The organism is Actinocorallia libanotica (assembly GCF_039525175.1).
Taxonomy (GTDB): Bacteria; Actinomycetota; Actinomycetes; order Streptosporangiales; family Streptosporangiaceae; genus Actinocorallia; species Actinocorallia libanotica.
In genome coordinates, this window is record NZ_BAAAHH010000027.1 from 55,941 (window position 1) to 112,393 (window position 56,453).

55 protein-coding genes and 3 tRNA genes (1 of these 58 only partly in view) are annotated in these 56,453 nt (G+C 69.7%); 46 read left to right on the top strand and 12 right to left on the bottom strand.

From position 1 onward, the window contains the following. From ABD140_RS27830 to ABD140_RS27840, 3 genes are all read left to right on the top strand, one after another. Window positions 1-907: the 3' portion of an ABC transporter ATP-binding protein gene (locus tag ABD140_RS27830; RefSeq protein WP_344243972.1), read on the top strand. The gene continues 248 nt to the left of window position 1, outside the view; the window shows 907 of its 1,155 coding nt (coding positions 249-1,155); its start codon lies beyond the left edge, outside the window; its stop codon occupies window positions 905-907. Between the two features lie 498 nt (window positions 908-1,405). Beyond that, complete coding sequence (locus tag ABD140_RS27835; RefSeq protein ID WP_344243973.1) at window positions 1,406-2,605, top strand: CaiB/BaiF CoA transferase family protein; 1,200 nt, start codon at window positions 1,406-1,408, stop codon at window positions 2,603-2,605. Between the two features lie 31 nt (window positions 2,606-2,636). Further along, entirely contained in the window at window positions 2,637-4,106 is a 1,470-nt protein-coding gene (locus ABD140_RS27840) for a dihydroorotase (protein ID WP_344243974.1), read from the top strand. A gap of 78 nt (window positions 4,107-4,184) precedes the next feature. Here the strand turns inward: ABD140_RS27840 and ABD140_RS27845 are convergent, their stop codons facing one another. Beyond that, window positions 4,185-4,550, bottom strand: a complete 366-nt coding sequence (locus ABD140_RS27845; RefSeq protein ID WP_344243975.1) for a nuclear transport factor 2 family protein — start codon at window positions 4,548-4,550, stop codon at window positions 4,185-4,187. Between the two features lie 122 nt (window positions 4,551-4,672). On the opposite strand from ABD140_RS27845, the gene ABD140_RS27850 reads away from it, so the two are divergent. After that, a complete protein-coding gene (locus tag ABD140_RS27850) occupies window positions 4,673-5,818 on the top strand; it encodes a methyltransferase (RefSeq protein WP_344243976.1) in 1,146 nt (381 codons plus the stop codon). On the opposite strand, the gene ABD140_RS27855 is transcribed toward ABD140_RS27850, so the two are convergent. Next, on the bottom strand, window positions 5,802-7,013 hold the full coding sequence (locus tag ABD140_RS27855) for an MFS transporter (protein WP_344243977.1): 1,212 nt from the start codon (window positions 7,011-7,013) through the stop codon (window positions 5,802-5,804). The genes ABD140_RS27850 and ABD140_RS27855 overlap by 17 nt on opposite strands. Window positions 7,014-7,065: 52 nt before the next feature. Here ABD140_RS27855 and ABD140_RS27860 point away from each other — a divergent pair, with 52 nt between their 5' ends. The 8 genes from ABD140_RS27860 to ABD140_RS27895 all read left to right on the top strand — a co-directional run bounded on the left by ABD140_RS27860 (window position 7,066) and on the right by ABD140_RS27895 (window position 12,039). Beyond that, entirely contained in the window at window positions 7,066-7,746 is a 681-nt protein-coding gene (locus tag ABD140_RS27860) for a FadR/GntR family transcriptional regulator (protein ID WP_344243978.1), read from the top strand. A 99-nt stretch (window positions 7,747-7,845) separates the two neighbouring features. Beyond that, window positions 7,846-9,351 carry an alpha/beta hydrolase gene (locus ABD140_RS27865; RefSeq protein WP_344243979.1) on the top strand — a complete coding sequence of 502 codons (1,506 nt, stop codon included), beginning with the start codon at window positions 7,846-7,848 and terminating at the stop codon, window positions 9,349-9,351. A 56-nt stretch (window positions 9,352-9,407) separates the two neighbouring features. Then, window positions 9,408-9,480, top strand: a tRNA-Thr gene (locus ABD140_RS27870). Between the two features lie 104 nt (window positions 9,481-9,584). Then, a tRNA-Met gene (locus ABD140_RS27875) sits at window positions 9,585-9,658 on the top strand. 76 nt (window positions 9,659-9,734) lie between these two features. Then, the gene (gene rpmG, locus ABD140_RS27880; RefSeq protein ID WP_106397297.1) at window positions 9,735-9,899 is read left to right on the top strand and encodes a 50S ribosomal protein L33; all 165 of its coding nucleotides are present in this window, start codon (window positions 9,735-9,737) and stop codon (window positions 9,897-9,899) included. Between the two features lie 118 nt (window positions 9,900-10,017). Beyond that, complete coding sequence (locus ABD140_RS27885) at window positions 10,018-10,455, top strand: MaoC family dehydratase N-terminal domain-containing protein (RefSeq protein ID WP_344243980.1); 438 nt, start codon at window positions 10,018-10,020, stop codon at window positions 10,453-10,455. Between the two features lies 1 nt (window position 10,456). Then, window positions 10,457-10,885, top strand: a complete 429-nt coding sequence (locus ABD140_RS27890) for a MaoC family dehydratase (RefSeq protein ID WP_344243981.1) — start codon at window positions 10,457-10,459, stop codon at window positions 10,883-10,885. 107 nt (window positions 10,886-10,992) lie between these two features. After that, window positions 10,993-12,039, top strand: coding sequence for a UDP-N-acetylmuramate dehydrogenase (locus ABD140_RS27895; protein ID WP_344243982.1), 1,047 nt, complete (start codon window positions 10,993-10,995; stop codon window positions 12,037-12,039). Here ABD140_RS27895 and ABD140_RS27900 read toward each other — a convergent pair. Continuing rightward, window positions 12,036-13,058: an adenosine deaminase gene (locus tag ABD140_RS27900; protein ID WP_344243983.1), complete on the bottom strand. Its 1,023-nt coding sequence runs from the start codon at window positions 13,056-13,058 to the stop codon at window positions 12,036-12,038. The two genes, ABD140_RS27895 and ABD140_RS27900, sit on opposite strands and share 4 nt — an antisense overlap. Before the next feature lie 175 nt (window positions 13,059-13,233). Between ABD140_RS27900 and ABD140_RS27905 the strand changes: the two genes are divergently transcribed. From ABD140_RS27905 to ABD140_RS28025, 25 genes are all read left to right on the top strand, one after another. Continuing rightward, a tRNA-Trp gene (locus ABD140_RS27905) sits at window positions 13,234-13,306 on the top strand. A 101-nt stretch (window positions 13,307-13,407) separates the two neighbouring features. Then, window positions 13,408-13,653, top strand: a complete 246-nt coding sequence (gene secE / locus ABD140_RS27910) for a preprotein translocase subunit SecE (RefSeq protein WP_344243984.1) — start codon at window positions 13,408-13,410, stop codon at window positions 13,651-13,653. A 63-nt stretch (window positions 13,654-13,716) separates the two neighbouring features. Next, entirely contained in the window at window positions 13,717-14,520 is an 804-nt protein-coding gene (gene nusG / locus ABD140_RS27915) for a transcription termination/antitermination protein NusG (protein ID WP_425544158.1), read from the top strand. Between the two features lie 176 nt (window positions 14,521-14,696). Continuing rightward, entirely contained in the window at window positions 14,697-15,128 is a 432-nt protein-coding gene (rplK, locus tag ABD140_RS27920) for a 50S ribosomal protein L11 (protein ID WP_344243985.1), read from the top strand. Window positions 15,129-15,189: 61 nt separating this feature from the next. Beyond that, window positions 15,190-15,912: a 50S ribosomal protein L1 gene (rplA, locus tag ABD140_RS27925; RefSeq protein WP_344243986.1), complete on the top strand. Its 723-nt coding sequence runs from the start codon at window positions 15,190-15,192 to the stop codon at window positions 15,910-15,912. A 134-nt stretch (window positions 15,913-16,046) separates the two neighbouring features. Then, a complete protein-coding gene (locus tag ABD140_RS27930; protein ID WP_344243987.1) occupies window positions 16,047-16,862 on the top strand; it encodes an SCO4651 family lipoprotein in 816 nt (271 codons plus the stop codon). Between the two features lie 293 nt (window positions 16,863-17,155). Beyond that, window positions 17,156-17,707, top strand: coding sequence for a 50S ribosomal protein L10 (rplJ, locus tag ABD140_RS27935; RefSeq protein WP_344243988.1), 552 nt, complete (start codon window positions 17,156-17,158; stop codon window positions 17,705-17,707). A 57-nt stretch (window positions 17,708-17,764) separates the two neighbouring features. Then, window positions 17,765-18,157 carry a 50S ribosomal protein L7/L12 gene (gene rplL, locus ABD140_RS27940; RefSeq protein ID WP_344243989.1) on the top strand — a complete coding sequence of 131 codons (393 nt, stop codon included), beginning with the start codon at window positions 17,765-17,767 and terminating at the stop codon, window positions 18,155-18,157. Between the two features lie 413 nt (window positions 18,158-18,570). Further along, entirely contained in the window at window positions 18,571-19,587 is a 1,017-nt protein-coding gene (locus ABD140_RS27945; RefSeq protein WP_344243990.1) for an ABC transporter ATP-binding protein, read from the top strand. Further along, complete coding sequence (locus tag ABD140_RS27950; RefSeq protein WP_344243991.1) at window positions 19,584-20,405, top strand: MlaE family ABC transporter permease; 822 nt, start codon at window positions 19,584-19,586, stop codon at window positions 20,403-20,405. The genes ABD140_RS27945 and ABD140_RS27950 overlap by 4 nt, the downstream gene beginning before the upstream one ends. Before the next feature lie 2 nt (window positions 20,406-20,407). Then, window positions 20,408-21,226 (top strand): MlaE family ABC transporter permease, encoded by an 819-nt coding sequence (locus ABD140_RS27955; RefSeq protein WP_425544159.1) that lies wholly within the window; start codon window positions 20,408-20,410, stop codon window positions 21,224-21,226. 3 nt (window positions 21,227-21,229) lie between these two features. Continuing rightward, window positions 21,230-22,519 (top strand): MCE family protein, encoded by a 1,290-nt coding sequence (locus ABD140_RS27960; protein ID WP_344243993.1) that lies wholly within the window; start codon window positions 21,230-21,232, stop codon window positions 22,517-22,519. Beyond that, the gene (locus ABD140_RS27965) at window positions 22,516-23,562 is read left to right on the top strand and encodes an MCE family protein (RefSeq protein ID WP_344243994.1); all 1,047 of its coding nucleotides are present in this window, start codon (window positions 22,516-22,518) and stop codon (window positions 23,560-23,562) included. Before ABD140_RS27960 ends, ABD140_RS27965 begins: the two co-directional genes overlap by 4 nt. Then, a complete protein-coding gene (locus ABD140_RS27970) occupies window positions 23,559-24,623 on the top strand; it encodes an MCE family protein (protein WP_344243995.1) in 1,065 nt (354 codons plus the stop codon). The genes ABD140_RS27965 and ABD140_RS27970 overlap by 4 nt, the downstream gene beginning before the upstream one ends. A 32-nt stretch (window positions 24,624-24,655) precedes the next feature. Continuing rightward, on the top strand, window positions 24,656-25,879 hold the full coding sequence (locus tag ABD140_RS27975) for an MCE family protein (protein ID WP_344243996.1): 1,224 nt from the start codon (window positions 24,656-24,658) through the stop codon (window positions 25,877-25,879). Then, window positions 25,876-27,072, top strand: coding sequence for an MCE family protein (locus tag ABD140_RS27980; RefSeq protein ID WP_344243997.1), 1,197 nt, complete (start codon window positions 25,876-25,878; stop codon window positions 27,070-27,072). Before ABD140_RS27975 ends, ABD140_RS27980 begins: the two co-directional genes overlap by 4 nt. Continuing rightward, window positions 27,069-28,451: an MCE family protein gene (locus tag ABD140_RS27985; RefSeq protein WP_344243998.1), complete on the top strand. Its 1,383-nt coding sequence runs from the start codon at window positions 27,069-27,071 to the stop codon at window positions 28,449-28,451. The genes ABD140_RS27980 and ABD140_RS27985 overlap by 4 nt, the downstream gene beginning before the upstream one ends. Before the next feature lie 29 nt (window positions 28,452-28,480). Beyond that, window positions 28,481-28,945 carry a hypothetical protein gene (locus tag ABD140_RS27990; protein WP_344243999.1) on the top strand — a complete coding sequence of 155 codons (465 nt, stop codon included), beginning with the start codon at window positions 28,481-28,483 and terminating at the stop codon, window positions 28,943-28,945. Continuing rightward, window positions 28,942-29,805, top strand: coding sequence for a hypothetical protein (locus tag ABD140_RS27995; protein ID WP_344244000.1), 864 nt, complete (start codon window positions 28,942-28,944; stop codon window positions 29,803-29,805). The genes ABD140_RS27990 and ABD140_RS27995 overlap by 4 nt, the downstream gene beginning before the upstream one ends. 440 nt (window positions 29,806-30,245) lie before the next feature. Further along, window positions 30,246-33,716, top strand: a complete 3,471-nt coding sequence (gene rpoB / locus ABD140_RS28000; RefSeq protein WP_344244001.1) for a DNA-directed RNA polymerase subunit beta — start codon at window positions 30,246-30,248, stop codon at window positions 33,714-33,716. Between the two features lie 11 nt (window positions 33,717-33,727). Then, the gene (locus ABD140_RS28005) at window positions 33,728-37,618 is read left to right on the top strand and encodes a DNA-directed RNA polymerase subunit beta' (RefSeq protein WP_344244002.1); all 3,891 of its coding nucleotides are present in this window, start codon (window positions 33,728-33,730) and stop codon (window positions 37,616-37,618) included. 187 nt (window positions 37,619-37,805) lie between these two features. Then, window positions 37,806-38,330, top strand: coding sequence for a heme-binding beta-barrel domain-containing protein (locus ABD140_RS28010; protein ID WP_344244003.1), 525 nt, complete (start codon window positions 37,806-37,808; stop codon window positions 38,328-38,330). Window positions 38,331-38,582: 252 nt separating this feature from the next. Further along, window positions 38,583-38,999: a Fur family transcriptional regulator gene (locus tag ABD140_RS28015; RefSeq protein ID WP_344244004.1), complete on the top strand. Its 417-nt coding sequence runs from the start codon at window positions 38,583-38,585 to the stop codon at window positions 38,997-38,999. Then, window positions 38,996-39,943 (top strand): CAF17-like 4Fe-4S cluster assembly/insertion protein YgfZ, encoded by a 948-nt coding sequence (gene ygfZ, locus ABD140_RS28020; protein ID WP_344244005.1) that lies wholly within the window; start codon window positions 38,996-38,998, stop codon window positions 39,941-39,943. Before ABD140_RS28015 ends, ygfZ begins: the two co-directional genes overlap by 4 nt. Window positions 39,944-40,010: 67 nt before the next feature. Then, the gene (locus tag ABD140_RS28025) at window positions 40,011-40,502 is read left to right on the top strand and encodes a hypothetical protein (RefSeq protein ID WP_344244006.1); all 492 of its coding nucleotides are present in this window, start codon (window positions 40,011-40,013) and stop codon (window positions 40,500-40,502) included. Window positions 40,503-40,559: 57 nt separating this feature from the next. Here the strand turns inward: ABD140_RS28025 and dtd are convergent, their stop codons facing one another. Both dtd and ABD140_RS28035 read right to left on the bottom strand, forming a co-directional pair. Continuing rightward, entirely contained in the window at window positions 40,560-40,985 is a 426-nt protein-coding gene (gene dtd / locus ABD140_RS28030; RefSeq protein WP_344244007.1) for a D-aminoacyl-tRNA deacylase, read from the bottom strand. A gap of 28 nt (window positions 40,986-41,013) precedes the next feature. Further along, entirely contained in the window at window positions 41,014-42,552 is a 1,539-nt protein-coding gene (locus tag ABD140_RS28035) for a CocE/NonD family hydrolase (RefSeq protein ID WP_344244008.1), read from the bottom strand. A gap of 201 nt (window positions 42,553-42,753) precedes the next feature. Between ABD140_RS28035 and ABD140_RS28040 the strand changes: the two genes are divergently transcribed. The 3 genes from ABD140_RS28040 (at window position 42,754) to ABD140_RS28050 (ending at window position 44,849) form a co-directional block, all read left to right on the top strand. After that, window positions 42,754-43,104, top strand: a complete 351-nt coding sequence (locus ABD140_RS28040) for a BlaI/MecI/CopY family transcriptional regulator (protein WP_344244009.1) — start codon at window positions 42,754-42,756, stop codon at window positions 43,102-43,104. After that, window positions 43,101-43,985, top strand: coding sequence for a M56 family metallopeptidase (locus ABD140_RS28045; RefSeq protein ID WP_344244010.1), 885 nt, complete (start codon window positions 43,101-43,103; stop codon window positions 43,983-43,985). Before ABD140_RS28040 ends, ABD140_RS28045 begins: the two co-directional genes overlap by 4 nt. Before the next feature lie 135 nt (window positions 43,986-44,120). Beyond that, entirely contained in the window at window positions 44,121-44,849 is a 729-nt protein-coding gene (locus ABD140_RS28050) for an SGNH/GDSL hydrolase family protein (protein ID WP_344244011.1), read from the top strand. A gap of 28 nt (window positions 44,850-44,877) precedes the next feature. Here the strand turns inward: ABD140_RS28050 and ABD140_RS28055 are convergent, their stop codons facing one another. The 3 genes from ABD140_RS28055 to ABD140_RS28065 all read right to left on the bottom strand — a co-directional run bounded on the left by ABD140_RS28055 (window position 44,878) and on the right by ABD140_RS28065 (window position 46,194). After that, on the bottom strand, window positions 44,878-45,210 hold the full coding sequence (locus ABD140_RS28055; RefSeq protein WP_344244012.1) for a DUF2516 family protein: 333 nt from the start codon (window positions 45,208-45,210) through the stop codon (window positions 44,878-44,880). A gap of 94 nt (window positions 45,211-45,304) precedes the next feature. Then, window positions 45,305-45,802 carry a hypothetical protein gene (locus tag ABD140_RS28060; RefSeq protein WP_344244013.1) on the bottom strand — a complete coding sequence of 166 codons (498 nt, stop codon included), beginning with the start codon at window positions 45,800-45,802 and terminating at the stop codon, window positions 45,305-45,307. Beyond that, complete coding sequence (locus ABD140_RS28065; protein WP_344244014.1) at window positions 45,799-46,194, bottom strand: helix-turn-helix domain-containing protein; 396 nt, start codon at window positions 46,192-46,194, stop codon at window positions 45,799-45,801. Before ABD140_RS28065 ends, ABD140_RS28060 begins: the two co-directional genes overlap by 4 nt. A gap of 226 nt (window positions 46,195-46,420) precedes the next feature. On the opposite strand from ABD140_RS28065, the gene ABD140_RS28070 reads away from it, so the two are divergent. From ABD140_RS28070 to ABD140_RS28080, 3 genes are all read left to right on the top strand, one after another. Continuing rightward, window positions 46,421-48,115, top strand: coding sequence for a DUF2207 domain-containing protein (locus tag ABD140_RS28070; protein ID WP_344244015.1), 1,695 nt, complete (start codon window positions 46,421-46,423; stop codon window positions 48,113-48,115). A 2-nt stretch (window positions 48,116-48,117) separates the two neighbouring features. Continuing rightward, window positions 48,118-49,188, top strand: coding sequence for a hypothetical protein (locus ABD140_RS28075; protein ID WP_344244016.1), 1,071 nt, complete (start codon window positions 48,118-48,120; stop codon window positions 49,186-49,188). Window positions 49,189-49,274: 86 nt separating this feature from the next. Then, window positions 49,275-50,081 carry a class I SAM-dependent methyltransferase gene (locus tag ABD140_RS28080; RefSeq protein ID WP_344244017.1) on the top strand — a complete coding sequence of 269 codons (807 nt, stop codon included), beginning with the start codon at window positions 49,275-49,277 and terminating at the stop codon, window positions 50,079-50,081. Here the strand turns inward: ABD140_RS28080 and ABD140_RS28085 are convergent. After that, window positions 50,072-51,130 (bottom strand): hypothetical protein, encoded by a 1,059-nt coding sequence (locus tag ABD140_RS28085; protein ID WP_344244018.1) that lies wholly within the window; start codon window positions 51,128-51,130, stop codon window positions 50,072-50,074. The genes ABD140_RS28080 and ABD140_RS28085 overlap by 10 nt on opposite strands. A gap of 63 nt (window positions 51,131-51,193) precedes the next feature. Continuing rightward, entirely contained in the window at window positions 51,194-51,961 is a 768-nt protein-coding gene (locus ABD140_RS28090; protein WP_344244019.1) for an SDR family NAD(P)-dependent oxidoreductase, read from the bottom strand. Window positions 51,962-52,077: 116 nt separating this feature from the next. Here ABD140_RS28090 and mshA point away from each other — a divergent pair, with 116 nt between their 5' ends. Genes mshA through ABD140_RS28105 form a run of 3 tightly spaced genes read left to right on the top strand, consistent with a single transcriptional unit; the run spans window position 52,078 to window position 54,601 of the window. Then, a complete protein-coding gene (gene mshA / locus ABD140_RS28095; RefSeq protein WP_344244020.1) occupies window positions 52,078-53,325 on the top strand; it encodes a D-inositol-3-phosphate glycosyltransferase in 1,248 nt (415 codons plus the stop codon). After that, window positions 53,322-53,825 (top strand): type III secretion system chaperone family protein, encoded by a 504-nt coding sequence (locus ABD140_RS28100; RefSeq protein WP_344244021.1) that lies wholly within the window; start codon window positions 53,322-53,324, stop codon window positions 53,823-53,825. Before mshA ends, ABD140_RS28100 begins: the two co-directional genes overlap by 4 nt. 29 nt (window positions 53,826-53,854) lie before the next feature. Next, a complete protein-coding gene (locus ABD140_RS28105; RefSeq protein WP_344244023.1) occupies window positions 53,855-54,601 on the top strand; it encodes a phosphoglyceromutase in 747 nt (248 codons plus the stop codon). 83 nt (window positions 54,602-54,684) lie between these two features. On the opposite strand, the gene ABD140_RS28110 is transcribed toward ABD140_RS28105, so the two are convergent. Further along, entirely contained in the window at window positions 54,685-55,440 is a 756-nt protein-coding gene (locus ABD140_RS28110) for an SDR family NAD(P)-dependent oxidoreductase (RefSeq protein WP_344244024.1), read from the bottom strand. A gap of 260 nt (window positions 55,441-55,700) precedes the next feature. Continuing rightward, the gene (gene phoU / locus ABD140_RS28115; protein ID WP_344244025.1) at window positions 55,701-56,366 is read right to left on the bottom strand and encodes a phosphate signaling complex protein PhoU; all 666 of its coding nucleotides are present in this window, start codon (window positions 56,364-56,366) and stop codon (window positions 55,701-55,703) included. Between the last annotated feature and the right edge of the window lie 87 nt (window positions 56,367-56,453).

Here is a 56,453-nt window from a genome sequence, read left to right on the forward strand (position 1 = left end):
GTCCTATGCGCTGTACCCGCACATGACCGTCCGGCAGAACATCGGCTTTCCGCTGAGGCTCGCACGGATGGACAAGGCGCGGGCGAACGCGAAGATCGAGGAGGCCGCCGGCATCCTCGATCTGACGGACCTCCTGGACCGCCGGCCCGCGCATCTCTCCGGCGGCCAGCGTCAGCGCGTCGCGATGGGCCGCGCGATCGTCCGCGATCCTCGCGCCTTTCTCATGGACGAGCCCCTGTCGAACCTCGACGCCAAGCTCCGCGTCCAGATGCGCACCATGATCTCCCGTCTGCAGAACCGCCTGGGCACCACCACCGTCTACGTCACCCATGACCAGACCGAGGCGATGACCCTCGGAGACCGCATAGTTCTCATGAAGGACGGCGTGGTCCAGCAGGTCGGTCCTCCCGAGGGCCTCTACGACCGTCCCCGCAACCTCTTCGTCGCGGGCTTCATCGGCTCCCCGGGGATGAATCTGCTTCCCGCCGAGTTCACTCCTGAAGGTCTCCGCACCCCTCTGGGCCTCGTCCCGCCCACCTCCCGCATCACCGAGGCCCTGCGAAACGGCCCGCCCCGCGAGGCCACCGCGGGTCTCCGTCCCGAAGCCTTCGAAGACGCCCGCCTTCCCCGGCAGGAGACCGCTCAGCTCCCCGCCTTCACCGCCCGCGCCGACATAGTGGAGTCCCTGGGCCCCGAGAAATACGCCTACCTGACCCTGGCCTCCGCCCGCTCCGACGGCGTCCCGGGCACCGCCGCCCCCGACGCCCGCGCCCCCGTCCCGCTCGTCGCCCGCCTCGACGCCAAGTCCCCCGTCCGAGAGGGAGAACTCCTCGAACTCACCTACGACCCCACCCAAATCCACCTTTTCCATCCCGAAACCGGCACCAACCTCATCGCTTCGCCTTGATCCCGCCTCGCCCCGGCCCTGCCCGCCCGCCCGCCCGAGTCCGGTCTCGATGCCCGCCCCGGCGACGGCCTGTTCCGGCTTCAGGCCGTCAAGACGTGTATCGGTTTGTTCCGGCTTCGGGTCGTGCGAACGCGTATCGGCCTGTTCCGGCTTCGGGTCGTGCGAACGCGTATCGGCCTGTTCCGGCTTCGGGTCGTGCGAACGCGTATCAGCCTGTTCCGGCTTCAGGCCGTCAAGACGTGTATCGGTTTGTTCCGACTTCGGGCCGTGCGAACGCGTATCAGCCTGTCCCGGCTTCAGGACGTCAAGACGTGTATCGGCCTGTTCCAGCTTCGGGTCGTGCGGGCGCGTATCGGTCCGGCCCGGGGCCGGTTCGATCGCGTGACAGCCCGGACGGGCGTTGACGAGGGGTCCGAAAGGTCCTTATTGTTTCGCTCGGGATAACGATGTATCCATGGATGGAACATCGTTCGGCTTCGGGTGGAAGAGGGGCGCGGGATGGGCGGGCCGTTGGAGGGGGTGCGGGTGCTGGACGTCTCGACGATTCTCGCGGGCCCGTTGTGCGCGCAGATCCTCGGGGACTTCGGGGCGGACGTGGTGAAGGTGGAGCATTCCACCAGGCCGGACGGGATGCGGGGGCACGGGAGGTCCAAGGACGGGCATGCGCTGTGGTGGAAGGAGGTCGCCCGGAACAAGCGGACGGTCGGGCTCACGCTGTCGGCTCCGGAGGGGGCCGAGGTGCTGCTGCGGCTGGTGGAGCGGGCGGACGTCCTGGTGGAGAACTTCCGGCCGGGGACGATGGAGAAGTGGGGGCTGGGGCCGGACCGGCTGCACGAGGTGAATCCCGGCCTGGTCGTCGCGCGGGTCACCGGGTTCGGGCAGAAGGGGCCGTACGCGGGGCGTGCCGGGTTCGGGACGCTCGCGGAGGCGATGAGCGGGTTCGCGCATCTGACGGGTGATCCGGACGGGCCGCCGACGCTTCCGGCGTTCGGGCTGGCCGACAGCGTCTGCGGGATCGCCGCCTCGTCGGCGGTGATGATGGCGCTGTTCCACCGCGAGCGGTCGGCGGACGGGCGCGGCCAGGTCATCGACATGAGCCTGCTGGAGCCGCTGATGGCGGCGGTCGGGCCGTCGCCGACCGTCTACGACCAGCTCGGCGTCGTGGAGACCCGGCACGGCAACCGATCCACCAACAACGCGCCGCGCAACACCTACCGCACGTCCGACGGGTACTGGCTGGCCGTGTCGACCAGCGCGCAGGCGATCGCGGAGCGCGTCATGCGGCTCGTGGGGCGTCCCGAGGTGATCGAGGAGCCCTGGTTCGCCACCGGCCGGGGCCGCGTCGACCACGTGGAGCTGCTCGACGAGATCGTCGGCGGCTGGATCGGGGCGCGGACCCGCGCCGAGGTGGTCGAGGCCTTCACCGGGGCGGGCGCGGCGGTCGCACCCGTCTACGACGCCCGGGACCTGGTGGAGGACCCGCACGTGCGGGAGACGAGGATGCTCACCAAGGTGCACGACCCCGACCTGGGAGAGCTGCTCATGCACAACGTCATGTGGCGGATGTCCCGGACCCCGGGCGAGATCCGGTTCACCGGCCGCGCGCACGGCGCGGACACCGACGACGTCCTGATCGGCGAGCTCGGTTACGACGCCGCCGAGGTGGCGGCCCTGCGCGAGAAGAAGATCATCGGTTGACCCCCCGGCATCCCCGGGACAGGAGGGGAACGTGAGCGCTTTCGAGCTCGTCATCAAGAACGTCCAGGTCGTCCGCCACGACCAGGATGATCCGGTCGTCGCGGACATCGCGGTGCGCGACGGCAGGATCGTGGAGGTCGCGCCCGGCCTCGACGCGGCCGGCGTGCCGCAGGTCGTGGACGGCCGGGGCAGGCTCGCCTTCCCCGGCGTCGTCGACGCCCACCAGCACTGGGGCATCTACAACCCGCTGGCCGAGGACACCGCCAGCGAGAGCCGCGCCAGCGCCCAGGGCGGCGTCACGACCGCGTTGAACTACATGCGCACCGGCCAGTACTACCTCAACAAGGGCGGCCCGTACGCGGACTTCTTCCCCGAGGTCCTGGCCGCATCCGAGGGCCGCGCGTACGTCGACTACGCCTACCACCTCGCCCCGATGTCCCAGGGGCACATCGCGGAGATCCCGGACCTGGTGGAGCGGTTCGGCGTCACCTCGTTCAAGGTCTTCATGTTCTACGGCAGCCACGGCCTGCACGGCCGCTCGGCGAGCCAGAGCGACTTCCTGATGATCCCCGAGGGCGAGCGCTACGACTACGCCCACTTCGAGTTCGTCATGCGCGGCGTCCAGGCGGCCCGCGAGAGGTTCCCGCACCTGGCCGACGAGATCTCGTTGTCGCTGCACTGCGAGACCGCCGAGATCATGACGGCCTACACGAAGATGGTGGAGGAGGCCGGCGACCTGTCCGGCCTGGCCGCCTACAGCGCCTCGCGCCCGCCGCACTCCGAGGGGCTGGCCGTCTCCATCGCCTCCTACCTGGCGCACGAGACCGGCCTGCCGACCATCAACCTGCTGCACCTGTCGGGCCGCAAGGCCGTGGACGCCGCCGTGCGCATGTCCAGGGCGTTCCCGCACATCGACTTCCGCCGCGAGGTCACCGTCGGGCACCTGCTGGCCGACATCGACACCGCCAGCGGCATCGGCGGCAAGGTCAACCCGCCGCTGCGCCCGCGCGAGGACGTCGAGGCCCTGTGGGAGTACGTGGCGGACGGGACCGTCGACTGGGTCGTCAGCGACCACGCCTGCTGCCGCGACGAGGCGAAGTTCGGCTCCGACCGCGCGGACGTCTTCCTGGCCAAGTCGGGTTTCGGCGGCGCCGAGTACCTGCTGCCCGGCCTGGTCACCGAGGGCCGCAGACGCGGCGTCTCCTACGGCCGGATCGCCGCCCTGAGCTCCCGCAACCCGGCCGTCCGGTACGGCCTGCGCGGCAAGGGCGTCCTGGCCGCCGGGTACGACGCCGACATCGCGCTGGTCGATCCGGGAGCCACCTGGACGGTCCGCGCCGAGGACTCGGAGTCCACCCAGGGCTACACCCCGTTCGAGGGCTTCGAGCTCACCGCCAGGGTCACCGACACCTTCCTGCGCGGCGTCCGCGTTCTGGAGGACGGGAAGGTCGTGGGCGAGCCCCGGGGCAGGTACCTGCCCCGCCCCTACGCCGGGGGCTGAGCCCGGGCGCGGCAGAGCCGCACAGAGACTGGACGGCCGGAGGGGTCCCGGGTGAAGGCGCCTTCGGCCGTCCGCGGCTCAGCAGCCGCGCATCTCCTGCTCGATGAGCTCGAACTGGACGCGCATGGCCTCGGACATCGCGTGGACGGCCGACATGGGCCGGAGCATCACGCAGAACTCCTGGATCAGCCCGTCCTCGTTCATCGTCAGGAAGTCGCACCCGTGGATCTCGGTGTTGTCGATGCGCGCCTTGAAGACCAGGGCGTGCTCCGCGCCGTGTTCGATCTCCTTGACGTAGCGGAAGTCCTGGAAGACCCGCATCGCGCCGCGGAGGATCGCGAAGACCATCTCCTTGCCCTGGTAGGGCTTGAAGGCGACGGGGCTGAGGAAGGTCGCGTCCTCGGCGAGCAGTTCGCGGACCGCGTCGAGGTCCTGCTTCTCCACTGCGTTACGGAACGGATGCAAAGCGGCCACCTTACTGCGGTCAACATCATGAGGGGACAAAGCTGGTAATCGGGGGAATCCTACGTGGCGGTCCCCGAGCTCGGAACGGTTAGCCTCCTAGGATGAACCGGCTGGTGACCGCCTCGGGGGAGCTGGAGCTCACGCGCTTTCCCCACCGACCCCAGGATCCGCTGCGCGCCTGGGACGCGGCGGACGAGTATCTGCTGCGCCACCTGGACGAGACGGGAGGCCCGCGGGGGGTGCCCGTCGTCCTGGGCGACCGCTGGGGCGCCCTGACGACCGCGCTGGCGGACCGCCGGCCCGTCCAGATATCCGATTCCCTCCTCGGCCGCTCCGCGACCCGCGAGAATCTCCGGCGGGCCGGGCACGACCCGGAGGAGACCGTCCTGCTGACCACCCGGGACACCCCGCCGGAGCGCGTGGACACCCTGCTGGTGCGCGTCCCCAAGAGCCTGGCGCTGCTGGAGGACCAGCTGCACAGGCTGCGCCCCGCGCTGCACCCGGGCACCCTGGTGGTGGGGACGGGCATGGCCAAGGAGATCCACACCTCCACGCTGCGGCTGTTCGAGGAGATCGTCGGCCCCACCCGCACGTCGCTGGCCGTGCGGAAGGCGCGGCTCATCTTCGCCACGCCCGACCCGTCCCGCACCCCCGGCCCCAACCCCTGGCCGCTGAGCCACACCCTCCCCGAAGACGCCGGGGCGGTCTCGGGCCGCACCGTCGTCAACCACGCCGGGGTCTTCTGCGCCGACCGGCTCGACATCGGCACCCGGTTCCTCCTGGCGCACCTGCCCGTACGGCCGGACGCGTCACGCGTCGTCGACCTCGGCTGCGGCAACGGCGTCCTCGGGCTGGCCGCCGCGCTGACCCACCCCGACGCCGAGATCGTCTGCACCGACGAGTCGCACCAGGCCGTCGCCTCCGCCGAGGACACCTTCCGCGCCAACGGCATGGCCGACCGCGCGGTGTTCACCGCCGCGGACGCGCTCGGCGCCGTCGCGCCCGGATCGGCCGACCTCATCCTCAACAACCCGCCGTTCCACTCCCACCAGGCGACCACGGACGCCACGGCCTGGCGGATGTTCCAGGAGGCTCGCGGGGCACTGGCCCCCGGCGGGGAGCTGTGGGTCGTCGGCAACCGCCACCTGGGCTACCACGTGAAGCTGCGGCGCGTCTTCGGCAACTGCTCGACCGTCGCGGGCAACCCCAAGTTCGTGCTGCTGCGCGCCGTCAGGCGCAGACGCTGACCTCGCGGTCGGCCCGCTCGGCGAGCTCGTCCTCGACCACGCCCGTGCGGGCGGCGTGCAGGCCCAGGGCGAGCTGCGGCACGACGATCACGGCGAGGAACACGATCGGGAGGGTCCAGCCGCCGGTGTGCTGGTAGAGCACGCCGATCAGCACCGGGCCGGGGATGGCGAACAGGTAGCCCAGGCTCTGGACGAAGGACGACAGCCGCGCCACCCCCTCCTGGGTGCGGGCGCGCAGTCCGATCATGGTGAGGGCCAGCGGGAAGCTCGCTCCGCCCAGCCCCAGCAGGATCGTGCACGGCCAGGCCAGCGCGGCGGGGGCCCAGAGCAGCCCGGCGTAGGCGGCCAGCGAGCTGAGGCCGAACGCCCACACCAGCGGGCGCTGGTCGGGCATCCGGGCGATCAGCCACGGCAGGAACGGGGTGAGCGGCACGACCAGGCCCAGCGCCACGGCGAGCATCACCCCGGCGGCGCCGGCCGGGATCCCGGCGTCGCGGTAGATCTGCGGCAGCCAGCCCATGATCGTGTAGGCGGTCGTCGCGTTCACCGCGAAGTAGACGGCCATGCCCCGGGCGATCCGGCTGTGCCGCAGCGGGGGGAGCCGGCGCGGCGCGGCGGTGCGCGCGGGCTGGGAGACCCGGTTGCGCGCCGCGCTCAGCAGGGCCGCGACCGCGAGCAGCGCCCAGATCCCCAGCCCCCACCGCCAGGAGCCCAGCGCCCCGGCCAGCGGGACCGCCGCGGCGGCGGCGAGGGTGGCGCCGCCGGTGAGCGCCGTCGAGTACATCGCGGTCATCGGCTCCACCCGGCCGGGGAAGGCGTGGCGGACGACCGCGGGCAGCAGTACGTTCGCCACCGCCACCCCGCCCATCGCGAGCATGCTGAACAGCAGGAAGACCCAGGCGTCGGAGGCGAGCGCCCGCACGGCGAGCCCGGCGGCGAGCACCGCCATCCCCGCCATGAGCACGGACGTCTGCCCGTACCGGCGGGCCAGGGCGGGCGCCAGCGGGCCGAACAGGGCGAAGCACAGCGGCGGCAGGGTGGTCAGCACCCCGCTGAGCGCGCCGTCCATGCCCAGGTCGGACTGCAGGTCCGCCAGCAGCGGGCCGATCGTGGTGGCGATCGGGCGCAGGTTCAGCGAGATGAGCAGGACCAGCAGGACCAGGGGGAGCGCGGTGGGAAGACGGCGGGGGGTCATAGGACGGATCATAGAATCATTGGATGAATTGGGTAAATGAGACGATGGCGACATGACGTTGTCGGCGGCACGGCGCACCCCCCTCTTCGAGCAGGTGGTGGGGCAGCTTCGCGAACAGATCACCTCCGGCCGCTGGCCGGTGGGCTCCCGCATCCCCATCGAGCCCGAGCTGGCCGAGCAGCTCGGCGTGGCCCGCGGCACCGTGCGCGAGGCGGTCCGGGCCCTGGCCCACAACGGCCTCCTGGACATCCGGCAGGGCTCGGGCACCTACGTGGCGGCCACGAGCGAGCTCGCCGGGGTCATGCGCCGCCGCTTCGCCGAGATCGGCCACGCCGACATCCGGGAACTGCGCATGACCCTGGAGGCGTCCGCGGCCGCCCTGGCCGCCGTCCGCCGCACCGAGGCCGACCTGGAACTGCTCCAGGGGGCGCTCGACCAGCGCGACCTCGCCTGGGAGGAGGGCGACACCGAGCGCTTCGTCCAGGCCGACGCCGCCTTCCACCACGCCGTCGTCGCCGCCGCCCACAACGCCGCGCTCACCGGCCTCTACGCCGACCTCGGCGAGGTGCTGCGCGACGAGCTGCGCGACTACCTCACCGCCGGGCTCGACCCCGAGCGCAAGGTCGACCACGGCGGCCTGGTCGCGGCGATCCGGGACGGCGACGCCGCGGCGGCCACCGCCGAGGCCACCCACTTCTTTCCGAAGCTCGCAGAAGGTGGCGAAAGTCAATGATCTACCGGTTCTGGTTACGTACCAGGACCATGCGCCCCCCGGCCGGGGAATGACTTCCAGGACGGCCGATGCGCACCTGATCGGCTTTGGGGGACGCCCATGGGAACACGGCTATGGCTGGCGATCACAGGGCTGGCGGCGGCCTACGTCCCGGCCGTCCACGCGGCGCCCGCCCTCTCCCGCCCCGCCACCGTCCGGGACTCGGCCTCGGGCCTCTACGCCCAGAAACCGGTGTGGACGCCCTGCCCGGTGGACCCCAGGTTCTCCTGCACCACCCTCGAAGCACCGCTGGACCACGCCCGCCCGGACGGCGAGACGATCCGGATCGCGCTCAACAGGCTCCCGGCTTCCGACCCGGCGCACCGCCTCGGCGCCCTGGTCACCAACCCCGGAGGACCCGGCTCCTCGGGGCTGGAGTTCGTCTTCGGCGCGCACGCCTACTTCAGCCCCGCGCTGCGCGCCCGCTACGACATCGTCGGCATGGACCCGCGCGGGGTCGGGGCCAGCACGCCCGTCGTCTGCCGCGGCTCCACCACCCGGCAGGTCGCCGACACGGAACAGGCGCGGGACGCGTCCGAGGACGCGAGGCTCTTCGCCAAGAGCTGCGCGGACGCCTCCGGCGAACTCCTGCCCAACGTCCGCACCCCCTCGGTGGCCCGCGACCTCGACCTGGTGCGCGCCGTCCTCGGCCAGGACCGCCTGCACTACTACGGAGCCTCCTACGGCACCCTTCTCGGCCGGTTCTACGCCCACCTCTTCCCGGCCAGGACGGGCCGGATGGTCCTCGACTCCGTGGTCGACCCCACCGGCTGGCCCGGCGACCCCACCGCCCAGGCCGTGGGCTTCGAGACCGCCTTCCGGGTGATGGTCGGCGACTGCGCCAGGGGCCCGCGCTGCCCCCTCGGCGACGACCCCGCCCGCGCCCTGGCCCGGGTGGACCGGCTGATCACCCGGGCCGACGCCGAACCGCTGGAGGCGGGCATGGGCGTCCCGGTGACCGGCCGCGACGTGCTGCGGATCATCCAGACGGCCACCTACCGGGAGGAGACCTGGCCGCCGGTCGTCGAGGCGCTGGCCGCCGCGCTGCGCGGCGACGGCGGACCGCTGCGGGCGTTGACGCCCTGGCCCGCCGGCTCCGTCCGCGAGGCGCTCTCCGGCGGGTACCAGGCGGTCGTGTGCCCGCACCTGCGCCCCCGCGCCCGCACCGCCGAGGCCGAGCTCTTCGCGGCCCGCGCCGCGCTGCGCGCCGCCCTGCTGTTCGGACGGCGGGTGGAGGCCCAGCGCCGGGCCTGCGCCGTGTGGCCGGTGCCCTCGCTGCCCGAGGCCGGGGCGGCGGTGCGGACGGACGGCGCCCCGCCTCCGCTGCTGGTGCACAACCGGCACGACGCCGCGACGCCCGTCCACTGGGCCAGGAGCACGCACGGGCAGCTGCCGGGCAGCGTCCTGGTGCTCAACGACTCCGGAGGCCACGGCTTCTACCCGATGGGAAAGTGCACCCGCCGGGTCGTCGACGACTTCCTGACCCAGGGGCGCATGCCCGTTCCGGGAGCCTTCTGCGAGGACCACGCACCCGCCCTGAGCAGGGGAGACAGGGGTGGGAACTAACCGGTTCGCGTAGTGGCCGGGGACCGTGTAAGGTTTTCCCTGCGAGCACGACGCAAGCCCCTTTAGCTCAGTCGGCAGAGCGTCTCCATGGTAAGGAGAAGGTCTACGGTTCGATTCCGTAAAGGGGCTCGAGAAACGGAAGAACGCCCGGCCCGCGACGGGCACGGGCGTTCTGCGTTTCACCGGGTGGCTGGCTTCAGGTACTCTTAACGAGGCCGTCAGCGGCCTGTCATGGCGGGGTAGCTCAGTCAGGCAGAGCAAGCGGCTCATAATCGCTGTGTCGCCGGTTCAAGTCCGGCCCTCGCTACTCAAACCGACCCCCGGTCCCCCCGGGACCGGGATCGGGATGTTCGTCCAGATATCTAGCAGAAAGGCACTCCATCGTGGCTGCCACCGACGTTCGGCCGAAGATCACGCTGGCCTGCCAGGAGTGCAAGCACCGCAACTACATCACGCGGAAGAACCGGCGCAACGACCCGGACCGCCTGGAGCTGAAGAAGTACTGCCCCAACTGCCGGTGCCACCAGGCGCACCGCGAGACCCGCTAGCACTTCGCGCCACCGTTCGGCCCGCTCACCGGTACCACCGGGGGCGGGCCGAACGTCGTTCTGTTACTTTCACCCCGAGCCCCATCAGGAGAGAAGGCTCCCCTCGGAAGGAAACGGCATGGCACTGAACACAGACTTCATCGGGCGCAAGTTCCCGCCCAGCCCCCCGTATGAGGTATCCCGGGTGAAGATCCGCGAGTTCGCGGACGCCATCGGCGACCAGAACCCGATCTACCGCGACCCCGAGGCCGCCAAGGCCGCCGGGCACCCGGACGTGATCGCGCCGCCGACCTTCCCCATCGTGATCGCCCTGGGCGGCGACGCCCTGGCCGACCCCGACCTCGGCCTCAACTACGCCATGGTCGTCCACGGCGAGCAGCGCTTCGAGTACGTCCGTCCGGTCGTCGCCGGCGACGTCCTGACCTGCGAGGCGTCCATCAGCGACATCCGCAAGGCGGGGAGCAACCACCTGCTCAAGATCGTTACCGAGGTCAAGGACGCGGGGGGCGCGCTCGTGGCGACCTCCTACAACACCATCGTGGAACGGGGTGCCTGACATGGCGGCGACCATCAAGTACGACGAGGTCGAGGTCGGCACCGAGATCCCAGCCCGCTCCTTCCCCGTCAAGCGCCTCAACCTGGTGATGTACGCCGGCGCGTCCGGCGACTTCAACATCATCCACTGGGACGAGAAGTTCGCCACGTCCGTCGGCCTGCCCGACGTCATCGCCCACGGCATGTTCACCATGGCCCAGGGCGGCCGGTTCGTCACCGACTGGGTCGGCGACCCCGGCGCCGTCCTCGACTACGGCGTGCGCTTCTCCGGCATGGTCCCGGTGCCCCACGACACCGGCAACGTCATCGAGATCAGCGGCGTCGTCGAGCAGAAGCTCGAGGACAACAAGGTCGTCGTCGGCCTGTCCGCCCGCGAGTCCGGCGGCCAGAAGGTCCTCGGCCAGGCCAGGGCCGTCGTCCGGCTCGCCTGAGGGACCGGCACCACCCGCGCCCGCCCCCGCCGGGGCGGGCGCGCGCGTCTTCGGAGAGGATGGGACGCGACCACCGGCGGAGCCGACGGAAGGACACGGAGCTCCAGATGAACGTGCGCTGTCAGGATGTGCGGCTCTCCGGATACACCACGCTGCGGCTGGGCGGCCCCGCCCGCACCTTCATCGAGGCGACCACCGAGGACGCGCTGGTCGAGCAGATCCGCGCCGCCGACGAGGCGGGGGAGCCCGTCCTCGTGCTCGGCGGCGGCAGCAACCTCGTCATCGCCGACGAGGGCTTCCCCGGCACCGTCATCCGCGTCGCCACCCGCGGCGTGACGATCGAGGGCGGCCGGGTCGAGGCCCAGGCGGGCGAGGAGTGGGACTCCCTCGTCGCCCGCGCCGTCGCCGAAGGGCTCTCCGGCGTCGAATGCCTCTCGGGCATCCCCGGGCGGGTCGGCGCCACCCCCATCCAGAACGTCGGCGCCTACGGGCAGGACGTCGGCGAGACCATCGCCGAGGTCCGCGTCTACGACCGGCACGAGCAGCGCGTCCGCGCCTTCGCCCCCGCCGAGTGCGCCTTCACCTACCGGCACAGCGCCTTCAAGGGCCACGACCGCTACGTGGTGCTCTCCGTCGCCTTCCAGCTGGCCGAGACGGGGGAGTCCCGGCCGGTCAGGTACGCCGAGCTGGCCCGCCGGCTCGGCGTGGAGACCGGAGCCACGGCCCCCCTCGCCGCGGTCAGGGACGCCGTCCTGGCACTGCGCCGCGGCAAGGGCATGGTGCTGGACCCCGACGACCCCGACACCCGCAGCGCCGGCAGCTTCTTCACCAACCCCGTCCTCACCGAGGAGGAGCTGAAGCTGCTGGCCGAGCGGGCCGAGGGCTTCCCCGCCTTCCCCGAGTCCGACGGGCGCACCAAGACCTCCGCCGCCTGGCTGATCGACCGGGCGGGCTTCGCCAAGGGCTACGCCAGGGGCCCCGTGCGGCTGTCCACCAAGCACACCCTCGCGCTGACCAACCCCGGCGCCGAGGGCACCGCGCGCGACCTCCTCGACCTCGCCCGCGAGATCCGCGCGGGCGTCCGCGAGGCCTTCGGCGTGACCCTCGTCAACGAGCCCGTCTTCGTCGGGCTCACCCTGGACGAGGAGGGCTAGGCGGGGGCGGCCAGCCAGTCGTCCACGCCCTCCAGGAGCTGCTTGCGCACCCCCGGAGGGGCCGCTGAACCCCGGATCGAGCTCCGCGCCAGCTCGGCCAGCTCCGCGTCGTCGAAGCCGTGCTCGCTGCGCACCAGCTCGTACTGGGCGGTCAGCCGCGAGCCGAACAGCAGCGGGTCGTCGGCGCCCAGCGCGATCGGCACGCCCGCCTCGAACAGCCCGCGGACGGGGACGTCCCCGGCGCTGCCGGCCACCCCCAGCGAGACGTTCGAGGCCGGGCACACCTCCAGGGTGATGCCGCGCTCGGCGATCCGCTCCACCAGGCGGGGGTCCTCCACCGCGCGCACCCCGTGCCCGATCCGGTCGGCGCCCAGCAGGTCGATGCAGGGCCGCACCGACTCGGGGCCCTGCAGCTCGCCGCCGTGCGGGGCCGAGAGCAGCCCTGCCCGCTTGGCGATCCGGAAGGCGCGCTCGAACTCGTACGGGCGGCCGCGCCGCTCGTCGTTGGAGAGCCCGAAGCCGACCACGCCCTGCCCCGCGTAGTGCGCCGCCAGCCGGGCCAGAGTGCGGGCGTCCAGGGGATGGCGGGTGCGGTTGGCGGCGATGACCACGCCGATGCCGATCCCGGTGGCGCGCTCGGCCTCCCGCACGGCGTCGAGCACCAGCTCGGCCGTGGCGGTCAGCCCGCCGAACCGGTGCGCGTAGCCGGAGGGGTCCACCTGGATCTCCAGCCAGCCCGAACCCTCGGCCGCCTCGTCCTCGGCCGTCTCGCGCACCAGCCTGCGCAGGTCCTCCGGGGTCTGCAGCACCGACCGCGCCAGGTCGTACAGGCGCTGGAAGCGGAACCAGCCGCGTTCGTCGGTGGCCCGCAGGGCGGGCGGCCATTCGGAGACCAGCGACTCGGGCAGCTGCACCCGGTGGCGCAGGGCCAGCTCGACCAGGGTCGAGTGGCGCATCGACCCGGTGAAGTGCAGGTGGAGGTGGGCTTTCGGTAGGCGAGACAGATCCCGGCGGTTCATTGCCTAATCCTGCCCCCTGAACCTCCGTTCACTCTGTTGACCTGCTCACGAACCACCCGGAAGCCACCCGGAAGGACTACCCCGCCACCCCCGTCCGGGTTTCCAGTTCGACGAGACGGCTCCGGACACGTATGCTTCTCTTTCTAGTGGCGCGTGTCGCAAGCACGCCTGCTGAAGGGCAATGGCGCAATTGGTAGCGCTCCGGTCTCCAAAACCGGCGGTTGGGGGTTCGAGTCCCTCTTGCCCTGCGGAGCAGCTTCACGTTCCCAGCTGCACGTGAGCACGCATAAGGTGAGTACACACGCGGCGGAACGTGCCGTGTCGGACGATCAATCCGAACGAGGGTGAGATGGCGACTGAGACCCGCGACGCGGCGACCGAGGACAAGGGAAAGCCGGCCAAGCGCAAGCGCACCAGCCCCCTGCTGTTCATCCGCCAGGTCGTGGGCGAGCTGCGCAAGGTCATCTGGCCCACCCGCCGAGAGCTGATCAACTACACCATCGTGTCGCTGGTGTTCGTTCTGTTCATGATCGGTCTCGTGACACTGCTCGACTGGGGAATCCAGCAAGGGGTCTACAAGCTCTTCGCCGGCTGAGTCTCAGCGGGTAGAGCGCCGCCGATCCAACCCGGGTTTCCACCTAGAGAGAGAGTCACTGCCGTGTCCGAGTCGTCGCAGTTCCACGACGAGCTCCAGCAGGAGCCGCTGGCGGATCAGGTGGCCGAGGAGGCGGAGGAGACCTCCGAGGGCGAGCCCGCCGAGAACGCCGAGCTCCTCGAGATCGCAGAGGCCGACGAGGCCACCGAGTCCGTCGAGAACGCCGAGGGCGACGAGTCCGCCGAGGACGACGAGGCGCCGGCCGAGCCCGCCGCCGACCCGCACGAGGAGTTCATGCGCGAGCTGCGCATGCAGATCGGCGAGTGGTACGTCGTGCACACCTACGCGGGGTACGAGAACCGGGTCAAGAGCAACATCGAGACCCGCACCGTCACCCTCAACATGGAGGACTACATCTTCCAGATCGAGGTGCCCCAGCACGAGGTCACCGAGATCAAGGGCGGCAAGCGCCAGAAGGTCAACGAGAAGGTCCTGCCCGGCTACATCCTGGTGCGCATGGACCTGACCGACGAGTCCTGGGGCGCGGTCCGCAACACCCCGGGCGTCACCGGCTTCGTGGGCCTGTCCAACAAGCCCTCCCCGCTCAGCCTCGAAGAGGTCGCCAAGCTGCTGGCCCCGGCGCCCGCCGAGCAGACCCCCGCCGCCAAGGCCGCCTCCACCAAGGTCGCCGCGACCGTCGACTTCGAGGTCGGCGAGTCCGTCACCGTCATGGACGGCCCCTTCGCGACGCTGCCCGCCACGGTCAACGAGATCAACCTCGACACCCAGAAGCTCAAGGTGCTGGTCTCCATCTTCGGCCGCGAGACCCCGGTCGAGCTCTCGTTCAACCAGGTCTCCAAGCTCTAGCGGGTATCCTGGTCAGGACTTCGGCCCCTGTGCTCCGGTACGGGGGCCGTCTTTCGGCCCGGCCGCCCCGCGGCCCGGCCACCTCCAAGGCTCCAACATCGCGGCTCACGTTCCGGCCGTGATGTTGCCCGTCATCCGGGAGTCGGAGCCAAGCACACGGAACGAAGGGACGGCTCATGCCTCCGAAGAAGCGCAAGGTCAGCGCCATCGTCAAGGTCCAGCTGAACGCGGGTGCCGCGACCCCCGCGCCGCCGGTCGGTACCGCGCTCGGTCCGCACGGCGTCAACATCATGGACTTTTGCAAGCAGTACAACGCCGCCACCGAGGCGCAGCGCGGCAACGTGATCCCGGTCGAGATCACGATCTACGAGGACCGCTCGTTCACCTTCGTCACCAAGACGCCGCCGGCCCCGCAGATGATCCTCAAGGCCGCCGGCATCGACAAGGGCTCCGCGGTCCCGCACAAGACCAAGGTCGGCTCGATCACGCAGGACCAGCTCCGCGAGATCGCCGAGTTCAAGATGAAGGACCTCAACGCCAACGACATCGAGGCCGCCGCCAAGATCATCGCCGGCACCGCCCGCTCCATGGGCATCGAGGTCAAGTAAGTCCACCCGTGTGGGAGGGCCGGCGCGGCCCGCACCACGAACTCCCGGAAAGGGGAGCAGCATGAAGCGCAGCAAGAGCTACCGCGCAGCCGCGGAGAAGATCGACAAGGACGAGCTGTACTCGCCGCTGCAGGCGGTGCGCCTCGCCAAGGAGACCACGGTCACCAAGTTCGACCCGACCATCGAGGTCAACACCCGCCTCGGCGTGGACCCGCGCAAGGCCGACCAGATGGTCCGCGGCACCGTGAACCTGCCGCACGGCACCGGTAAGACCGCCCGCGTGCTGGTCATCGCCGGCGGCGCCAAGGCGGACGAGGCCCGTGCGGCCGGCGCCGACTTCGTGGGCTCCGACGACATGATCGAGCAGATCTCCAAGGGCTTCCTGGACTTCGACGCCGTGGTCGCCACCCCGGACATGATGGGCAAGGTCGGCCGTCTGGGCCGGGTGCTCGGCCCGCGCGGCCTCATGCCCAACCCCAAGACCGGCACCGTGACGATGGACGTGGCCAAGGCGGTCACCGAGATCAAGGGCGGCAAGATCGAGTTCCGGGTGGACCGGCACGCCAACCTCCACTTCATCATCGGCAAGGCGTCCTTCGACGACCGCCAGCTGGTGGAGAACTACGCGGCGGCGATCGAGGAGATCCTGCGGCTCAAGCCGTCGGCGGCCAAGGGCCGTTACCTGAAGAAGGTGACGATCACCTCGACGATGGCGCCCGGCGTCCCGGTCGACCCGACCGTGGTCCGTGCGTTCACCGCCGAGCTGGACGAGGCGAACGCGTAAGACTCCCGCTCGCGGGTGAGGCCTCCGGGGATTCCCCGGAGGCCTTTTGTCCGTCTAAGGTCTGATAGCCGCGGGGGAGAGGTTGGTTCCGCCGGGGGATGTGCCGGAGAAGGGCGACAGAGGAGACTTTGGGTATGAAGAAGATCGCTACGGGTGCCGTGGCAGGCACCGTGCTCCTGCTCTCCCTCACCGCCTGCGACGGGGAGACCACCGCCTCCAGCGCACCGGGCGACGTCGTCAACCTGAGCGCCTCCCAGGTGCTCGACCGCTCCGCCACGCGTTCGGCGGAGGTCGAGTCCTTCAACGCCGACCTCACCGTCGACGGTTCGGGCTCGGTGAAGGGCACCGGCTCGTTCCGGATGAAGCCCTCTCCGGCGTTCTCGGTGAACCTGGAGCAGCTGTCCTTCGGCGGCATGACGGTGGGCACCGGCGGCACCCGGGTGGTGCTGCTGGACGAGACCGTCTACGTGCAGAACGCGCAGCTGAGCCAGTTCCTGGGTTCCGGCAAGCCGTGGATGAAGATCACGCTGGGCCAGGCGGCGAGCGCCGTCGGCTTCGACCCGCAGGACCTGCTCAAGCAGGTCGACCAGGCCGACCCCGGCAAGCTCACCCGCATCATCTCCTCCTCCACCGACGTCAAGGAGGTCGGCACGGAGCAGATCGACGGGGTGAAGACCACGCACTACCAGGGCACCGTCGACGTCAAGAAGGCGATGACCGACTACGACCCCGAGCTGCGCAAGACCGCCGAGCAGCTGAGCAACGGCTCGGAGAAGCTGGGATTCGACGTCTGGGTGGACGGCGAGCAGCTGCCGCGCAAGGTGATCACCAAGGTGACCACGTCCGAGGCCAAGCAGTTCAACGTGACGGTCGTCTTCCGCGACTACGGCAAGCCGGTCACGGTGGCGGCGCCCCCGGCCGACCAGGTGGGCGACATCAAGATCCCGTGATACGGACTCCGGCCGGTGCGCGCGAGCGGCGCGCACCGGCCGATTTGGTACGGGTACTCGACTTGGCGTACTCTGGCGTTGCCGAAGACCGCCGGTCGTTGCCGCATGGCAGCCGAAGAGTCCTGAGTCACTCAGGGCGGCCCGCGCAGGTGAACCCGAGCTTCACATGATTTTTCCTCTGTGACGTCCCGTGTGCATCTGCGCCGGGGCGTTTTGTGTGTTTCAGGGTCCTTTGTCCGGCGGATCAGACTTCTCCCCGTTGTACGGGGATGGTCCCAGTTGGAAGGAGTCCCATGGCGAGGGCGGACAAGGCAGCGGTCGTCGCTGAGCTCAAGAACGAGTTCGAGAGCTCCAGCGCCACCGTTCTGACCGAGTACCGCGGGCTCACTGTGGCTCAGCTCAAGGAGCTGCGCCGCAGCCTCGGTGACACGGCGAAGTTCGCCGTCGTGAAGAACACGCTCACCCAGATCGCCGCGAAGGACGCCGGCGTCGAGGGCCTGGAGCCGCTGCTCCAGGGTCCGTCGGCCATCGCGTTCATCAAGGGCGACGTGGTCGAGGCCGCCAAGGGCCTGCGCGAGTTCTCCAAGGCGAACCCCCTGCTGGTGATCAAGGGCGGCTACCTCGAGGGCAAGACCCTCGACGCCGCCGAGGTCACCAAGCTGGCCGACCTCGAGTCGCGCGAGGTGCTCCTCGCGAAGCTCGCTGGTGCGATCAAGGCCAAGCAGGGCCAGGCGGCGGCGATGTTCAACGCGCTGCCGACGCAGCTGGCCCAGCTGTCGGAGGCGCTGCGCGCCAAGCGCGCCGAGTCCGGCGAGGCCGTCACCGAGGAGGCCTCGGCCGAATAGGCCGGGTCCCCATCCCGTGGTCGTAAGACGTAGTAAGTAGCCATACGGAGGAAAATCATGGCGAAGCTCAGCACCGACGAGCTGCTCGACGCTTTCAAGGAGATGACCCTTCTCGAGCTCTCTGAGTTCGTGAAGCTGTTCGAAGAGACCTTCGACGTCAAGGCCGCCGCCCCGGTCGCCGTCGCCGCCGCCCCCGCCGCCGGCGGTGCCGGTGGTGGCGAGGCCGCCGCCGAGGAGAAGGACGAGTTCGACGTCATCCTCGAGGCCGCCGGCGACAAGAAGATCCAGGTCATCAAGGAGGTCCGCGGCCTCACGAGCCTGGGCCTCAAGGAGGCCAAGGACCTGGTCGACGGCGCGCCCAAGCCGCTGCTGGAGAAGGTCAACAAGGAGACCGCCGACAAGGCCAAGGCCGCCCTGGAGGGCGCCGGCGCCACGGTTACGGTCAAGTAACATCTTCGGTTCGGTCGAACGGCCGGTCGTCCCCTCGGGGGGCGGCCGGCCGTTCGCTTTGTCGCCACCGCAGCCGTAAAAGCTCCGGTGTGCTTATCACCTGACTGACAAGTGGAGATTTGTGGATCTTTCCCCTTGTCCAGGCCCTGCGCGAGGTGCCGCCCTACCACCTTGAACTGCTGCTCTACACCCCAGTAGGCTCGGATGTGGCATAAGTAACGATTAACTTACAGCGTCTCTTTTGCCCCCAGAACTTGGCTCCGGGCCCTTCCTTTTTGTGGATTCGGCACTAAGTTAGGGGAATCCGGCCGGAAGGTTACTGGCCGGTAGTCATGAGGCAGACGCGCTGAGTGACGTGGAGCTTCTACTCGCTCATGGATCCGGAATCCCCCCGGCTGGACGAGAGGTGACGAGTGGGCGTCGAAATTCGGGTCGAAGGACTGACCAAGCGCTTTGGCCGCCAGACCATTTGGGAAGATGTCTCGCTGACGCTGCCCGCGGGCGAGATCTCGGTGCTGCTGGGACCCTCGGGTACCGGTAAGTCGGTCTTCCTGAAGACCCTGGTGGGACTGCTCAAGCCCGACCGCGGCAACGCGTGGATCGGTGACCGCAACCTTCCGCAGCTGCCCGAGGACCTGCTGTACGAGACCCGGAAGTTGTTCGGCGTCCTCTTCCAGGACGGCGCGCTGTTCGGCTCGATGAACCTCTTCGACAACATCGCGTTCCCCCTGCGCGAGCACACGAAGAAGAACGAGACCGAGATCAAGCGCATCGTCCTCGAGAAGATGGAGATGGTCGGTCTGATCGGCGCCGAGGGCAAGCTCCCCGGCGAGATCTCCGGCGGTATGCGCAAGCGCGCCGGCCTGGCCCGCGCCCTGGTGCTCGACCCCGAGATCATCCTCTTCGACGAGCCGGACTCCGGCCTGGACCCGGTGCGCACCGCGTACCTGAACCAGCTGATCGTCGACCTGAACGCCCAGATCGGCGCGACGTTCCTCATCGTCACCCACGACATCAACACCGCGCGCACGGTGCCGGACAACATCGGCCTGCTGTTCCGCCGCGAGCTGGTCATGTTCGGCCAGCGCGAGATGCTGCTGTCCTCCGAGGAGCCGGTGGTGCGCCAGTTCCTCAACGCCCGCCGCGTCGGCCCCATCGGCATGTCCGAGGAGAAGGACGTGAGCGAGCTGGAGGCCGAGGCCGCGGCCGGCAACGACCCCGGCAAGCTGCCGCCCATCCCGCCGCAGCTGATGCCCTCCGACGGCAGGGTGCGGCCCACCCAGCACGCGCCCGGCGCCTGGCTGCGCGCCCACGGCGTCACCCCGCCGCCCGGCTCGTTCATCGACGACCTGGGCCGCAACTGGATCGACGAGTGGCCGCGCTACGTCGCCAGCATGGGCGCCGCTCCCGCCGGGGGCGTCCGGAAATGACCACGGCTCGACCAGGCGCAGCCTCCAGCAGGCTGCGCCCCGTCGCCGACGGCGCGGTCAATCTTCTGATCAAGGAACCCGGCCGGTTCTTCGGTCTGTCGCTGGACATCTTCCGGGCCCTGTTCAAGTGGCCCTTCCAGTGGCGCGAGTTCATCCAGCAGGCGTGGTTCATCGTCGGGGTCACCGTGATCCCCACGGCCCTGGTGGCGATCCCGTTCGGCGCGGTGCTCGCGCTGCAGATGGGCGGGCTGATCCGGCAGATGGGCGCCCAGTCCTACATGGGCGCCACCAGCGTCATCGCGATCGTGCGCGAGGCCAGCCCCATCGTGACCGCGCTGCTCATCGCCGGCGCGGCGGGTTCGGCGATGTGCGCCGACCTGGGCGCCCGCAAGATCCGCGAGGAGATCGACGCGATGGAGGTGCTGGGCATCAACCCCCTGCACCGCCTGGTCGTCCCCCGCATGATGGCCTGCGCCTTCGTCGCGCTCTTCCTCAACGGCATGGTGAGCGTCGTCGGCATCGTCGGCGGTTACGTCTTCAACGTCATGCTGCAGGGCGGTACGCCGGGCGCGTACCTCGCCTCCTTCAGCGGCATGGCGCAGCTGCCCGACCTCTACCAGGCGGAGTTCAAGGCCTTCGTCTTCGGTCTGACGGCCGGGCTGGTCGCCGCCTACAAGGGACTGAACGCCAAGGGCGGACCCAAGGGCGTGGGCGACGCGGTGAACCAGACCGTCGTGCTGACCTTCGTGCTGCTGTTCCTGGAGAACTTCTTGATCAGCACCATCTACTTCGAGTTCGTCCCGGCGAAGGGCTCGTAACGGTGTCCACTCCCCTGAGCAAGCCCATGGAGCGGCTGGACGACCTCGGCCAGCAGCTCTCCTTCTACGCGCGCGCCTTCGCCTGGTTCTTCCGGGCCGCGACCCGCTACCGGGCCGAGGTGCTGCGGCTGCTGGCCGAGGTCTCGCTCGGCACCGGCGGCCTGGCGGTGGTCGGCGGCTCGGCGGCGATCGTCGGTTTCATGACCTTCCTGACCGGGACCGAGGTCGGCCTGCAGGGCTTCAACGCCCTCAACCAGATCGGCTCGGCGGCCTTCACCGGCTTCATCTCCTCCTACTTCAACACCCGGGAGCTGGCCCCGCTGGTCAGCGCCCTGGCGTTGTCGGCGACGGTGGGATGCGGCTTCACCGCCCAGCTCGGCGCGATGCGCATCTCCGACGAGATCGACGCGCTGGAGGTCATGGCGGTTCCCTCGCTGCCGTTCCTGGTCTCCACCCGGCTGATCGCCGGCCTGATCGCCGTCATCCCGCTGTACGTGATCGGCCTGCTGGCGTCCTACCTGGGCACCCGGCTCATGGTCACCTACGTCTACGGCCAGTCGACCGGCACCTATGACCACTACTTCGGCCTCTTCCTGCTACCGGAGGACATCCTCTGGTCGTTCGGGAAGGTCCTGATCTTCGCCACGCTGGTCATGCTGATCCACTGCTACTACGGCTACAACGCCAGCGGCGGCCCGGCCGGCGTGGGCGTGGCGGTCGGCCGCGCGGTCCGCACGAGCATCATCACGGTGAACGTGCTGGACCTGCTGCTGGGCCTGGCGATCTGGGGCGCCGGCACGAGCGTGAGAGTGGCGGGATAACCGATGACCCATGCATCCCCCGGAATGGGGCAGAAACTCCGCTTCCGCATGTACGGCATCGTCTTCCTCGTCGTCTGCGTGCTGTTCACGGTGCTGTGCATCGCCTTCTACCAGCGCGCCTTCACCCCGGTGGTGGAGGTCCGCTTCACCAGCGACCGGGCGGGCCTGCAGCTGCTGGAGCACTCGGACGTGAAGATCCGCGGCCTGATCGTCGGCGAGGTGCGCAAGATCAGCGTCACCGACGAGGGCGCCGTGATGGACCTGGCGATCCAGCAGGACAAGGCGCGGTTCATCCCGTCGAACGCGACGGGGCGGCTGCTGCCCAAGACGCTCTTCGGCGAGAAGTACATCGACCTCACCACCCCCGCGCAGCCGGCGGAGCCGGTCCGCGACGGCGTGGTGCTGCGCCAGGACAAGTCCGCGGTGTCCGTCGAGATCGACCAGGTGCTCAACAACCTGATGCCGCTGCTGCAGGCGGTCCAGCCGGAGAAGCTGAACGCCACGCTCACCGCGGTGGCGACGGCCCTGGAGGGCCGGGGCGACGAGCTCGGCGAGAACCTGGAGCGGCTGAACACGCTGCTGGGCAAGGTCAACCCCGAGCTGGACACCTTCATCTCGGACGTGAAGGCGCTCGGCGAGGTCTCCGACATCTACGCCGACGCGACGCCGGACCTGGTGCGGGTGATGAAGAACCTCAACGTCACCAGCAACACGATCGTGGAGAAGGAAGCGGCCATCGAGGCGCTCATCCCCGCGGTCACCTCGACGTCGGAGAAGACGACCCGGTTCATGATGGACAACGGGAACAAGATCATCGGCGTGAACATGGCGACGAAGGACGTGGTGAAGCTGCTGGCGACCTACTCGCCGCAGTTCCCCTGCGTCCTGGACGGCATGTCGTTCATGATCGACCGGGCGGACGAGGCGTTCGGCGACGGCGTCCGGCCGTCGTCCAACCTCTACATCGAGATCGTGAAGCCGCGGCCGGCCTACAAGAACCCGCTGGACCTGCCGGAGGCCAACGACTACCGCAAGCCGCGGTGCTACGGCCTGCCCAACCCCAAGGTGCCCTTCCCCGACTACGTCGCCCTGGACGGCACCGAGGACGACATCTGGTGGAAGAAGCGCGGCATGACCGACCTCTTCGTCCAGCCCGGTGAGGGCGCCACCCAGAACGACGTCGTGAAGTCGGTGGTCGCGCCGGTGCTGAAGCAGGACGCCTCCGACGTCCCGGACTTCGCGACCCTCCTGTTCGGCCCCCTGGCGAGCGGATCGGTGGTGACCATCAAGTGAGCGAGAACAGGCAGACCCTCGCCTCGGGTCTCAAACTGCTGGCGTTCGTCCTGGCGACCTCGCTGCTCACCGGCGTGCTGGCTATCACCATCGCCAACGTGCGGTTCGCCGACTCCCGCGAGTACGGCGCGATCTTCACCGACGCGACCGGCCTGCTGGAGGGCGACGAGGTGCGGGTGGCCGGCGTCCGGATGGGGCAGGTGACCGAGGTCAGGCTGTACAAGGGCAGCCTGGCGGAGGTGCGCTTCACCCTGGACCGGACCGGCCCGTTCGTCTCCGGCCTGCCCAGCGGCAGCCTCGCCCAGATCCGCTACCGCAACCTGATCGGCCAGCGCTACCTGGCGCTGTCGGAGGGTCCGGGCACCTCGAACGAGATGCTGCGGGAGAAGGGCGTCCTGCCGGTCGAGCAGACCGAGCCCGCGCTCGACCTGACCGTGCTGTTCAACGGCTTCCGCCCGCTGTTCAAGGCGCTGGACGCCGAGGACGTCAACCAGCTGTCCTTCGAGATCATCAAGGTGCTGCAGGGCGAGGGCGGGACGATCAACAGCCTGCTCACCCACGTGGCGTCGCTGACCAACACCCTCGCCGACCGGGACGAGGTCATCGGCCGGGTCATCACCAACCTCAGCGAGGTGCTGGGCACGATCTCCGACCGCACCGACCAGACCAGCCGGCTGATCAAGGAGCTCCAGGGCTTCGTCAGCGGGGTGGCCGGCGACCGGGAGGCGATCTTCGACTCGCTGGAGTCGCTGAACACCCTCGGCGACGTGACGGCCGACCTGCTCAAGGAGGCGCGCCCGTCCCTCAAGAACGACATCGACGGGCTGAGCGAGCTGACCCGCACGCTGGGCGGCGAGTCCGAGCAGATCGACACGACGATCAAGTCGGCGACCGAGCGGCTGGAGATGCTGGGCCGTACCTCGTCCTACGGCTCCTGGTTCAACTACTACCTCTGCAGCATGGACGCGCGGATCGTGCTGCCTGGCGCTCCGGCGTACTACACGCCGAAGATCGTCAATGACAACGCGAGGTGCAAGCAGTGAAGGTCCCGTTCAGTCAGAAGAACCCGACCGTCCTGGGTGTCGCCGCGCTGACCGGTATCGCGGTGGGCCTGTCCGTCGCGCTCAACCTCGACTCCATCCCGCTGTTCCACGGCGGCACCACCTCCTACCACGCGCACTTCGCCGAGGCGGCGGGCCTGCGCGAGGGGGAGGAGGTGCGCATCGCCGGGGTCAAGGTCGGCAAGGTGACCGGCCTGGAGCTGGACGGCAACCGGGTGCGCGTGGACTTCCGGGTCGACGACGGGGTGCGGATCGGCGACGAGAGCAAGATCGACATCAAGATCAAGACCCTGCTCGGCGCGCACTTCCTCGCGGTGGACCCGCGGGGCGCGGGTCGGCAGGACCCGGACCGGGCGATCCCCGTCTCCCGCACCTCCACCCCGTACGAGGTGGTCCCGGCGATCGCGGACCTGAGCAAGAACATCGACGCGATCGACACCGACCAGCTCGCCGAGTCCTTCGACACCCTGTCCGCCACGTTCGAGAACTCGCCGGAGGAGATCAAGGCCTCGCTGCGCGGCCTGCGCCGGATCTCCCAGACGATCTCCAAGCGCGACGACGAGCTGAACCAGCTGCTCATCCGCGCCAAGGACGTCACCGGCGTGCTCAACGAGCGCAGCGACGAACTCGTCAAGCTCATGCAGGACGGCGACAAGCTGCTCCAGGCGGTGCAGAACCGGCGGGACACGATCCACCAGCTGCTGGTGAACACCTACCGGCTCGCCCAGCAGCTGAACGCGGTGATCGACGAGAACGAGGACGAGATCAAGCCGCTGCTGGCCAACCTGCAGAAGGTCACCAAGGTCCTCCTCGACAACCGGGACAACCTGGACAGGTCGCTCCAGCTGATGGCGGTGTACGCGCGGCAGTTCGCCGACGCCACCGGCACCGGCCGGTGGTTCGACTCCTACATCCAGAACTTCATCCCGCTCCCCGCCAGCATCGGCGACCCTTCCAAAGAGAAGAAGCCGTCGTCGAAGAACAAGAAGAAGTCCTCCAACGAGAAGTCGTCCGGCAACGGCTCCCTCCCGCTGCTTCCGTGAGGTCACCAGTGCGAACTTTCTTCAAAGCCGTGGTGCCACTCGCGGTAGTGGTCATGGCAGTGGCCGCCGTGGTGGTGTTCTGGCCGGGCACCCCCGTGAAACGGCTCACCGCGTACTTCACCAACACCGTCGGCCTCTACGCGGGCGCCGACGTGACGATCCTCGGCATCCCGGTCGGGCAGGTCGACAAGGTCACCCCGGCCGGCGAGGCCGTGCGCGTCGAGCTGCACTACGAGGCCAAGTACAAGATCCCGGCGAACGCGCAGGCGGTCATCGTCGCGCAGTCGCTGGTCTCCGACCGGTTCGTCCAGCTCACCCCGGTGTTCGAGAGCGGCGCCGTCCTGCAGGACAAGGCGACGCTGGACGTCTCGCGCACCGCGGTGCCCGTCGAGGTCGACCAGGTCTCCAACAGCCTCAACGAGCTGAGCAAGGCGCTGGGCCCCGAGGGCGCGAACGCCGACGGCTCGCTCTCCAAGATGCTGGAGGTCGCCGCCCGCAACCTCGACGGCAACGGCGAGGAGATCCGCGGGACCATCGGCGACACCGCCGAGGTCCTCTCGACGCTGGGCGACAACAGCGAGAACATCACCGCCTCGATCGAGAACCTCGAGGGCATCACCCAGGCCCTGGCCGACAACGACACCTCGGTGCGGCAGTTCACCGACCGCCTGGCGCAGGTCTCGGCGCAGCTGAACGGGGAGAAGGAGGAGCTGAGCCAGGTGCTCCAGATCCTCGGCCCGACGCTGAAGAACGTCACCTCCTTCGTCCGCGACAACCGCAAGGCGCTCTCCTCGAACGTCAACGACCTCGCCGAGGTCACCGCGATCCTGGTGAAGCAGCAGGAGTCGCTGGACGAGTTCGTCCGGGTGGCGCCGGTGGCGATCAGCAACATGACGCGCGCCTACGACCCGATCTCCGGCACGCTGCACACCCGCACCAACTTCCTGCAGTTCAAGAACCCGGCGGACTGGATCTGCTCGCTGGCCTACTCGCTGGGCACCCCGGCGGACGAGTGCCTGGAGACCATGAAGCCGATCTCCGGCGGACTGGGCCTGAACCTGCACCTGGACATCTCGTGGATCACGGCGCTGACCACGACCTACGACCCCGAGCCGCTGCCGCCGGACGCCTACGGCCCCAACAAGCCGAAGAAGAACGCCAAGAAGTCCGACAAGGCGGCCAAGAAGACGACCTCGAACCACTCCGGCCCCGCCGACAAGACCCTCGGCGGCCTCCTGCTGGGAGGTAACTCATGAAGCGGCTGGCCCTAGCCCTGGCAGGGAGCCTGCTCCTCACCGGCTGCGGTTTCCAGGGCGTCTCCTCCATCCCGCTGCCCGGCGGCCCCGACCTGGGCGACGACCCCTACGAGGTGAAGATCCACTTCGCCAACGTGCTGGACCTGGTGCCCCAGTCCACGGTCAAGGTCAACGACGTCTCCGTCGGCCGGGTCGAGAAGATCGAGCTGGACGGCTGGCAGGCGCGGGTGACCGTGCGGCTGAGCAAGGACGCCAGGCTCCCCGACAACGCCACGGCCACCATCGCCCAGACCAGCCTCCTGGGCGAGAAGTTCATCGACCTCAAGGCGCCCGCCCAGGGCCCGGTCGGCGAGCTGGGCCAGGGGGACGTGATCCGGGTCGACCAGACCCAGCGCAACACCGAGGTGGAGGAGGTGCTGTCGGCGATGTCGCTGCTGCTCAACGGCGGCGGCATCGAGCAGGTCTCCACGATCACCAAGGAGCTCAACGCGGCGCTGTCCGGCCGCGAGGAGTCGATCAAGTCGGTGCTGCGGCGCGTCGACGTGTTCGTGGGCACCCTGGACCGGCAGCGGCACACCATCACCGACGCGCTGGACAAGATCGACCGGCTGATGGTGAAGCTGGAGGCCGAGAAGGGCACGATCGCCGACACGATCGAGCAGACCGAGCCGGCCCTGGCGATCCTCGAGGAGAACCGCGAGGACCTCACCAAGATGCTGGTCAGCCTCTCCAAGCTCGGCGACGTGACCACCAGCGTCGTCACCCGCTCCAAGAAGGACCTGCTGGCCAACCTGAAGAACCTCCAGCCGGTCCTGAAGAACCTCAACAAGAACGGCAAGAAGCTGCCGGAGAACCTGGGCAGCCTCTTCACCTATCCGTTCACCCCGGCCTTCAACAACACGGTGCGCGGCGACTTCGCCAACATGAACATGACGGTCTCCCTCGACATGGAGGAGCTCGCGCACAACCTGCTGACGGGCACCGACCTCGATCCGGCGCTGAAGAAGTCGGCGAAGAAGCAGGGCGAGGCGCTGCGTGATCTGCTGTCGCCGCCGGGCGTCAGCATCTCCCAGACCCCGCCCGGCGTGCTGGGCGCCGGCGACGAGCCGGGATTCGGCGGCTCGCCGCTGCCCACCATCGGGATGGACACCGACACCGAGGTGGACTCCCTGGTCCTGGGAGGCCTTTCATGATCCTCAAGCGTGGCGTCAAGATCCAGCTGCTGGTCTTCGCGATCATCACCGTGCTGGGCGTGACCTACACGGCGGTCCGGTACATCGGGGTGGGCGGCTCGCTGTTCGACCGCACCTACACCGCCTACGTGGAGCTGCCCGACTCCGGCGGCGCCTTCACCAACTCCGAGGTGACCTACCGCGGCGTGACGGTGGGCCGGGTCGGCCCGATCAAGCTCGTCCCGGGCGGCGTCCGGATCGAGATGGAGATCGAGAAGGGCGCCCGGATCCCCCGCGACACCCTCGCGGTGGTCGCCAACCGCTCCGCGGTCGGCGAGCAGTACATCGACCTGCAGCCGCGGTCGGACGACGGGCCCTTCCTCGACGAGGGCGGCGTCCACACGATCCCCGCGGCCAACACCCGGATCCCGGTCAAGACCTCCGACCTGCTGATCAACGTCGACAAGACCGTCTCCTCGGTCGACACCGAGGACCTGCGGACGATCGTCGACGAGCTGGACAAGGCGTTCAACGGCTCCGGCTCGGACCTGCAGTCGATCATCGACGACAGCGGCAAGATCATCCGGGAGATGGACGAGAACTTCGAGACCACCCGCGACCTGCTGGACAACAGCAAGATCGTGCTGAACACCCAGAAGGACAAGGGCTCCTCGATCAAGGCGTTCGCCCGGGAGCTGGCCGACCTCACGGACACGATCCGGGAGAACGACGGCAACATCCGGGAGACGGTCGACGCCACCGTTCCGGCGACCGTGCAGATCGACAGGCTGGTGGACGGCCTGTCGGACGACCTCCCGGTGCTGCTGGCCAACCTGTCCAGCACCGGCCAGGTGCTCACCGCCGACCAGGACGCGATCCGCTCCCTGCTGATCTCGCTGCCGTTCACGGTGGCCGGCTCGCAGACGATCCTGCCGGGCGACGGCTACCAGCACATGGGCCTGGCCCTGAACATCGACAGCCCCGCCCCCTGCACCGAGGGCTACGAGAAGACCAAGCCGCGCTGGCCGCAGGACACCAAGGAGATCCCGGCGCGCACCGACATCGGCTGCGCCGCGCCGAAGAAGTCCCAGACCGCGGTCCGCGGCGCGCGCAACGCCCCCGAGGCGCGGCCGTACCTGAAGCTGCCCCCCGGCACGCTGGACGGCGCCGGCGAGCCGCCCGCGGCCAGCACCCGCAACGCCGGGACGGACGGGGAGGAGAGCCGTCCGGTGTACCAGACGAACTCGACCAAATCGGTCTTCGTGACCGGTTACGATCCGACGTCCGGCAAATACGTCGGCCCGGACGGAGTGACCTACACCGTCGGTTCCTCCGGCGGAACCAAGAGCCTGTTGGGGGATGAGTCGTGGAAGTGGCTGCTGCTGGGCCCGCTGTCGTGAAGGACGGCGGCCGGTGGAGGACGATCACGGTGACGGTGCTCGCCGTGGTCGCCCTCGGGCTGCTCGGCGGCGGGATCTACCCGCCCGCCGCCGAGAGGATCGCGGCCGCGAGCGCGGCGGACGACCGTGACGCCATCCTCCAGGCCGCCCGCCAGGTCGGGCTGAACCTGATGTCGATGGACCACAAGACGATCGAGAAGGACACCGAGCGGGTCCTCAGCGGCAGCACCGGGACGTTCAAGGACCAGTACGCCGCGCAGACCAAGACGTTCATCGAGGAGATCACCAAGAACCAGGCGTCCTCCCAGGCGCAGGTCCTCAGCGCCGGCGTCACCGACTACGACGACGACTCGGCCGAGGTGATCGTCGCGGTGTCCGCGGTCGTCACCAGCCCGTCCGTGCCCAACGGCACCCCCCGCAACATGCGCTTCCTGATCGAGATGAGCAAGATCGACGGGAAGTGGCTGGCCTCGAAGTTCGGAGTGATCCAGTGAAGCTCGACAAGCTCCAGGACAAGGACCTGCCCGAGGAGACCGGGGACGGGACGGCCGGGCCGGCCGAGGAGATCGTCGACGGGCAGCTCCCGCTGGTCGAGATCGAGGAGTCCGAAGAGGCCGAGGGGTCCGTGAAGGACGCCGAGGAGTCCGAGGAGTCCAAGAAGGACGCCGAGGACGCCGAAGAGCCCGGGGACGCCGAGGGCGCCGAAAAGGAAGAGGACGCCGAGGCCGCCCAGGACGCGGAGGAGGCCGGGGACGCCGAGGAGGCGGAGGCCGGCGAGGCCGGTTCCGGGAAGGCCACAGGGGCGAAGAAGAAGGCGCGCAAGGCCGGGAAGCCGGAGAAGCCGAAGAAGAAGGCGCTCCGCCCCGCGCGGGTCCGCCGGGACGCCCCGCTGTGGTCGGTGATCGCCTCGGCGGTGGTCGTGATCGGCCTGGCGGCCGGGACCTTCGTGCTGCGGACCGGCTCGGGGGAGGTCGTCTCCAAGGACGAGGTCGACAAGGCGGTGCGGACGGCGGCGGCGACCGCCCAGCACATCTCCTCGTGGGACTACCGGACCATCGAGAGCGACACCAAGCAGGTCCTGGGCGAGACCACCGGTGACTTCCGGGAGGCCTACGAGAAGAGCGCGGTCAAGCTCCTGGAGAGCGCTCCGGCGCAGGAGGCCGTCACCGTCGGGCTCACCAGCAAGGCCGGCGTGGCCTCGGTGAGCAAGGGTCAGGTCAAGGTTCTGGTCTTCCTCAACCAGCAGACCACCAGGAAGGACGCCGACGCCCACATCGAGCAGCACCGGCTTCTGCTGACTATGGTGCACAAAGATGGGGAATGGCTGGTGTCCAAGCTGGACATCCTGGGCTGAGGCCATCTCGGCACGGTCAAGATCTTTTTAGCGGTCCTTGGGTCGCCTCTCTCTCGTGGAGGGGCGGCCCGACCGGTTTTCGGGGTGATTTATGGTTATTCCATGTGATGCTCGTCTCCAAACTATGAGCCTTGTCACTGCTGCTCAGGGCCCGAAAAGTCCCTGTGCGGCCTTGACTTGGTCGCCCTGAGGGACGATGCTGCGAGGCAACTGTGATGTGCATAGCGAACGTAGGCTTGCCAGCGGTGTAGCACTCGGCTACACTGCCCCTTTGCGCTGCCCTTTAGCTATCCTCCGTGCAACCATGCCGTGATCTTGGTGCCGCGACCCGGTCTCCGGCGATTCCCAGAGCCAAGTCGTCAACCACGCGTCACGGGTTTTTCGGGGATGCATTGGCGTGCACGTCGACAGTCCGCCGCGAGCCCTCGGAAGGACCACTCTTGGCAGCCTCGCGCAACGCCTCGAAGACCCTGACCGGTCCGAACCGCGTCTCCTTCGCGCGCATCAACGAACCGCTTGAAGTACCCGATCTCCTCGCTCTCCAGACAGAGTCGTTCGACACTCTGCTCGGCAACGAGCGGTGGAAGTCCCGGGTCAAGGCGGCTCAGGATGCGGGCCGTAGGGATGTACCCACCCAGTCGGGTCTCGAAGAGATCTTCGAAGAGATCAGTCCCATCGAGGACTTCTCCGGGACCATGTCCCTCTCGTTCCGCGACCACCGGTTCGAGCCGCCCAAGTACTCAGTCGATGAGTGCAAGGACAAGGACATGACCTACTCCGCCCCGATGTTCGTCACGGCGGAGTTCATCAACAACACCACCGGTGAGATCAAGAGCCAGACGGTGTTCATGGGCGACTTCCCGCTCATGACGCCCAAGGGCACCTTCATCATCAACGGCACCGAGCGCGTCGTCGTGTCGCAGCTCGTGCGGTCGCCCGGTGTCTATTTCGACCGTCAGCTGGACAAGACCTCCGACAAGGACATCTACGGCTGCAAGGTCATCCCGTCCCGGGGCGCGTGGCTCGAGTTCGAGATCGACAAGCGTGACAACGTCGGCGTGCGCATCGACCGCAAGCGCAAGCAGGGCGTCACCGTCCTGCTCAAGGCGCTCGGCTGGGACGAGGCGCGCATCCGCGAGCGCTTCGGCTCCTATGAGTCGATGAACATCACCCTGGAGAAGGACCACACCTCCGGGCAGGACGAGGCGCTCCTGGACATCTACCGCAAGCTCCGGCCGGGCGAGCCCCCGACCAAGGAGTCGGCGCAGACGCTCCTGAACAACCTGTACTTCAACCCCAAGCGCTACGACATGGCCAAGGTCGGGCGCTACAAGGTGAACAAGAAGCTCGGCCTGGACCTGGACATGAACCAGGGCACCATGACCGAGGACGACATCGTCTCCACCATCGAGTACCTGGTCCGCCTGCACGCGGGCGAGGAGGAGTGCACGGCGCCGAACGGCCGGACCATCCCGGTCGAGGTCGACGACATCGACCACTTCGGCAACCGGCGCCTGCGCTCGGTCGGCGAGCTCATCCAGAACCAGGTGCGCCTGGGCCTGGCCCGCATGGAGCGCGTCGTCCGCGAGCGGATGACCACCCAGGACGTCGAGGCGATCACCCCGCAGACCCTGATCAACATCCGCCCGGTCGTGGCGTCGATCAAGGAGTTCTTCGGCACCTCGCAGCTGTCGCAGTTCATGGACCAGACCAACCCGCTGGCGGGCCTGACCCACAAGCGCCGCCTGTCGGCGCTGGGCCCCGGCGGTCTGTCCCGCGAGCGCGCCGGCATGGAGGTCCGCGACGTCCACCCGTCGCACTACGGCCGCATGTGCCCGATCGAGACGCCGGAAGGCCCGAACATCGGCCTGATCGGCTCGCTGGCCGCCTTCGGCCGGGTCAACCCGTTCGGGTTCATCGAGACCCCGTACCGCAAGGTCGTCGACGGCAAGGTCACCGACCAGATCGACTACCTGACCGCCGACGAGGAGGACAGGTACGTCAAGGCGCAGGCCAACTCGCTGCTCAACACCGACGGCTCCTTCGCCGAGGACCGGGTCCTGGTGCGCACCAAGGGCGGTGAGACCGAACTGGCGCGCGCCAGCGAGGTCGACTACATGGACGTCTCCGCGCGGCAGATGACCTCGGTCGCCACCGCGATGATCCCGTTCCTGGAGCACGACGACGCCAACCGCGCGCTCATGGGCTCCAACATGCAGCGCCAGTCCGTCCCGCTGCTGCGCAGCGAGGCGCCGCTGGTGGGCACCGGCATGGAGTACCGCGCCGCGACCGACGCCGGCGACGTGATCACCGCCGAGAAGGCGGGCGTCGTCGAGGAGGTCTCCGCGGACTACGTGACCGTCATGAACGACGACGGCACCCGCCAGACCTACCGCGTCGCCAAGTTCAAGCGCTCCAACCAGGGCACCTGCTTCAACCAGAAGCCGATCGTCGACGAGGGCGCGCGGGTCGAGGCCGGCCAGGTGCTGGCCGACGGCCCCTGCACCGACCAGGGCGAGATGGCGCTGGGCAAGAACCTCCTCGTGGCGTTCATGCCGTGGGAGGGCCACAACTACGAGGACGCGATCATCCTGTCGCAGCGCCTCGTGCAGGACGACGTCCTGTCCTCGATCCACATCGAGGAGCACGAGGTCGACGCCCGCGACACCAAGCTGGGCCCCGAGGAGATCACCCGGGACATCCCGAACGTCTCCGAGGAGGTGCTGGCCGACCTCGACGAGCGCGGCATCATCCGCATCGGCGCCGACGTCGTCACCGGCGACATCCTCGTCGGCAAGGTCACGCCCAAGGGCGAGACCGAGCTGACCCCCGAGGAGCGGCTGCTGCGCGCGATCTTCGGTGAGAAGGCGCGCGAGGTGCGCGACACCTCGCTGAAGGTCCCGCACGGCGAGTCCGGCAAGGTCATCGGCGTCCGCGTGTTCTCGCGCGAGGACGGCGACGAGCTGCCCCCGGGCGTCAACGAGCTGGTCCGCGTCTACGTGGCGCAGAAGCGCAAGATCACCGACGGTGACAAGCTCGCCGGCCGCCACGGCAACAAGGGCGTCATCTCCAAGGTGCTCCCCGTCGAGGACATGCCGTTCCTGGAGGACGGCACCCCGGTCGACATCGTCCTGAACCCGCTGGGCGTTCCGGGCCGTATGAACGTCGGCCAGGTCCTGGAGACGCACCTGGGCTGGGTCGCCTCCCGCGGCTGGAAGATCGAGGGCGACGACGAGGACTGGAAGCGCCAGCTCAAGGCCATCGGCCTGGACGAGGCCGAGCCGTGGACCAACACGGCCACGCCGGTCTTCGACGGCGCGCACCAGGAGGACGTCCAGGGTCTGCTGGGCAGCACGATCCCCAACCGCGACGGCGACCGCATGGTCGGCCCCGGCGGTAAGGCGCGGCTGTTCGACGGCCGCTCCGGCGAGCCGTTCAAGGACCCGATCTCGGTCGGCTACATCTACATCCTCAAGCTGCTCCACCTCGTGGACGACAAGATCCACGCGCGTTCGACCGGCCCGTACTCGATGATCACCCAGCAGCCGCTGGGCGGTAAGGCGCAGTTCGGCGGCCAGCGCTTCGGTGAGATGGAGGTGTGGGCGCTGGAGGCTTACGGCGCCGCCTACGCCCTCCAGGAGCTGCTGACGATCAAGTCCGACGACGTCCTGGGCCGCGTGAAGGTCTACGAGGCGATCGTCAAGGGCGAGAACATTCCGGAACCCGGCATTCCCGAGTCCTTCAAGGTCCTCATCAAGGAAATGCAGTCGCTGTGCCTGAACGTTGAGGTTCTGTCCAGTGATGGCATGAACATCGAGCTCAGGGACACCGACGAGGACGTGTTCCGGGCCGCGGAAGAGCTGGGCATCGACCTGTCTCGGCGTGAGCCGTCCAGCGTCGAGGAAGTCTGAGAGGGGAGCCAGTGCTAGACGTCAACTTCTTCGACGAACTTCGCATCGGCCTCGCGACCGCCGACGACATCCGTCAGTGGTCGCACGGCGAGGTGAAGAAGCCTGAGACCATCAACTACCGGACCCTCAAGCCGGAAAAGGACGGGCTCTTCTGCGAGAAGATCTTCGGTCCGACCCGGGACTGGGAGTGCTACTGCGGCAAGTACAAGCGCGTCCGGTTCAAGGGCATCATCTGCGAGCGCTGCGGCGTCGAGGTGACCCGGGCCAAGGTGCGCCGCGAGCGGATGGGCCACATCGAGCTCGCCGCCCCGGTCACCCACATCTGGTACTTCAAGGGCGTTCCCTCGCGGCTGGGCTACCTGCTGGACCTGGCCCCGAAGGACCTCGAGAAGATCATCTACTTCGCGGCCTACATGATCACGAGCGTCGACGTCGAGCGTCGCGACCGTGACCTGCCGACGCTGGAGGCGCACGTCTCCGTCGAGCGCCAGCAGCTGGAGCAGCGCCGTGACAGCGACGTCGAGGCCCGCCAGCAGAAGCTGGAGTCCGACCTCGCGGAGCTGGAGGCGGCCGGTGCCAAGGCCGACCAGCGCCGCAAGGTCCGCGAGGGCGCCGAGCGGGAGATGAAGCAGCTGCGCGACCGCGCGCAGCGCGAGATCGACCGCCTCGACGAGGTGTGGACGCGTTTCAAGAACCTCAAGGTCCAGGACCTCGAGGGCGACGAGATGCTCTACCGCGAGATGCGCGACCGCTTCGGCAAGTACTTCTCCGGCGGCATGGGCGCGGCGGCCATCCAGGCCCGCCTGCAGAACTTCGACCTCGACGCCGAGGCCGAGAAGCTGCGCGAGATCATCCGCTCGGGCAAGGGCCAGAAGAAGGCGCGCGCCCTCAAGCGGCTGAAGGTCGTCTCGGCGTTCCTCAACACCACCAACAGCCCGCTGGGCATGGTGCTGGACTGCATCCCGGTGATCCCGCCGGACCTGCGTCCGATGGTGCAGCTGGACGGCGGCCGCTTCGCGACCTCCGACCTCAACGACCTGTACCGCCGCGTGATCAACCGGAACAACCGGCTCAAGCGCCTCCTCGACCTCGGCGCGCCCGAGATCATCGTGAACAACGAGAAGCGCATGCTTCAGGAGGCCGTCGACGCCCTGTTCGACAACGGCCGCCGCGGCCGCCCCGTCACCGGTCCGGGCAACCGGCCCCTGAAGTCCCTCAGCGACATGCTGAAGGGCAAGCAGGGCCGCTTCCGCCAGAACCTGCTGGGCAAGCGCGTCGACTACTCCGGCCGCTCGGTCATCGTCGTCGGCCCGCAGCTGAAGCTGCACCAGTGCGGTCTGCCCAAGCAGATGGCGCTGGAGCTGTTCAAGCCGTTCGTGATGAAGCGCCTGGTCGACCTGAACCACGCGCAGAACATCAAGAGCGCCAAGCGCATGGTCGAGCGGGCCCGCCCGGTCGTGTGGGACGTGCTGGAAGAGGTCATCACCGAGCACCCGGTGCTGCTCAACCGCGCGCCCACCCTGCACCGCCTGGGCATCCAGGCCTTCGAGCCGCAGCTGGTCGAGGGCAAGGCCATCCAGATCCACCCGTTGGTCTGCACCGCGTTCAACGCGGACTTCGACGGCGACCAGATGGCGGTGCACCTGCCGCTGTCGGCCGAGGCCCAGGCCGAGGCGCGGATCCTGATGCTCTCGACCAACAACATCCTCAAGCCGTCCGACGGCAAGCCCGTGACCATGCCCACCCAGGACATGGTGATCGGCCTGTACTGGCTGACCGGCGAGCGGGAGGGCGCGGCCGGCGAGGGCCGCACCTTCACCAGCGTGGCCGAGGCGATCATGGCCTACGACCGGGACGAGCTCTCGCTCCAGGCGAAGGTCCAGATCCGCTTCACCGACGCGGTGCCGCCGCGCGGCTGGGTCGCGCCCGAGGGTTATGAGGCCGGCCGTCCGTTCCGGCTGGAGACCACGCTGGGCCGCGCCCTGTTCAACGAGACGCTGCCCGCGGACTACCCCTTCATCAACTATGAGGTGGGCAAGAAGCAGCTGTCGGCGATCGTGAACGAGCTCGCCGAGACCTACCCCAAGGTCGAGGTCGCCGCGGCGCTGGACGCGCTCAAGGCCGCCGGTTTCCACTGGGCCACCCGTTCCGGTGTCACGATCTCCATCGACGACGTCATCGCGCCGCCGAACAAGGGCGAGATCCTCTCCGGGTACGAGCGCCGCGCCGAGAAGGTGCAGCGCGAGTACGAGCGGGGCCTGATCACCGACGACGAGCGCCGCCAGGAACTCATCGAGATCTGGACGCACGCGACCACCGAGGTCGCGAACGACATGATGGACGAGTTCAAGAGCAACCCGAACAACCCCATCTGGATGATGGTCAACTCGGGCGCCCGCGGTAACCCGATGCAGGTCCGGCAGATCTCCGGTATGCGCGGCCTGGTCTCCAACCCCAAGGGCGAGACCATCCCGCGGCCGATCAAGTCCTCCTTCCGCGAGGGCCTGACCGTCCTGGAGTACTTCATCTCCACGCACGGCGCCCGCAAGGGTCTGGCCGACACCGCGCTGCGGACCGCCGACTCGGGTTACCTGACCCGTCGTCTGGTGGACGTCGCGCAGGACGTCATCGTGCGCGAGGTGGACTGCGGCACCGACCGCACCATCCCGTTCCGGATCGCCGAGAACGACCGGGCCGCGGACGGCTCGCTGGTCAAGCTGGGCGTCTCGGAGTCCAGCCTCATCGGCCGGACCATCGCGGTGGACATCGTGGTCGACGGGACGGTCATCTTCCCGGCCGACACCGACCTGTCCGACGCGGTGATCAACCGGCTGATCGAGGCCGGCGTCGAGGAGGTCCGCACCCGCAGCGCCCTGGTCTGCGAGGCCAAGATCGGTGTCTGCGCCGCCTGCTACGGCCGCTCGCTGGCCACCGGCAAGCGGGTGGACGTCGGTGAGGCCGTCGGCATCATCGCCGCGCAGTCCATCGGTGAGCCCGGCACCCAGCTGACGATGCGCACCTTCCACACCGGTGGTGTGGCCGGCGGCGACATCACGCACGGTCTGCCCCGTGTCACCGAGCTGTTCGAGGCGCGCATCCCCAAGGGCGTCGCCCCGATCACCGAGGTCGCGGGCCGGGTCAAGATCGACGAGACCGACCGCACCCGGAAGATCATCATCGTTCCGGACGACGGCTCGGACGAGATCGCCTACCCGGTGTCGATGCGTTCGCGCTTCGAGGACGGCATCTTCGAGGGAGCCCACGTCGAGGTCGGCCAGCAGCTGATCAAGGGCGCGGTCAACCCGCACGAGGTGCTGCGCATCCTCGGCCCGCGCGCCGTGCAGCTCCACCTGGTCCAGGAGGTCCAGGAGGTCTACCGGTCGCAGGGTGTGTCGATCCACGACAAGCACATCGAGATCATCGTCCGGCAGATGCTCAAGCGCGTGAACGTGCTGGAGGCCGGCGACACCCAGCTGCTGCCGGGCGACCTGGTGGAGCGCCCGATCTTCGAGCGCACCAACCGCCAGGTCGTGGCCGAGGGCGGCGGCCCCGCCGCCGGTCGTCCGGTCCTGATGGGCATCACCAAGGCGTCGCTCGCCACCGAGTCCTGGCTGTCGGCCGCCTCCTTCCAGGAGACGACCCGCGTCCTGACCGAGGCCGCCATGCACTCCAAGAGCGACTCCCTGCTGGGCCTCAAGGAGAACGTCATCATCGGCAAGCTCATCCCGGCCGGCACTGGCATGCCCCAGTACCGCAACGTCCGGGTCGAGCCCACCGAGGAGGCCAAGGCCGCCGTCTACAGCGTCGGCTCCTACGACGACGCGGGCGAGTACACCTTCGGCACGGGCTCCGGCGAAGCCGTCCCCCTGGAGGAGTACGACTTCGGCCAGTACGGCCGCTAGTCCCCGTCTGAACGCCGGACGCCCCGGGCACCTCCAGGTGCCCGGGGCGTCCGGCGTCTGCCGTTACGCTCGGGGGATGGGGATGGTGAACGTGGTCGTGGTGGTGGGGCTGCTGGGGCTCGTGGTGGCGGGGTGCCTGGTGCTGATCAGGGCTTTGGGGCGGTTGCGGTAGCACTACGCTGGGGCCATGGAGATTGTGTTCGAGCATGAGCTGCATCCCGACCTCAAGGCGCTGGAATGGCTGGTGGGGACCTGGGAGGGCGACGGGATCGGGGACTACCCGACGATCGAGCAGTTCCGGTTCACGCAGCAGATCTCGTTCACGCACACGGGGAAGCCGTACCTGGTCTACACGAGCCGCACCTGGCTGCTGGACGAGGAGTTCAAGCAGGGGCGGGCGCTGGCCATGGAGACGGGCTTCTGGCGCGTGCCGGGGGGCGGCCGGGAGGTGGAGGTGCTGCTGTCGCACCCCACGGGGATCCAGGAGATCTACACCGGTGAGGTGGCCTTCCACAAGGTGGAGCTGACGACCGACGTGGTGGCGCGCACGCGGACCGCCAAGGAGGTCACCGCCGGCAAGCGGCTGTACGGCCTGTTCCCGGCCAAGGATGGCGAGGCCGAGCGGGACCTGGGCTGGGTGTACGAGATGGCGGCCGAGGGGCAGCCGCTGCAGGTGCACATGTCGGCGCAGCTGAAGAAAGTGCCGCAGTAGGCGGGGAAAAGGACGATCCCCGGACCATTCCCTGAGTGGGAGCCGTCAGGACTGGACGGCGGTCCGGGGATCGGGTGTCTGCTGGAGATTCGCCAGGAGACTCATGTCCCGAGCGGGCGCTCCTAGCGAGCAGCCACCTCGCAAGTCCTCGCATGAATCATGTTGTGGACCACCTCCTTTCCTGCGTGACTCGAAGCTATGCGATGTGCCGGGGCAGGGCAAACGATTTATCTCCCGGCATAGGATCGGGGTATGGGAGAGACCACCTGGCAGGAGGAGCTGCGCTCTCGCGGCTACCGGGTGACGCCGCAGCGCCAGCTCGTCCTGGAAGCCGTCGCCTCGCTGGAGCACGGGACGCCCGATGAGATCTGCGCCGAGGTGCAGCGCACGGCCAAGGGCGTCAACATCTCCACGATCTACCGGACCCTGGAGCTCCTGGAGGAGCTCGGGCTGGTCAAGCATGCCCATGTCGGGCACGGGCCGCCGAACTACCACCTGGCCACCGAGGCCGACCACGTGCATCTGCGCTGCCGCGGCTGCGGCAAGGTCGAGGACGTGCCGCCCTCGGTGGCGGACGGCCTGGTGGAGGCCCTGGAGTCGGGGTACGGCTTCGAGACCGATGTTCACCATCTGACCGTCTTCGGGCGGTGTAGGGAGTGCCGGAGATGACGTTCCACGCGGAGGCACCCGACGAGGCGCTGGCCGCCCACTTCGGCGACCCGTACGCCGAGCAGAAGGCGCTGGAGAACGGCTCGGCCGTGGTGGCCAGGTCCAACCGCGGCGTGGTCCGCGTCGCGGGCCCGGACCGCCTGACGTGGCTGCACAGCCTGCTCACCCAGCACCTGGCGGGCCTGCGCCCGGGGGAGGCGGCCGAGGCGCTGCTGCTGAGCCCGAACGGCCACATCGAGCACCACCTGTCCCTGGTGGACGACGGCGAGGCGGTGTGGGCGCACGTGGAGCCCGGCACGGCCCCGGCGCTGGCGGCCTTCCTGGAGCGGATGAAGTTCCTGCTGCGGGTCGAGATCGCCGACGTCTCCGGCGAGTACGAGGTGGTCACCGGCGCCGGCCTGGCGGGGGAGCGGGCGCTGCCCGACGTCGCGGGCATGACGAGCCTGATCGTCCCGCGCGGCACGGCCTTCGCCGACCGTTCGCCCGCCGGGATCTGGGCGTACGAGGCGCTGCGGATCGCCGCGCACCGGGCGAGGTTCGGCCTCGACACCGACCACAGGACGATCCCGCACGAGATCGGCCTCATCGACACCGCGGTGCACCTGAACAAGGGCTGCTACCGGGGCCAGGAGACGGTGGCACGGGTGCACAACCTGGGCCGTCCGCCGCGCCGCCTGGTCTTCCTGCACCTGGACGGCAGCGCGGACCGGCTGCCCGCGCACGGCGCGGATCTGGAGCTGGACGGCCGCCGGGTGGGGTTCGTCGGCTCGGCCGCCCGGCACCACGAGCTGGGCCCGATCGCGCTCGCCCTGGTGAAACGGAACGTGCCTGTCGAGGCGCCGCTGACCGCCGATGGGGTCGCCGCGTCCCAGGAAGTAATTGTTTCGCCGGACACGGGGGCGAATGTCACGATCGATCCGGCGCTGCGGGGCCGCCGCCTGTGATTACCGCCGCGGATCCGGGATAAACAGAAGATCGAGGTGTGCTTCCGAACGAAGGTGGTGCGCGATCATGGTCTCCGTCCCCCGCAAGCCCTCGGCACCGCCCCGCAAGTCCCCCCGTCGCCGGACCGACCGGGACTTCGAGCAGGTCGCGTGGTGGGCGCTGTTCGCCGCCCTGGTCACCTATGGCGCGTTCATGCCCAACTGGCGGGTCCTGCTGTTCACCCTGCTGCTGTGGAGCTTCTACGAGCTCTGCCTGGTGCGCACCCGCTGCCGGGTGAAGACCCGGCAGGGCTTCGAGTGCGTCGAGCCGGTGCGCGGCCGCGTCTTCGCCCACGACGCCCGCCACCAGGACATCAAGAACGACGGCCTGTGGAACCTCATCGGCCGCGCCAACCCCCGCTACACCCCGCGGATCTCCGAGCCCAACCGCGACACCGGCGTCGTCCTGGTCGCCCCCCGCGTCCGGCACCGCCTGGACAAGAACGACCGCTACCTCATCTACCTCGCCGCCGCCGGCACCGTCATCTCCCTCATCGGCATGCTCTGGGGCCTGTTCTAGCCGGCCGGGGGACTCCGAGGCCTGTTCTCGACCCGTCGGGGGAGGGGCCTGGGGCCGTCAGACCTCCAGGATGAGGGTGACGGGGCCGTCGTTGACGAGGGAGACGGCCATGTCGGCGCCGAAGCGGCCGGTGGCGACGGTGGCGCCGAGGGCGCGCAGGGAGTCGACGACGGCGTCGACGAGGGGTTCGGCGGCGTCGCCCTTGGCGGCGGCGAGCCAGGAGGGGCGGCGGCCCTTGGCGGTGTCGCCGTAGAGGGTGAACTGGCTGATCACCAGGAGCGGGGCGTCGAGGTCGGAGCAGGACCTCTCGTCATGGAGGATGCGCAGGCCCCACAGCTTGGCGGCGAGCTTGGCGGCCTTGGCCCGGTCGTCGTCATGGGTGACGCCGACCAGGACCATCAGGCCGGGGCCTTGGATCTCGCCCACGACCTCGCCGCCGACGCTGACAGAAGCCTCGCTCACCCGCTGGACCACCGCACGCATGCGTCCAGTCTCGCAGGTCGGCCGGGGGTCAGCCGAACGGGACGGTCAGGCTGCCGGAGCGGAAGGCCAGCCTCCCGCCCTTCTTGCTGGTGCTGCGGTACCGGGCGTCCATGGTGTCGATGACGAGGGTGAGGCGGTGGCCCTTGGCGAGCCGCCAGCGGATGGGCTGCAGCCGGAGGTCGAGCTTCCTGGCCTTGCCGGGCCGGGCCCCGCGCAGCGTGTAGGGGATGTGGGTGACCAGCTTGGCCTTGCCGCCGGGCGCCTCGTCGTAGAGGTAGACGAACAGCGAGGTGTTCTTCGCGGACGGCGTGACGGTGGCGCGCAGCCAGGGGAAGCCGCTGACGGTGCGTGCGCGGTCCGACTTGGGCGCGCGGAAGACCAGGCCGTTCCGCCGGTCGACCTCGGAGGGCCGGATCGTCCAGTGGATGTCGGCCTGGGCGGCGGCGCCCGTCACCTCGACCACGCCGCTGTCGGCGACGGTGCCCTGGCCGGTCCGGATGCTCTTCTTCCAGCCCGAGGCGCGCTGCGCGAGCCTCTCCCCGGCGGCCAGGGCGTAGCGGCGGGTGGTGCGCGTCTGGGCGTCCCAGTTCCGGAAGGACGTCCAGGGGCCGCCGTTGTTGGCCTTGAGCCGGACGTTCTTCTGGCGTCCGACGCCGTTCTTCTCGCCCTTGAGGTGGTGGTCGAACCAGCGCTTCGTCGCGGTCCAGGTGTCGCCGGTGAAGCCGAGCGCGCCCAGGGCGTCGGGGGTGCCGTGGTCTCCAGCCTGCAGCATGAGCTGCTTGGGCACGCGCAGCCGGTTGAAGAAGTCGGTGTACTGGCCGGGCGGGAAGAGCCCGTCCTGCCAGCCGCCGGCGAGCAGGAGGGCGGGCTTGTTGGCGTTGATCCGGTCGAGGTAGGAGGCGGCGCCCCGGGTCGCGGCGAGGGGCAGGACGTTGCCGAACTCGTCCTTGAGGTAGCCGTCCTGGACCTTCAGGAGGTCCTCGCCGGGCCTGCCGGTGACGTGCCCGACGGCCAGGAGCATCGCCGCGGCCTGCTCGCTGACGGTCTCGTTGAGGTAGAGGGAGTCGAGCAGGCTGGCCCACCCGCTCATCGCGGAGACCGCGCGGATGCGCTCGTCGAAGCCCGAGGCGATCAGGGGGATGCCCGCTCCGTAGGAGATCCCGGCCGCGCCGACGCGCCTCTCGTCGGCCCTCGCGTGCTTCACCGCCCAGTCGATGACCTTGCTGACGTCGCCGATGTCGGGCTTCCCGGCGACCTCGATCCTCCCTTCGGAGTCCCAGAACCCGCGGCTGGTGTAGGCGACCACGGAGTATCCGGAGGCGGCCAGCCTGGCGGCGGCCCCGGCGTACTCGGCGTGGAAGAGCGACCAGCTGGCCGGCATGACGATCAGGGGGAAGGGGCCGCTGCCCTTCGGCCGGTAGACCAGCGCCTTGATCGGGGTGCCCCCGTGCCCGGAGATGGTCTCGTAGGAGGAGGTGTAGCCGCCTCCGGCGGCCTGCGCGGGTCCGGAGTGGAGCAGGGAACCGAGCATCGTCACCGCGGCCGCCGCCGCGAACCGTCTGCGCACGGGGCGCCTCCTCTTCCACTCGCCAGGGGTGAGGCAAGTAAAGAGCCGCTTACCGATCGGTAGATATACCCGTCGGTATCAAACACGGCGTCCAATATTCGCGCGGCGTGCTAAGCCGCCGATCGGGCCGCGTGCGGGGGAGGCCGGCGCCACCTCGTGTAGTACTACGCTGTGTCCTAGGTCACAGGGTAGGATGAAAGGGTGAAAGGTCTGGGAGAGCTCGAACGTGCGGTGATGGAAGTGCTGTGGGCCCGGGAGGAGCCGGCCACGGCACGCGAGGTGGGCAGGGCCCTGGCCGACCGCGACCTCGCGCACACCACGGTGATGACGGTTCTGGACCGCCTGGCCAAGAAGGGCTTCCTCGCCCGCGAGCGGGACGGCCGCGCCTGGTCCTACCGCCCCGCCGACACCCGCGAGGGCTACGTCGCCGAGCTCATGCTGGGCGCCCTGGCGCTGAGCGGCGACCGCGACGCCGCCCTGGCGCACTTCGCCCGTTCGGTCACCGGCGACGAGGCCGCCGCGCTCCGCCGCGTCCTGGAGAACCTCGAGTGACGAGCTGGGTGGCGCTCGCGGCCATCTCTCTCGCGACTCTTCCGGGCGCGGAGCTGCTCTCCCGCGCCCGCTGGACCTGGCGTACACCGCGGGTCGGCATCCTGCTCTGGCAGGCGCTCGGCCTGGCCTGGGGCCTGGCCACCATCGGCGCGCTGCTGGGCTTCGCGCTCTCCCCCTACGACGCCGGGGTGCTGCACGGCCTGTTCGCGCTGTCGGAGGACGGCTCGGGGCTCGGCCTGCACCACCAGGTGGCGCTGCTGGGGGGGATGGCGCTGGCCGGCTCGCTCATCGGCATGCTGCTGCTGTCGGGCGTCCGGGTGGTGCGCGCCAGGGCGCGGCACCGCGCGCTGCTCAGCCTGATCGCCCGCCGCACCGACAGGGGCGGTCCCCTGGTCGTCGACCATCCCGAGGCAGCCGCCTACTGCGTGCCGGGCGTGCGGTCCAAGATCGTGATCAGCGCGGGCACCCTGCAGCTGCTCAACTCCGGGGAGCTGGACGCGGTGCTCGCCCACGAGCACGCCCACGCCCGGGAGCGCCACGACCTGGTGCTGCTGCCGTTCACCTCGCTGCCCCGCATCGGCCTGGTCGCCCGGTCGCTGGACGCCGTCGCGCTGCTCATCGAGATGACGGCCGACGACCGCGCCCTGCAGAACCGCCCGCCCAAGGAGCTGGCCAAGGCGCTGCTGCGCTTCGCCACGGCGCCCTCGGCGGCGGCGCCCTCCTGCGCCCTGTCGGCGCTGCCCGAGGGCGGTCCGGTGATGGCGCGGGTGCAGCGGCTGCTCAACCCCGCTCCCGGCTCGGTGTGGACGCGGTCGGCCGCGCTGGCTTCGGCGGCGCTGCTGACCACCGGTCCGCTGCTGCTGTGGGTACTGCCGCACTGAGACCGCCCGGCACCGTTAGAATGCGGTCCACCTTCGGGAACCCGGTGATGTGTCCCGGGTGGTCCTCGGAGTCCCGCCGGGTCCGCTCCCACGGACCCGGCCGCTCCATGTCGTCTTCCTAGTGCAGGGGAGCCCGTGCGCCGGAAACTCACGTGCGGCCTGACGGCGCTCGCGCTGCTCACCGGCTGTTCCGCCTCCCCGGCGGCCGAACCCTCGTCCCCTCCCGCGACGTCGGGCACGCCGCAGTCCCAGCGGGCGCCCGTCGTGATGTTCCTCGGCGACAGCTACACCGCCGGCACCGGCAAGGTGATCCCCGAGCGCACCTACGCCGGGGACCTGGCCCGCAAGCTCGGCTGGCAGGCGATCATCGGCGGCTGGCCGGGCACCGGCTTCCTCGCCCGGGGCCGGGTCGGCAAGGACTTCGCCCGGCTCTTCGCCGACCAGCTCGCCTGGCGCCCCGCCCCCGACCTGGTGATCGTGGCGGGCGGCCACAACGACGCCAACCGCAGGCACCCCCTGAACGGGCTGAACGACGCGGTGTGGCAGCTGGTCAACGGGATCAAGGAGCGCTGGCCCGCGGTGCCGGTGGTGCTGGTCGGGCCGATGTGGGGCGGCACGCCGACCAAGCAGGCGCTGGCCGTCCGCGACGTCATGCGCGGCGTCGCCGAGCAGCTCCAGGTGCCCTTCGTCGACCCGCTGGAGGAGCAGTGGATCACCGGTGACGTGAGCAGGGGCACCGGCAACGCCGACCTGTACATCCGGCGGGACGAGGTGCACCCCAACGAGACGGGCAACGCCTACTTCGCCGACAAGATGCTGGCGGCGCTGACCCGGCTGGGCATGGACAGGCCCGCGGCGGGCTGAGCCGCGCGCGGGCCGGGGGAGCGCGGGCCTACCAGCGCCCGTAGGGGCCCATGTTGCCGCCGCCCCCGCCGATCGCCTTGAGGGCGGGGCGGACGTCCGCGAGGTAGATGACCGCGGCGATGAACGACACGACCGGGATGATGTCCAGGATGCTCAGGATGCCGCCGGCGCCCGCGAGCCCGAAGACGGTGGCGATCGCCAGGATGATCGTCCACATCTTCTTGGACTGCTTGCCGGCCGCGGGGAAGGCCTGGGCGGGGCGGCGCACCGCGTCGACCAGGGCGAAGACCTCCATGAGGAAGGCGATGATGGCCAGGCCCCAGAAGAACAACCCCAGCCCGCTCTGAATGCTGCCAGCCACGAGGATCACCTTCCGACGTACGTTGAGGGTCACCCTATAGAACCATCGTCCCCACCCGGAGGTTCCGGATGGGGACGATGAGGTGGGGCGGCGGTCAGCCGGTGGTCTTGCGGGCGGCGGGCTTGCGGGCGGTCGTGGTGGCGGCCGTCCGGGGCTTGGCGGCGGGGGCTTCCACCGACTTGGCCTCCTGGGCCTCGGCGGCGACGTCGTCGGCCGCCTTGTTGATGACCGTGCGGCCCCGCTCGGCGAGCTCCTCGATGACCTCGTTGACCTTGGCGGTCATGGTCGCGACGTAGTCCTGGAGCGAGACGGACTCGGTCTTGCCCTGGGCCTTGGCCACGTTGGCCTTGACCTCGTTGAGCCGGACGGTGGCGGTGGTGCGGGCCTTGGTGACCCGCTCGTTCACCTCGCCGCGCACGTCGTTGACGTTCTCCAGCACCGTGACGCGGTACTTGCCGTAGTTCTCGGTGAGCTCGGCGCGCACCTTGGCGACGGTCTCGGGCATCTCGCGGAGCTTCTCCACGGCCAGGTCGACCGCTCCGGCCCCGGTGTAGACGGCCTTGTTGTCCCTGATCTTCTCGGCCAGAGTCATCGTTCCTGATCCTCTCTGTCGGGCAGAGCCTCCTGCTCGGGCCCGGTGTCGGCTGCGTTCTCCCTCCGGAAGGACTCGTAGATGTCCAGCAGCACCTGTTTCTGCCGTTCGGAAAGAGAGATGTCGGCGCGTATCGCGGTCTGCACGTCCGTGTCGGCCTCGCGGTGCTCGAGGATGCCCGCCTGGATGTAGAGGGCCTCGGCGGAGATGCGCAGACCCTTGGCGATCTGCTGCAGGATCTCCGCGCTCGGCTTGCGCAGCCCGCGCTCGATCTGGCTGAGGTAGGGATTGGACACCCCCGCCTGCTCCGCCAGTTGGCGGAGCGAGATCTTCGCGCGCTGCCTCTGCTCCCGGATGTACTCCCCGATGGAGCCGACCTTCGGACCTGCCATGCCTCCACCCTGCGCGCTGATGCTTGCTATTGCAAGCGCGGAAGGGTCTTCTTTCGGGTGAGTCCGCTCACAGGCCGCGATGATCATGTGACGGAGACGACGTTTTCTCGTGCGAGTGTTCCCTTGTCGTCACGTTATGTAAGGAAAAATGCATGCTCCTGCAAGCGTTTGGGCTTGCCCAGGTTCGCATAGTGGCGGTGAGTGGTACCCACTACGCTTTGTGCACATGCTGGGTCGTATACGGCTACTAGCCGCCCCCCTGGTCCTGCTGTTCCTGGCCGCCTCTCCCGGGCCCGCGCACGCCGCCGCGGTTCCGGCCGCCGCGGCGCCCGACACCGCCGACGACCGGGTGGTCCGTGACGAGGTCCTCCTCACCCTGGGAACCGACGGGGTCCTGCACGCCAAAGAGACCATCACGTACGACTTCGGAGCCGGCGGCGACGGCTTCGACCGGGTCTACAGCACGCGCATCCACCACGACGAGAAGCGCGACCGCGTCTTCGAGGTGGAGAACCTCCAGGTGTCGCAGCCCTACACCGGGTCGCTGGCCCGGGAGGACGAGCGCACGCTGGTGAAGGTGAGCGGCCCCCAGGCGGCCGGGCAGCGGACCGTGACGCTCGAATACGACGTCGTCGGCGCGGTCCTGCCGCTCCCGCAGGGCCAGGAGGTGCGCTGGACGGCCGTCGGCGGCTGGCAGGTGCCCGTGCAGGAGGGGACGGCGACCCTCCAGGCGGAGACGATGATCCGCAACGTCAACTGCTTCGCGGGCACGCTCGGCAGCGTCATCGGGTGCAGCGAGTTCAGCACGCGGATGAAGCGGCGGCAGGCGGTCTACGGGCAGCAGAACATGTTCCCCGACGAGTACCTGACGGTCGTGGCGGGACTGCCGCCGGAGGCGACCAGCGGCGGCCCGGCCTACGCCGAGCGCAAGACGCTGGCGACGTCCTTCGCCATCAACGCGGTGACGGGCGGCGCGCTGGCGGCCCTGCTCGTCCTGCTGGTCGGCGGGGTGGCGCTGCTGTACTTCCTGCGCGGCCGCGACAAGCGCGCCGACTCCGGCGTCCGGGTGCCGCTGACGGCCACGGGCGACGGGCAGGCCGGCTTCGAGCCGCCGGACGGGGTGCGCCCCGGCCAGATCGGCACGCTGATCGACGAGCAGGCCGACGTCATCGACGTGACGGCGAGTATCATCGACCTCGCCGTGCGCGGCTACCTCCTGGTCGAGGAGGAGGAGGGCAAGAGCGACTGGGCGCTGCGCAAGCTGAACCGCCCGGTCAACGACCTGCACCCGTACGAGCAGATCCTCTACGACGGCCTGTTCCTCATGGGCGAGCGCGTCCGGCTGTCCCAGCTGGGCGGCACCTTCGCGCACAAGCTCGCCCAGGTGCGCAACGCGCTGTACGAGGACGTGGTGAAGCAGGGCTGGTTCGCCCGGCGGCCGGACGCCGTCCGGTCCCGCTGGACGGTCGCCGGGTACGTCGTCACGGCGCTGGCGGCGGTGGGGACGGTGGCGCTGGCGATCCTCACCAACTACGCGCTGGTGGGTCTGGCGGCGCTCGCCTTCGGTCTGGCGATGATCCTCTTCGGCAAGCACATGCCGGCCAAGACCGGCAAGGGCTCCACGGTCCTGGCGCACACGCTGGGCTTCCGTGACCACCTCCGGCGAGGAGAGGCGGCCGAAGTGCCGGACAGGCAGCGGATTGCCCTCTTTTCCCGTTATCTTCCCTACGCAGTGGTCTTCGACGTCGTCGGACCCTGGGCCAGGACCGTGGAGGACGCGGGGGTGCAGGGCGGCGACAACCTCTACTGGTACGAGGGCCCCGCGGAGTGGGACCTGTCGAAGTTCGCCGACTCCATGCGGGCCTTCACCTTCGCCCTGTCGGGCGCCCTGGCGCAGTCCCGACCGTACGTGGGGAAGTAGCGATGATCGGACGAGTCGCGGGATCGGCGGCGCTGGCCGCGGTCCTGACCGCCGGAGCGACCGGCGCGGCGGTGCACGCCGCGCCGAAGGGCGAGCCGCGATGGCGCGTCCAGCAGGGACCGGCACCGCGGCTCGTCGGATCGCTCAACCAGATCGAGTTCGCCGACGAGAGGCACGGGTGGGCCGCCGGGGTGGAGGGCCCGGACAACGAACTCGCGCTGTGGAAGTGGAACGGCAGGAAGTGGACGCGCGCCAAGGCCGGCTGGGGATTCGTCCCGGCCGGCCTGGCCGTTTCCGGCCCCAGGCAGGCCTGGGCCACCGGCGTGACGCTCTCCGCGGCGCACGCGCTCCACTACAACGGCAAGAAGTGGCGTGAGGTCGCCTTCCCGGGGCCGGGCGCGCCCGTGGACCTCGCCGCGGCCCCGGACGGCACCGCCGTCTCCGTCGCCCGCAACGTGTTCGACGGCACCAACACCGTCCAGCGCTGGAAGGACGGCAGGTGGCGACCGGTGAAGGTGCCGCTGCCGTCCGGCTCCTCCCTGGCCGCCGTCGCGGCCTTCTCCAAGCGGGAGATCTGGCTGGGCGGTAGCCGCCGGGTGGGGGAGGACGCGTACGAGTCCCTGCTGCTGCGCTGGAACGGCAGGAAATGGCGGCGCATCCCGCTGAAGGGCACCTCCTCCCAGCAGAGCAAGGCGATCACGAAGATCGTCGTGGACGTGCCCGGGAAGGCGTGGGCGCTGCGCGGCTCCACGAAGACCAAGCTGCTGCGCTGGGACGGCAAGAAGGCGGGCGAACGCGGACTGCCCGGCGGCGTCGGGGCGCTGACCCTCACCCAGGACGGCGCGGGCGGCGTCTGGCTGCTGCCCTACAGCCGCTCCGACGCCAAGGCCGCGCCCTACCTGCGCTGGAGCAAGGGCCGCTGGAAGTCCTTCACCGGCCCGCGCCGCAACGGAGTCGTCGGCCTCGGCGACATCGAACTGATCCCGGGGACCTCGCGGGTCGTCTCCGTCGGCGGCCTCCAGCAGCAGAAACCCAAGGAGCACAAGTTCCCGATGCTCGAAGCATTCCGCTGAGAGACGCACGCCTGGCGGCGTGCCACCCGCGGCTGATGCGCGCTGACGCGCACCGAACGATCCGCTGAGCCCTTACCTTTGACGGCGTGCGTGCGCGTAGGCCGGAGGGGGAGAGGACCAGGGGGACCACCAACGCCAACCGGTTGCGGCGCCAGGATCTGTGGATGGCGGCCACCCTGCGCCTCCCGGAGCGGCCCCTGGTCGTCGATCTGGGGTACGGGGCCTCACCCGTCACGACCGTGGAGCTGTACGAGCGGCTGAGGGCCGTACGGCCGCAGGTGAGGGTCGTGGGGCTGGAGATAGCCCAGGAGCGCGTGGACGCCGCGAGAGCCTTCCTGAAGGCCCACGGAGAGCGCCATCCGGGCCTGTCGTTCGGGCTCGGCGGCTTCGAACTGCCCGTCGAACGGCCGCCGGACCTGGTGCGGGCGGCCAACGTGCTGCGGCAGTACGACGAGGACACCGCCTGGCGCGTGTGGGACCGGCTGCGCGAGGGGCTGGCCCCCGGCGGGACCCTCGTCGAGGGGACCTGCGACGAGATCGGGCGGCGGCACGCCTGGGTCTCGCTCGACCGGAACGGTCCCGCGACCCTCACGCTCGCCGCCGACCTGCGGCACCTGCCCCGCCCTTCCGCCCTCGCCGAGCGGCTCCCCAAGACCCTGATCCACCGCAACGTGCCCGGAGAGCGGGTCTACGACCTCCTGCGGGACCTGGACCGCGCCTGGGCCGTGGCGGCGCCCCAGTCGGTGTTCGGGCCCCGGCAGCGCTGGCTGTCGACGGTCGAGCTGGCCGGGGGGCGCTGGCCGCTGCTCACCCGGCCCCCGCACGGCGGGCGCCGCCGCTGGCGGCTGGGCGAGCTGACCCTGCCGTGGGACGCGGTCGCGCCCTACCGGTAGATCTCCACGATCGGCAGCTGCTTGCCGTCCTTCTCGACGCTCCCGACGGCGACGACCTGCTTGGAGCCGGGGATCTGCGCGATGTCGTGGATGTAGGTGTTCTTCTTGCGGTCGGGGCCGCGCAGGGTGCGCCACTTGCCGGCCCAGTGCAGGTACTGCGACCTCGTCTTGCCCGTGCCGGGGGAGGGGATCGTCCAGGCGCCGCTCCCGCCGTCCGGTGTGAGGGCGTAGTGCGAGATCAGCGGAGTGGCCGCCTCGGACCACTTGGCGCCGTTCCAGCGCAGCAGGCCGCCGCCGTTCTGCGCCCGGATCGCCCACACCTTCTTCGGTCCGGCGACGGCGATCTCCTGGATGATGTTGTGCGGCTGGCCGACGGTGCCCCACTGGCCTCCGGGCGCGGCGACCTGCTTCCACTTGCCGCCGTTGAGCCGCAGCACGGTCGCCACGGCCTGGGTGCCGTTGGCGGTGGTCGTCCCGGCCAGCCAGACGTCGTCCTTGTTCCGGACGGAAACCGCCGTCAGCGAGGCGCCCGCCGCGCCCGGCACGCTCACGTTCACGAAGGACTTGCCGTTCCAGCGGCGCACCGCACTGGCGCCGTCGTTCTTGGAGTTGAGCCCGGCCACGGACCAGACGCTGCCGTCCCGGCCCGCCGAGAGGGACAGCGGAACGAGCGGGAGGTCCAGCGGGCCGAACTTCGCCCCCTGGTAACCGACCTTCTTCCACTTCTTTCCGTTCCAGTGCGCCGCCACCGGAGTGATCCCCGCGTAGCCCACGGCCCAGGCGCTGCGCGGCCCGCTCGCGGCGATCCCGGTCGGCCGGAACTTGAAGGGCGCCTTCTTCGCCGTCCACTTCTTGCCGTTCCAGTGGAACGGCTTCCCGTTCTCGTTGATCGCGAAGACCGTCTTCTTGTTCACCGCCGCGACCTGCAGCAGCGCGCCCGCGCCCTTGAAGGCCTTGCTCCCGAGGTTCTTCCAGCCCGGGGCGGCCGAGGCGGACTGCGGCACGAGCAGCACCCCCGCGACGACCGTGGCGGCGACGACGATCCGCATGTTGCTTCCTCCTGCTATGGGGGGATCTGCGGGGAAAACCCTAGGGGAAGCGGCGCGGCCGGGCTAGCCGGTGCGGTGGATCCGGTGGGGGGCCGCCTGGGCGCGCGGCTGGACGTCGATGCGGTCGATGTTGACGTGCTCGGGACGGGTGACGGCCCAGGCGACGCAGTCGGCGACGTCCTCGGCGACCAGGGGCGCCTCGACGCCCTCGTAGGGGCGCTCGGCGGCCGCGGCGTCGCCGCGGAAGCGGACCAGGGAGAACTCCTCGGTCTTGACCATCCCGGGGGCGATCTCGGTGATTCGGACGGGCTGGTCGACCAGCTCCAGGCGCAGCACCTCGTTGACGGCGACCGCGGCGTGCTTGGCGGCGTTGTAGCCGCCGCCGCCCACGTAGGGCACGTGCCCGGCCAGGGAGGTGACGTTCACCACGTGCCCGGCGCCGCTTGCGACCAGCTTGGGCAGCAGGGCGCGGGTCATGCGCATCAGGCCCAGCACGTTGGTGTCGTACATCAGGCGCCAGTCCTCGGTCACGGCCTCGGCGACGGACTCCAGGCCGTGGGCGCCGCCGGCGTTGTTGACTAGGACGTGGCATGCGCTCAGCCCGGCGGCCAGGGCGGCTACGGAGTCCTCCGAGGTCACGTCGAGGGTGACGGCCCGGACGAAGCCGCGCCGGCCCGCGGGGTCGGCGGCCTCGATCTCCTCGACCAGCTCGTCCAGGCGGTCGCGGCGGCGGGCCGCGGCCACGACGTCGAAACCCTCGGCGGCCAGGCGGCGGGCGGTGGCCGCGCCGATGCCGCTGCTCGCACCGGTGATCACAGCAGTTTTGCGCATATATCCCATATTGGCGTATACGCCGCGAGTGTCCGGGGGTGGGTGGGGGAACAAGCCTGGTTCGTAGGTAGTTTCAAGTGACCGGATTGTTCTGTTCTCGACCGAAGCGAGGTCCCGTGGTCCGTCGGGTCGCGACGCTCTCCGTGCACACCTCGCCTCTCGACCAGCCCGGCACGGGTGACGCGGGAGGCATGAACGTCTACATCGTGGAGACCGCGAAACGGCTGGCCGAACGGGGCGTGGAGGTCGACATCTTCACCCGGGCGACCTCCCGGCGGCTGCCCCCGGCGGTGGAGCTGGCGCCCGGCGTGCTGGTCCGCCACCTCACGGCGGGGCCGTTCGAGGAGCTCGACAAGCGGGAGCTCCCCCGGCAGCTGTGCCAGTTCACCTCGGGGCTGCTGCGGGTCGAGGCCGCCCACGATCCGGGCCACTACGACCTCGTGCACTCCCACTACTGGCTCTCCGGGCAGCCCGGCTGGGTCGCCGCGCACCGCTGGGGCGTGCCTCTGGTGCACTCCATGCACACGCTGGCCAAGGTCAAGAACGCCAACCTGGCCGCAGGAGACGCGCCCGAGCCCGTACTGAGGGTGACCGGCGAGGAGCAGATCGTCGCGGACGCCCACCAGCTGATCGCCAACACCTCGGACGAGGCGCGCGAGCTCGTCGACCTCTACGAGGCGGACTCCCGGCGGGTGCAGACCGTGGCGCCCGGCGTGAACCTGGAGGTCTTCCGCCCGGGCGGCCAGGAAGAGGCCCGGCGGCGGCTGAACCTGCCCCGAGACGCCTACGTGCTGCTCTTCGTGGGGCGGATACAGCCCCTGAAGGCGCCCGACGTGCTCGTACGGGCGGCGGCTGAACTGCTGGAACGCCGTCCCGAACTCCGTTCCCGGCTGGTCGTGGTGATCGTGGGAGGGCCGTCCGGGTCGGGGAAGGAGCGCCCCGAAGAGCTCCAGAAGCTCGCGGCCCGGCTGGGTTTGACGGACGTCGTCCGGTTCGAGCCGCCGCAGGCCCAGCCGGAACTCGCCCGGTGGTACCAGGCCGCGGACGTCGCGGTGGTGCCGTCCCACAACGAGTCCTTCGGGCTGGTCGCCGTAGAGGCTCAGGCGTGCGGTACGCCCGTCGTGGCCTCGGCCGTGGGAGGACTGCGCACGGCCGTCGGACATGGCGTCTCCGGCTTTCTGGTGAACGGACACGACCCCCGCGACTACGCCGTCGTCCTGGAGAAACTGGCGGACGAACCGCTGCTGCGCGCCCGGCTCGGCGAAGGAGCCGTACGTCACGCCCGTGTGTTCGGGTGGGACGCGACTGCGGAAAGGCTTCTGGGGGTATACAAAAGCGCTGTGAACGATCGGGTGTGCGCATGAGCGCGGTAGAGGCGGCCGTTGAGACGATCCGGAAGGTCCTGGAGGACTCGGAGCTGACGTACGAGGTCCCCAGGGAGGGCGCCTTCTTCGTCAAACTCCCCGGAGAGCACAAGCTGGCGACGATGGCGTGGCTGATCGTCGGGCCCTACAGCGTGCACGTGGAGGCGTTCTTCTGCCGCCAGCCGGACGAGAACCACGCGCAGTTCTACCGCTGGCTGCTGGAGAAGAACGGCCGCATGTACTGCCTGTCGTTCACCCTGGACGAGACCGGCGACGTCTACCTGACCGGCAAGATCCCCCTGTCGGCGGCGTCCGACCCCGCGGAGATCGACCGGATCCTCGGCTGCGTGCTGGCCTACAGCGACGAGAACTTCGACCGAGCCCTGGAGCTCGGCTTCAAGACCTCCATCCAGAAGGAGTGGGACTGGCGGGTCTCCCGCGGTGAGTCCCTGGCCAACCTGCAGGCCTTCGCCCGTTTCGCCGATCCCAAAAACCGCTGACCAGCCCCCTCTCGCTAGGATTGGCGACCATGGCGACCTTGGTTTTGCTCCGGCATGGCGAAAGTGTGTGGAACGCGGAGAACCTGTTCACCGGCTGGGTGGACGTGGACCTCTCCGCGAAGGGCGAGAGCGAGGCCGCGGTGGCGGGCGAGCTGCTCCTCGACGCCGACGTGACCCCCGACGTGCTGCACACGTCCCTCCTCAAGCGCGCGATCCGCACCGCGAACATCGCGCTGGACACCGCCGACCTGCTGTGGCTGCCGGTGAAGCGCTCCTGGCGCCTCAACGAGCGCCACTACGGCGCCCTCCAGGGCAAGAACAAGGCGCAGACCCTCGAGGAGTTCGGCGAGGAGCAGTTCCAGGTCTGGCGCCGCTCCTACGACACCCCGCCGCCGCCCATCGCCGACAAGGACCCCCTGTCCCAGGTCGGCGACCTGCGCTACAACACCCTCCCGTCGGAGCTGGTGCCCCGCACCGAGTGCCTCGCCGACGTCGTGGACCGCCTCCTGCCCTACTGGTACGACGAGATCGTCCCCGACCTCGCCGCCGGCAAGACCGTCCTGGTCGTCGCCCACGGCAACTCCCTGCGCGCCCTGGTCAAGCACCTCGACGACATCTCCGACGACGAGATCGCCGGCCTCAACATCCCCACCGGCATCCCCCTGAAGTACGAGCTCGACGCCGACTACGTCCCCCGCAAGCGCGGCGGCGAGTACCTCGACCCGGCCGCCGCCAAGGCCGCCATCGAAGCCGTCAAGAACCAGGGCAAGAAGTAACCCCCCGCTTTGCGAAGGGCCGCGCCTCCCGGCGCGGCCCTTCGCCTTCCCCCCGGATCACCGCCCTCGCCGCGGGGCGCGGGTCAGCGGAGCTTGATGGCGCCGCCGTCGGCCATGACGGTCTGGCCGGTCATGTACCGGGCGTCGTCACCGGCGAGGAAGGCGACGATGGGGGCGACGTCGCGGTCGGGGTCGCCGAAGCGGCCCAGGGGGACCTTGGCGGCGGACTGGGCGTACTGCTCGGGGCGGGCCTTGGACCACTGGACCACGCCGGCGGTCAGGGCCATGGGGCAGACGACGTTGACGCGGATGTTGTGGGGGGCCCACTCGTTGGCGACGACGCGGCTGAGGCCGCGGATGGCCTCCTTCGCCGCGGCGTAGGAGGCCTGGTTGGGCTGGCCGTCGAGGCCGGCGCCGGAGCCGAAGTTGATGACCGAGGCGTTGCCGGTCTTCTTCAGTTCGGGGAGGGCGGCGAGCATGAAGTTGCGGGTGGCGTACAGGCTGGAGTTCATCGCGAGGTCCCAGTCCTCGTCGGTCTGCTCCTCGAACGGCTTCTGCCGCGACGCGCTCGCGTTGTTCACCAGGACGTCGAGCTTCCCGAAGCGCTCGACGGCCAGCTCGACGGCCGCCCGCGCGACGGCCGGGTCGGACACGTCGCCCCGCAGGAAGGCCACGGAGTCACCCAGCTCGCGGACGAGCGCCTCCCCGGCCTCCTGCTGCAGGTCGACGGCGACGACCCGGGCGCCGCGCTCGACGAACAGCTTCGTCACGGCCCCGCCGATCCCCGAGGCGCCCCCGGTGACGATGGCCGACTTTCCCTGCAGACCGAGGTTGTTCATGGCACTTCCTCTCATGAGCGGCTGCGGGACGGCGTCCATGGGGGGAGGTGGCCGAGCGCGTCTCCGCAGACGTTTCTTCCGGTGTCCTGCGTCCAGGCACATGCCCGGGCCGGGAGATCGTCGCAGGGTGGTACGTGACCGCGTCCGCCGGATCGCAAACAGTAGGACCGGCTCCCGAAAATCTTCGGCCGCCCTCGGGGGCGCCCCAGGGCAAGGGGAAGGGCCGCGTCCTGCGACGCGGCCCTTCCAGGTGGGGTCCGTCAGGAGAACTCGTCGATGATGTCCTCGGGGCGCTGGCCGGTGACCATGTAGACGACGTCGCCGGCGACGTGGACGGCGTGGTCGGCGAAGCGCTCGTAGTAGCGGCCGGCGAGGGTGATGTCGACGGCCTTCTCGACGCCGTGCTTCCACTTCGGGGAGAGGAGGACGTCGAAGAGCTTGCGGTGGAGCTTGTCCATGGCGTCGTCGTCGGAGTCCAGCTCCAGGCCCATGGCGACGTCCTGGGAGGCGATGACGCTGCCGGCCTTGGCCACCAGGCGGACGGCGATCTGGCCCATCTGGAGGACGGTGGGCTGCAGCTCCGGGGGGACGCAGGACTCGGGGTGGCGGCGGCGCGCGGTCTTGGCTAGGTGGGCGGCGAGGTCGCCCATGCGCTCGAGGTCGGCGCTCATGCGCAGGGACGTGATGAGGGTGCGCAGGTCGCCGGCGACGGGCTGCTGGCGGGCCATGAGGTCGAAGACGGTCTCCTCGATCTCCAGGTCGATCTTGTTGATGGCCTTGTCGCCGCTGATGACCTCCTCGGCGAGCCGGGCGTCCGCGTCCAGCAGAGCGGTGGTCGCCCGGTCCATGGCGGAACGGACAAGACGGGTCATCTCCACGAGCTTGTGGGAGATGCCGTCGAGTTCGTCGTGGTACGCGTCGCGCAAAATCATTCCTCGTGCTCGTACGGTCACGCCGGGTGCGGCCGATTCTCTCGTCCCACATGCTCCACAGGCGCTGTGAACTGGACCGGA

What these genes read in the sequence shown, in the direction of transcription:
- ABD140_RS27835 (WP_344243973.1), top strand. Translation starts at nt 1,406, where the DNA reads ATGGGCGGGCCGTTGGAGGGGGTGCGGGTGCTGGACGTCTCGACGATT.
- ABD140_RS27850 (WP_344243976.1), top strand. Translation starts at nt 4,673, where the DNA reads ATGAACCGGCTGGTGACCGCCTCGGGGGAGCTGGAGCTCACGCGCTTT.
- ABD140_RS27855 (WP_344243977.1), bottom strand. Translation starts at nt 7,013, where the DNA reads ATGACCCCCCGCCGTCTTCCCACCGCGCTCCCCCTGGTCCTGCTGGTC.
- ABD140_RS27860 (WP_344243978.1), top strand. Translation starts at nt 7,066, where the DNA reads ATGACGTTGTCGGCGGCACGGCGCACCCCCCTCTTCGAGCAGGTGGTG.
- ABD140_RS27865 (WP_344243979.1), top strand. Translation starts at nt 7,846, where the DNA reads ATGGGAACACGGCTATGGCTGGCGATCACAGGGCTGGCGGCGGCCTAC.
- ABD140_RS27885 (WP_344243980.1), top strand. Translation starts at nt 10,018, where the DNA reads ATGGCACTGAACACAGACTTCATCGGGCGCAAGTTCCCGCCCAGCCCC.
- ABD140_RS27890 (WP_344243981.1), top strand. Translation starts at nt 10,457, where the DNA reads ATGGCGGCGACCATCAAGTACGACGAGGTCGAGGTCGGCACCGAGATC.
- ABD140_RS27895 (WP_344243982.1), top strand. Translation starts at nt 10,993, where the DNA reads ATGAACGTGCGCTGTCAGGATGTGCGGCTCTCCGGATACACCACGCTG.
- ABD140_RS27900 (WP_344243983.1), bottom strand. Translation starts at nt 13,058, where the DNA reads ATGAACCGCCGGGATCTGTCTCGCCTACCGAAAGCCCACCTCCACCTG.
- secE (WP_344243984.1), top strand. Translation starts at nt 13,408, where the DNA reads ATGGCGACTGAGACCCGCGACGCGGCGACCGAGGACAAGGGAAAGCCG.
- rplK (WP_344243985.1), top strand. Translation starts at nt 14,697, where the DNA reads ATGCCTCCGAAGAAGCGCAAGGTCAGCGCCATCGTCAAGGTCCAGCTG.
- rplA (WP_344243986.1), top strand. Translation starts at nt 15,190, where the DNA reads ATGAAGCGCAGCAAGAGCTACCGCGCAGCCGCGGAGAAGATCGACAAG.
- ABD140_RS27930 (WP_344243987.1), top strand. Translation starts at nt 16,047, where the DNA reads ATGAAGAAGATCGCTACGGGTGCCGTGGCAGGCACCGTGCTCCTGCTC.
- rplJ (WP_344243988.1), top strand. Translation starts at nt 17,156, where the DNA reads ATGGCGAGGGCGGACAAGGCAGCGGTCGTCGCTGAGCTCAAGAACGAG.
- rplL (WP_344243989.1), top strand. Translation starts at nt 17,765, where the DNA reads ATGGCGAAGCTCAGCACCGACGAGCTGCTCGACGCTTTCAAGGAGATG.
- ABD140_RS27950 (WP_344243991.1), top strand. Translation starts at nt 19,584, where the DNA reads ATGACCACGGCTCGACCAGGCGCAGCCTCCAGCAGGCTGCGCCCCGTC.
- ABD140_RS27960 (WP_344243993.1), top strand. Translation starts at nt 21,230, where the DNA reads ATGACCCATGCATCCCCCGGAATGGGGCAGAAACTCCGCTTCCGCATG.
- ABD140_RS27980 (WP_344243997.1), top strand. Translation starts at nt 25,876, where the DNA reads ATGAAGCGGCTGGCCCTAGCCCTGGCAGGGAGCCTGCTCCTCACCGGC.
- ABD140_RS27985 (WP_344243998.1), top strand. Translation starts at nt 27,069, where the DNA reads ATGATCCTCAAGCGTGGCGTCAAGATCCAGCTGCTGGTCTTCGCGATC.
- ABD140_RS28010 (WP_344244003.1), top strand. Translation starts at nt 37,806, where the DNA reads ATGGAGATTGTGTTCGAGCATGAGCTGCATCCCGACCTCAAGGCGCTG.
- ABD140_RS28015 (WP_344244004.1), top strand. Translation starts at nt 38,583, where the DNA reads ATGGGAGAGACCACCTGGCAGGAGGAGCTGCGCTCTCGCGGCTACCGG.
- ygfZ (WP_344244005.1), top strand. Translation starts at nt 38,996, where the DNA reads ATGACGTTCCACGCGGAGGCACCCGACGAGGCGCTGGCCGCCCACTTC.
- ABD140_RS28025 (WP_344244006.1), top strand. Translation starts at nt 40,011, where the DNA reads ATGGTCTCCGTCCCCCGCAAGCCCTCGGCACCGCCCCGCAAGTCCCCC.
- dtd (WP_344244007.1), bottom strand. Translation starts at nt 40,985, where the DNA reads ATGCGTGCGGTGGTCCAGCGGGTGAGCGAGGCTTCTGTCAGCGTCGGC.
- ABD140_RS28060 (WP_344244013.1), bottom strand. Translation starts at nt 45,802, where the DNA reads ATGACTCTGGCCGAGAAGATCAGGGACAACAAGGCCGTCTACACCGGG.
- ABD140_RS28065 (WP_344244014.1), bottom strand. Translation starts at nt 46,194, where the DNA reads ATGGCAGGTCCGAAGGTCGGCTCCATCGGGGAGTACATCCGGGAGCAG.
- ABD140_RS28070 (WP_344244015.1), top strand. Translation starts at nt 46,421, where the DNA reads ATGCTGGGTCGTATACGGCTACTAGCCGCCCCCCTGGTCCTGCTGTTC.
- ABD140_RS28075 (WP_344244016.1), top strand. Translation starts at nt 48,118, where the DNA reads ATGATCGGACGAGTCGCGGGATCGGCGGCGCTGGCCGCGGTCCTGACC.
- ABD140_RS28085 (WP_344244018.1), bottom strand. Translation starts at nt 51,130, where the DNA reads ATGCGGATCGTCGTCGCCGCCACGGTCGTCGCGGGGGTGCTGCTCGTG.
- ABD140_RS28090 (WP_344244019.1), bottom strand. Translation starts at nt 51,961, where the DNA reads ATGCGCAAAACTGCTGTGATCACCGGTGCGAGCAGCGGCATCGGCGCG.
- ABD140_RS28100 (WP_344244021.1), top strand. Translation starts at nt 53,322, where the DNA reads ATGAGCGCGGTAGAGGCGGCCGTTGAGACGATCCGGAAGGTCCTGGAG.
- ABD140_RS28105 (WP_344244023.1), top strand. Translation starts at nt 53,855, where the DNA reads ATGGCGACCTTGGTTTTGCTCCGGCATGGCGAAAGTGTGTGGAACGCG.
- ABD140_RS28110 (WP_344244024.1), bottom strand. Translation starts at nt 55,440, where the DNA reads ATGAACAACCTCGGTCTGCAGGGAAAGTCGGCCATCGTCACCGGGGGC.